Source organism: Kosakonia sp. 1610, from assembly GCF_050435845.1.
Classification (GTDB): Bacteria; Pseudomonadota; Gammaproteobacteria; order Enterobacterales; family Enterobacteriaceae; genus Kosakonia; species Kosakonia cowanii.
In genome coordinates, this window is sequence record NZ_JBNDKZ010000002.1 from 1 (window position 1) to 56033 (window position 56033).

Annotated in this window: 59 protein-coding genes (1 of these 59 running past the window's edge); 18 read left to right on the forward strand and 41 right to left on the reverse strand. The window is 56.4% G+C overall.

The genetic code is table 11. The features are described 5' to 3' along the window. Positions 1-551: 551 nt before the first annotated feature. Positions 552-1511, forward strand: coding sequence for a L,D-transpeptidase LdtC (gene ldtC, locus ABIC80_RS08010; RefSeq protein ID WP_429176547.1), 960 nt, complete (start codon positions 552-554; stop codon positions 1509-1511). A gap of 80 nt (positions 1512-1591) precedes the next feature. Here ldtC and bhsA read toward each other — a convergent pair whose 3' ends face one another. After that, the gene (gene bhsA / locus ABIC80_RS08015; RefSeq protein WP_042715368.1) at positions 1592-1849 is read right to left on the reverse strand and encodes a multiple stress resistance protein BhsA; all 258 of its coding nucleotides are present in this window, start codon (positions 1847-1849) and stop codon (positions 1592-1594) included. Positions 1850-2090: 241 nt separating this feature from the next. On the opposite strand from bhsA, the gene ABIC80_RS08020 reads away from it, so the two are divergent. Next, positions 2091-2726 (forward strand): TetR/AcrR family transcriptional regulator, encoded by a 636-nt coding sequence (locus tag ABIC80_RS08020; protein ID WP_076769689.1) that lies wholly within the window; start codon positions 2091-2093, stop codon positions 2724-2726. Positions 2727-3243: 517 nt separating this feature from the next. On the opposite strand, the gene ABIC80_RS08025 is transcribed toward ABIC80_RS08020, so the two are convergent. From ABIC80_RS08025 to hinT, 8 genes are all read right to left on the reverse strand, one after another. Next, positions 3244-3783: a glycine zipper 2TM domain-containing protein gene (locus ABIC80_RS08025; RefSeq protein ID WP_023481678.1), complete on the reverse strand. Its 540-nt coding sequence runs from the start codon at positions 3781-3783 to the stop codon at positions 3244-3246. A 191-nt stretch (positions 3784-3974) separates the two neighbouring features. Next, a complete protein-coding gene (locus ABIC80_RS08030; RefSeq protein WP_094420216.1) occupies positions 3975-5279 on the reverse strand; it encodes an NAD(P)/FAD-dependent oxidoreductase in 1305 nt (434 codons plus the stop codon). A gap of 258 nt (positions 5280-5537) precedes the next feature. Further along, the gene (gene ycfP, locus ABIC80_RS08035; protein WP_429176549.1) at positions 5538-6080 is read right to left on the reverse strand and encodes an alpha/beta hydrolase YcfP; all 543 of its coding nucleotides are present in this window, start codon (positions 6078-6080) and stop codon (positions 5538-5540) included. Positions 6081-6115: 35 nt separating this feature from the next. After that, positions 6116-7141 (reverse strand): beta-N-acetylhexosaminidase, encoded by a 1026-nt coding sequence (nagZ, locus tag ABIC80_RS08040; protein ID WP_094420217.1) that lies wholly within the window; start codon positions 7139-7141, stop codon positions 6116-6118. A gap of 11 nt (positions 7142-7152) precedes the next feature. Further along, entirely contained in the window at positions 7153-7968 is an 816-nt protein-coding gene (gene thiK, locus ABIC80_RS08045; protein WP_200579363.1) for a thiamine kinase, read from the reverse strand. Continuing rightward, a complete protein-coding gene (lpoB, locus tag ABIC80_RS08050) occupies positions 7949-8602 on the reverse strand; it encodes a penicillin-binding protein activator LpoB (protein ID WP_094420219.1) in 654 nt (217 codons plus the stop codon). The genes thiK and lpoB overlap by 20 nt, the downstream gene beginning before the upstream one ends. Positions 8603-8612: 10 nt before the next feature. Beyond that, the gene (locus tag ABIC80_RS08055) at positions 8613-8987 is read right to left on the reverse strand and encodes a YcfL family protein (RefSeq protein WP_094420220.1); all 375 of its coding nucleotides are present in this window, start codon (positions 8985-8987) and stop codon (positions 8613-8615) included. Between the two features lies 1 nt (position 8988). Continuing rightward, the gene (gene hinT / locus ABIC80_RS08060) at positions 8989-9348 is read right to left on the reverse strand and encodes a purine nucleoside phosphoramidase (RefSeq protein ID WP_429176551.1); all 360 of its coding nucleotides are present in this window, start codon (positions 9346-9348) and stop codon (positions 8989-8991) included. A 329-nt stretch (positions 9349-9677) separates the two neighbouring features. Between hinT and fhuE the strand changes: the two genes are divergently transcribed. Beyond that, positions 9678-11864 (forward strand): ferric-rhodotorulic acid/ferric-coprogen receptor FhuE, encoded by a 2187-nt coding sequence (gene fhuE, locus ABIC80_RS08065; protein ID WP_429176553.1) that lies wholly within the window; start codon positions 9678-9680, stop codon positions 11862-11864. A gap of 191 nt (positions 11865-12055) precedes the next feature. Here fhuE and ptsG read toward each other — a convergent pair whose 3' ends face one another. The 14 genes from ptsG to yceD form a co-directional block, all read right to left on the reverse strand. After that, positions 12056-13489, reverse strand: coding sequence for a PTS glucose transporter subunit IIBC (ptsG, locus tag ABIC80_RS08070; protein WP_023481473.1), 1434 nt, complete (start codon positions 13487-13489; stop codon positions 12056-12058). Positions 13490-13787: 298 nt separating this feature from the next. Next, entirely contained in the window at positions 13788-14582 is a 795-nt protein-coding gene (locus ABIC80_RS08075; RefSeq protein ID WP_429176556.1) for a metal-dependent hydrolase, read from the reverse strand. 10 nt (positions 14583-14592) lie between these two features. After that, on the reverse strand, positions 14593-15597 hold the full coding sequence (gene holB / locus ABIC80_RS08080; protein WP_429176558.1) for a DNA polymerase III subunit delta': 1005 nt from the start codon (positions 15595-15597) through the stop codon (positions 14593-14595). Beyond that, positions 15594-16235, reverse strand: a complete 642-nt coding sequence (tmk, locus tag ABIC80_RS08085) for a dTMP kinase (RefSeq protein WP_429176561.1) — start codon at positions 16233-16235, stop codon at positions 15594-15596. Before tmk ends, holB begins: the two co-directional genes overlap by 4 nt. Further along, complete coding sequence (gene yceG / locus ABIC80_RS08090; RefSeq protein ID WP_042713171.1) at positions 16225-17247, reverse strand: cell division protein YceG; 1023 nt, start codon at positions 17245-17247, stop codon at positions 16225-16227. Before yceG ends, tmk begins: the two co-directional genes overlap by 11 nt. Continuing rightward, complete coding sequence (gene pabC / locus ABIC80_RS08095) at positions 17244-18059, reverse strand: aminodeoxychorismate lyase (RefSeq protein ID WP_429176563.1); 816 nt, start codon at positions 18057-18059, stop codon at positions 17244-17246. The genes yceG and pabC overlap by 4 nt, the downstream gene beginning before the upstream one ends. Before the next feature lie 112 nt (positions 18060-18171). Next, positions 18172-19413 (reverse strand): beta-ketoacyl-ACP synthase II, encoded by a 1242-nt coding sequence (gene fabF, locus ABIC80_RS08100; RefSeq protein ID WP_094420225.1) that lies wholly within the window; start codon positions 19411-19413, stop codon positions 18172-18174. A gap of 90 nt (positions 19414-19503) precedes the next feature. Next, the gene (gene acpP, locus ABIC80_RS08105) at positions 19504-19740 is read right to left on the reverse strand and encodes an acyl carrier protein (protein WP_000103754.1); all 237 of its coding nucleotides are present in this window, start codon (positions 19738-19740) and stop codon (positions 19504-19506) included. A 154-nt stretch (positions 19741-19894) separates the two neighbouring features. Beyond that, positions 19895-20629, reverse strand: coding sequence for a 3-oxoacyl-ACP reductase FabG (fabG, locus tag ABIC80_RS08110; RefSeq protein WP_312277289.1), 735 nt, complete (start codon positions 20627-20629; stop codon positions 19895-19897). Positions 20630-20641: 12 nt separating this feature from the next. Continuing rightward, complete coding sequence (gene fabD / locus ABIC80_RS08115; protein WP_094420227.1) at positions 20642-21571, reverse strand: ACP S-malonyltransferase; 930 nt, start codon at positions 21569-21571, stop codon at positions 20642-20644. A gap of 16 nt (positions 21572-21587) precedes the next feature. After that, positions 21588-22541: a beta-ketoacyl-ACP synthase III gene (locus ABIC80_RS08120; RefSeq protein ID WP_023481420.1), complete on the reverse strand. Its 954-nt coding sequence runs from the start codon at positions 22539-22541 to the stop codon at positions 21588-21590. A 6-nt stretch (positions 22542-22547) separates the two neighbouring features. Next, positions 22548-23636 carry a phosphate acyltransferase PlsX gene (plsX, locus tag ABIC80_RS08125; RefSeq protein ID WP_094193151.1) on the reverse strand — a complete coding sequence of 363 codons (1089 nt, stop codon included), beginning with the start codon at positions 23634-23636 and terminating at the stop codon, positions 22548-22550. Positions 23637-23715: 79 nt separating this feature from the next. Continuing rightward, positions 23716-23889 (reverse strand): 50S ribosomal protein L32, encoded by a 174-nt coding sequence (rpmF, locus tag ABIC80_RS08130; protein ID WP_006819481.1) that lies wholly within the window; start codon positions 23887-23889, stop codon positions 23716-23718. Between the two features lie 16 nt (positions 23890-23905). After that, the gene (gene yceD / locus ABIC80_RS08135) at positions 23906-24427 is read right to left on the reverse strand and encodes a 23S rRNA accumulation protein YceD (RefSeq protein ID WP_023481686.1); all 522 of its coding nucleotides are present in this window, start codon (positions 24425-24427) and stop codon (positions 23906-23908) included. Positions 24428-24568: 141 nt separating this feature from the next. Between yceD and ABIC80_RS08140 the strand changes: the two genes are divergently transcribed. Both ABIC80_RS08140 and ABIC80_RS08145 read left to right on the forward strand, forming a co-directional pair. Then, positions 24569-25153 (forward strand): Maf family protein, encoded by a 585-nt coding sequence (locus ABIC80_RS08140; protein WP_042714964.1) that lies wholly within the window; start codon positions 24569-24571, stop codon positions 25151-25153. Between the two features lie 91 nt (positions 25154-25244). Continuing rightward, positions 25245-26390, forward strand: coding sequence for a dienelactone hydrolase family protein (locus tag ABIC80_RS08145; RefSeq protein ID WP_200579565.1), 1146 nt, complete (start codon positions 25245-25247; stop codon positions 26388-26390). Between the two features lie 31 nt (positions 26391-26421). On the opposite strand, the gene rluC is transcribed toward ABIC80_RS08145, so the two are convergent. Together rluC and ABIC80_RS08155 are read right to left on the reverse strand one after the other, a co-directional pair. Beyond that, positions 26422-27375, reverse strand: a complete 954-nt coding sequence (gene rluC / locus ABIC80_RS08150; RefSeq protein WP_023481636.1) for a 23S rRNA pseudouridine(955/2504/2580) synthase RluC — start codon at positions 27373-27375, stop codon at positions 26422-26424. Between the two features lie 108 nt (positions 27376-27483). Then, positions 27484-27876, reverse strand: a complete 393-nt coding sequence (locus tag ABIC80_RS08155; protein ID WP_139567097.1) for a hypothetical protein — start codon at positions 27874-27876, stop codon at positions 27484-27486. 71 nt (positions 27877-27947) lie between these two features. On the opposite strand from ABIC80_RS08155, the gene rne reads away from it, so the two are divergent. Then, complete coding sequence (rne, locus tag ABIC80_RS08160; RefSeq protein WP_429176565.1) at positions 27948-31199, forward strand: ribonuclease E; 3252 nt, start codon at positions 27948-27950, stop codon at positions 31197-31199. Positions 31200-31239: 40 nt separating this feature from the next. Here rne and ABIC80_RS08165 read toward each other — a convergent pair whose 3' ends face one another. Beyond that, positions 31240-32175, reverse strand: a complete 936-nt coding sequence (locus ABIC80_RS08165; RefSeq protein ID WP_429176568.1) for a LysR family transcriptional regulator — start codon at positions 32173-32175, stop codon at positions 31240-31242. Positions 32176-32312: 137 nt separating this feature from the next. Between ABIC80_RS08165 and ABIC80_RS08170 the strand changes: the two genes are divergently transcribed. After that, positions 32313-33524, forward strand: coding sequence for an MFS transporter (locus ABIC80_RS08170; protein WP_200579352.1), 1212 nt, complete (start codon positions 32313-32315; stop codon positions 33522-33524). An 84-nt stretch (positions 33525-33608) separates the two neighbouring features. On the opposite strand, the gene flgL is transcribed toward ABIC80_RS08170, so the two are convergent. From flgL to flgB, 11 genes are all read right to left on the reverse strand, one after another. Next, positions 33609-34577: a flagellar hook-associated protein FlgL gene (gene flgL / locus ABIC80_RS08175; protein WP_429176571.1), complete on the reverse strand. Its 969-nt coding sequence runs from the start codon at positions 34575-34577 to the stop codon at positions 33609-33611. Positions 34578-34591: 14 nt separating this feature from the next. Continuing rightward, positions 34592-36241, reverse strand: coding sequence for a flagellar hook-associated protein FlgK (gene flgK, locus ABIC80_RS08180; protein WP_076769683.1), 1650 nt, complete (start codon positions 36239-36241; stop codon positions 34592-34594). Positions 36242-36316: 75 nt separating this feature from the next. Then, positions 36317-37294 (reverse strand): flagellar assembly peptidoglycan hydrolase FlgJ, encoded by a 978-nt coding sequence (gene flgJ, locus ABIC80_RS08185; protein WP_094420235.1) that lies wholly within the window; start codon positions 37292-37294, stop codon positions 36317-36319. Continuing rightward, positions 37294-38391 carry a flagellar basal body P-ring protein FlgI gene (locus ABIC80_RS08190; RefSeq protein ID WP_023481768.1) on the reverse strand — a complete coding sequence of 366 codons (1098 nt, stop codon included), beginning with the start codon at positions 38389-38391 and terminating at the stop codon, positions 37294-37296. The genes flgJ and ABIC80_RS08190 overlap by 1 nt, the downstream gene beginning before the upstream one ends. A 12-nt stretch (positions 38392-38403) precedes the next feature. After that, the gene (locus ABIC80_RS08195) at positions 38404-39102 is read right to left on the reverse strand and encodes a flagellar basal body L-ring protein FlgH (RefSeq protein WP_023481882.1); all 699 of its coding nucleotides are present in this window, start codon (positions 39100-39102) and stop codon (positions 38404-38406) included. Between the two features lie 57 nt (positions 39103-39159). Further along, a complete protein-coding gene (flgG, locus tag ABIC80_RS08200; RefSeq protein ID WP_023481502.1) occupies positions 39160-39942 on the reverse strand; it encodes a flagellar basal-body rod protein FlgG in 783 nt (260 codons plus the stop codon). 15 nt (positions 39943-39957) lie between these two features. Beyond that, positions 39958-40713, reverse strand: coding sequence for a flagellar basal body rod protein FlgF (locus ABIC80_RS08205; RefSeq protein WP_094420236.1), 756 nt, complete (start codon positions 40711-40713; stop codon positions 39958-39960). A gap of 20 nt (positions 40714-40733) precedes the next feature. Further along, complete coding sequence (flgE, locus tag ABIC80_RS08210) at positions 40734-42011, reverse strand: flagellar hook protein FlgE (protein ID WP_312277296.1); 1278 nt, start codon at positions 42009-42011, stop codon at positions 40734-40736. Positions 42012-42038: 27 nt separating this feature from the next. Beyond that, entirely contained in the window at positions 42039-42725 is a 687-nt protein-coding gene (gene flgD / locus ABIC80_RS08215) for a flagellar hook assembly protein FlgD (RefSeq protein WP_200579348.1), read from the reverse strand. An 11-nt stretch (positions 42726-42736) separates the two neighbouring features. Beyond that, a complete protein-coding gene (gene flgC / locus ABIC80_RS08220; protein WP_023481372.1) occupies positions 42737-43141 on the reverse strand; it encodes a flagellar basal body rod protein FlgC in 405 nt (134 codons plus the stop codon). A gap of 4 nt (positions 43142-43145) precedes the next feature. Continuing rightward, positions 43146-43562 carry a flagellar basal body rod protein FlgB gene (flgB, locus tag ABIC80_RS08225; RefSeq protein WP_023481616.1) on the reverse strand — a complete coding sequence of 139 codons (417 nt, stop codon included), beginning with the start codon at positions 43560-43562 and terminating at the stop codon, positions 43146-43148. A 157-nt stretch (positions 43563-43719) separates the two neighbouring features. Between flgB and flgA the strand changes: the two genes are divergently transcribed. The 3 genes from flgA to flgN all read left to right on the forward strand — a co-directional run bounded on the left by flgA (position 43720) and on the right by flgN (position 45191). Then, positions 43720-44379, forward strand: coding sequence for a flagellar basal body P-ring formation chaperone FlgA (flgA, locus tag ABIC80_RS08230; RefSeq protein ID WP_094420238.1), 660 nt, complete (start codon positions 43720-43722; stop codon positions 44377-44379). 91 nt (positions 44380-44470) lie between these two features. Further along, on the forward strand, positions 44471-44764 hold the full coding sequence (gene flgM, locus ABIC80_RS08235; protein WP_042714118.1) for a flagellar biosynthesis anti-sigma factor FlgM: 294 nt from the start codon (positions 44471-44473) through the stop codon (positions 44762-44764). Between the two features lie 4 nt (positions 44765-44768). Further along, positions 44769-45191, forward strand: coding sequence for a flagella biosynthesis chaperone FlgN (gene flgN, locus ABIC80_RS08240; protein ID WP_023481860.1), 423 nt, complete (start codon positions 44769-44771; stop codon positions 45189-45191). A 67-nt stretch (positions 45192-45258) separates the two neighbouring features. Here the strand turns inward: flgN and murJ are convergent, their stop codons facing one another. From murJ to rimJ, 4 genes are all read right to left on the reverse strand, one after another. After that, entirely contained in the window at positions 45259-46794 is a 1536-nt protein-coding gene (murJ, locus tag ABIC80_RS08245; protein WP_429176574.1) for a murein biosynthesis integral membrane protein MurJ, read from the reverse strand. A gap of 106 nt (positions 46795-46900) precedes the next feature. Further along, a complete protein-coding gene (locus ABIC80_RS08250; RefSeq protein ID WP_429176576.1) occupies positions 46901-47824 on the reverse strand; it encodes a Gfo/Idh/MocA family protein in 924 nt (307 codons plus the stop codon). 2 nt (positions 47825-47826) lie between these two features. Then, on the reverse strand, positions 47827-48474 hold the full coding sequence (locus ABIC80_RS08255) for a YceH family protein (protein WP_429176578.1): 648 nt from the start codon (positions 48472-48474) through the stop codon (positions 47827-47829). Positions 48475-48483: 9 nt separating this feature from the next. Continuing rightward, positions 48484-49068: a ribosomal protein S5-alanine N-acetyltransferase gene (rimJ, locus tag ABIC80_RS08260; RefSeq protein ID WP_076769679.1), complete on the reverse strand. Its 585-nt coding sequence runs from the start codon at positions 49066-49068 to the stop codon at positions 48484-48486. 235 nt (positions 49069-49303) lie between these two features. Here rimJ and mdtH point away from each other — a divergent pair, with 235 nt between their 5' ends. The 8 genes from mdtH to ABIC80_RS08300 all read left to right on the forward strand — a co-directional run. Further along, positions 49304-50512: a multidrug efflux MFS transporter MdtH gene (gene mdtH, locus ABIC80_RS08265; RefSeq protein ID WP_076769678.1), complete on the forward strand. Its 1209-nt coding sequence runs from the start codon at positions 49304-49306 to the stop codon at positions 50510-50512. A 65-nt stretch (positions 50513-50577) separates the two neighbouring features. Further along, a complete protein-coding gene (gene grxB / locus ABIC80_RS08270; protein ID WP_023481875.1) occupies positions 50578-51225 on the forward strand; it encodes a glutaredoxin 2 in 648 nt (215 codons plus the stop codon). A gap of 121 nt (positions 51226-51346) precedes the next feature. After that, positions 51347-51907, forward strand: coding sequence for a lipoprotein (locus ABIC80_RS08275; RefSeq protein ID WP_054803152.1), 561 nt, complete (start codon positions 51347-51349; stop codon positions 51905-51907). A 114-nt stretch (positions 51908-52021) separates the two neighbouring features. Next, the gene (gene pyrC / locus ABIC80_RS08280; protein ID WP_429176580.1) at positions 52022-53065 is read left to right on the forward strand and encodes a dihydroorotase; all 1044 of its coding nucleotides are present in this window, start codon (positions 52022-52024) and stop codon (positions 53063-53065) included. A gap of 75 nt (positions 53066-53140) precedes the next feature. Next, positions 53141-53386, forward strand: coding sequence for a DNA damage-inducible protein I (gene dinI / locus ABIC80_RS08285; RefSeq protein ID WP_429176581.1), 246 nt, complete (start codon positions 53141-53143; stop codon positions 53384-53386). A 278-nt stretch (positions 53387-53664) separates the two neighbouring features. Continuing rightward, complete coding sequence (gene bssS, locus ABIC80_RS08290; RefSeq protein WP_023481711.1) at positions 53665-53919, forward strand: biofilm formation regulator BssS; 255 nt, start codon at positions 53665-53667, stop codon at positions 53917-53919. Between the two features lie 116 nt (positions 53920-54035). Next, complete coding sequence (gene solA, locus ABIC80_RS08295; protein ID WP_429176582.1) at positions 54036-55154, forward strand: N-methyl-L-tryptophan oxidase; 1119 nt, start codon at positions 54036-54038, stop codon at positions 55152-55154. 398 nt (positions 55155-55552) lie between these two features. Beyond that, positions 55553-56033: the 5' portion of a cytochrome b gene (locus tag ABIC80_RS08300; protein WP_054803145.1), read on the forward strand. It continues 86 nt past the right edge of the window; 481 of the gene's 567 nt are visible here — the first part of the coding sequence; its start codon is at positions 55553-55555; its stop codon lies beyond the right edge, outside the window.

The following is a 56033-nucleotide window of genomic DNA, read 5'->3' on the forward strand; positions in this document are numbered from 1 at the left end:
TTATTGCCGGATGGCGGCGTACCGCCTTATCCGGCCTACGGGTTCGTGCCCTTTTGTAGGCCTGATAAGCGCAGCGCCATCAGGCATGTTTTTGGAAACCACGGTCGAACACCCTGCCCGCTTTTTGCCGGGTGGCGGCGTACCGCCTTATCCGGCCTACGGGTTCGTGCCCTTTTGTAGGCCTGATAAGCGCAGCGCCATCAGGCATGTTTTTGGGAACCACGGTCAAACACCCCGCTCGCTTTATTGCCGGATGGCGGCGTACCGCCTTATCCGGCCTACGGGTTCGTGCCCTTTTGTAGGCCTGATAAGCGCAGCGCCATCAGGCATGTTTTTGGGAGCAAGAGTCGAACATTCTGCCCGCGTTTTGCCGGATGGCGGCGTACCGCCTTATCCGGCCTACGAACACGATGTTTTCCCCTCACCCGCGTCTTTTTTTGTAATATTTACAAATGCTTTGCAATAACCAGGGTTTCCCGACGAACGTGATGAGCATAATCCTATTGAGTTGTCTTATAGAAATAACCTTATGATTTACATGGATTATGATCATGTTCAAAATGTCGCGCTTCGCTCACTGGATGACGCTGTTCGCCGTCGCCGCTACGCTTATCTTCGCCTTGCCCGCCCGGGCAAATACCTGGCCGCTGCCGCCTGCGGGCAGCAAGCTGGTGGGCGAAAACCGTTTCCATATTGTTGAGAACGATGGCGGTTCGCTGGAGGCGATCGCCAAAAAATATGACGTTGGCTTCCTCGCACTGTTACAGGCTAACCCCGGTATTGACCCCTTCGTGCCGCGCGCTGGCAGCGTTGTCACCATCCCGCTGCAAACACTGCTGCCGGATGTGCCGCGCAGAGGGATTGTGATTAACCTCGCCGAGCTGCGTCTTTACTACTATCCCCCCGGAAAAAACGAGGTCACCATCTACCCGATCGGCATTGGCCAACTGGGCGGCGATACGTTAACGCCGACGATGGTGACCACCGTTTCCGATAAACGGGCCAACCCAACCTGGACGCCAACCGCCAATATCCGCGCCCGCTACAAAGCGCGCGGAATCGAGTTACCGCCGGTGATGCCAGCCGGGCCGGATAACCCGATGGGCCATCATGCGATTCGCCTCGCCGCTTACGGTGGCGTTTACCTGCTGCACGGCACCAATGCTGATTTTGGTATCGGTATGCGCGTCAGCTCCGGGTGTATTCGCCTGCGGGATAGCGATATTGCCGCGCTGTTTGCTGCAATCAGCCCGGGTACATCGGTCAATATCATCAACACGCCGATTAAAGCCTCCGTCGAGCCAGACGGCACGCGGCTGGTGGAGGTGCATCAGCCGCTCTCCGAATCGATCAATGATGATCCGAAAACGCTGCCGATCCCGCTCAATGCGGCGATGAAGACGTTTCAGGCTGAAAGCGATGCGGCGGTGATGGCGCAGGCTATTGAGCTGCGCTCGGGTATGCCGGTGGACGTGACCAAACATGCACAAGAGAGTATGCAAGCGATGTAACGCCCGCGCATAAACAAAAAGGCCCTGCACGTTGTGCAGGGCCTTTTTTATTGCAGTGGCGTAGCTCGAGGGTGGTGAGCTTATTTGTAAAGCACTGCGGTACCGTGCAGGCGATCGGAGCCGGTCACGGAGGTGATGCGGTAAGAGGACGCGCCCAGCTGTTCGGCTTTCTCAGCCACTTTTTTCTCAACGGATGCGAGGTTGGTGCTGCCGGTCACGCCGATGGCGGTAAGCTCCTGCTGCCCGGCCGGTGCGGACTGCACCTCAACGGCGGCAAAGCTGGCAAATGAGAGAGTACTTAAAACAGCGGCGGTAAACAGCGTGTTGATGGTTTTCATAATGATTGTCCTGATGCAGGTGAACGGAGGTCGTTAAGCATTAAGTTAATGATCGATAGGTAAATCATAAGTGTGATCTATATCACCCGTCAATATTTTTTTATAACGCTCATTAACTAATTTAAATAGTTCTTAATTTTCATAAGCATATGATTTATTAATATGTGCGGTTTTGCGACTGGTCATTCACCAGGATTATTTTTATAATGGCTATTCAACAAACCAACAAAGAAGCGGCGATATGACCAGTGAAGTCAGCAGTTGTACGAAAAAAAGCCGTGGCCGACCGAAAGTGTTCGACAGGGAAGCGGCGCTCGATAAAGCCATGACGCTATTCTGGCAGCATGGCTATGAAGCCACATCACTCTCCGATCTGGTAGAAGCGACCGGGGCAAAAGCACCGACGCTCTACGCAGAGTTCACCAATAAAGAGGGGCTGTTTCGCGCGGTCCTCGATCGCTATATCGCCCGTTTCGCCAGGCAGCATGAAGCGTTGCTGGAGTGCGAAGAGAAGCCGGTGGAACAGGCGTTGCTGGACTATTTCTCTGCTATCGCCAGGTGTTTTACTAGCACCGATACGCCCGCGGGCTGCTTTATGATTAACACCTCTGCGACGCTTGCCGCCTCGTCGCAGGAGATTGCGAAGACGATTAAAACGCGTCATGCCCGCCAGGAGGAGACATTGCAGCACTTCCTCGCACAGCGGCAGGCGAAAGGCGAGATCCCGGCAGGCGTGGATATCGCCTCCCTTGCGCAGTTTCTCGGCTGCATCTTACAGGGCATGTCCATCAGCGCCCGCGAAGGCGCAAGCCTTGAGAAGCTGCTGCAAATCACCCGCACCACCCTGCGCCTGTGGCCAGATTTGATCAAAGCGTAATAAAAAAATGAGACGGATCTCCGTCTCATTCCCTCTCTGTGATAGTGATTACACAATTCAACAATAGGTAAAAACTATCAGCCATTTTCCAGGCTTTGCTATGCTTAATTGTGATTATTGCATCGCTAATCATTGTCGGCGGCAATATAAAACAATAAGTATGTATTTCAGGCGTCACTTTTCCCTTGCTCTCACTCTACGCGTAGTACCGATAATTCTTATGAGGATAAAGGGTCTTTTACTGACTAATCACATGCAGAAGGAAATGGAAATGATTTTGCTATTACCATTCATCAAAGTGTTAATAGTAATTACATTGTTATTTGGTCTGTGGGTCTTGCTGGGTGGCTCGGTACTGTTCGCATTTGTCTCTGTCCTCATTACCGGATTGCTGGTTGTTCGCCAACAAGACTTTATTTAACAACGAAAAAGCCCCGCATGATGCGAGGCTTTTTTATGGCAAAAAAAGGCTCCTCAGCCTGAGCGATGAGGAGCCAATATGCAGAGTACTGCTTTTTTATGCTTTGTTATTCAGAATCAGCTGACCGTTGTTATCCAGCGGAATCTGCGTGCCAGGATCTTTATCCATGCGGATTTTCCCCTGCTGGTCGCCGATTTTATAGGTCACGTCATAACCGAGCATTTTTTCCGATTTGTCATATACCGTGCTGCAGCGTTGCTGAGTGGTCGTGTAGGTATCCCGCTCCTGCATACCGCCCTGAATCTGGTTGCCTGCATAACCGCCGCCTAACGCACCGACAACGGTCGCCACATCGCGTCCGCGCCCGCCGCCAAACTGATGGCCAAGCACACCGCCCGCTACCGCACCCAGTACGGAACCGGTAATACGGTTCTCATCCTGCACCGGACGACGATGCGTTACCGTGACATTGCGACACGCCTCTCGCGGCGTTTTCACCGTCTCTTTGATCGGCGTGGCCGATACCACCTGCGCATATTGCGGCCCGCGATCAAAAACATTGAGGCTGGCGACTGCGGCAACGCCCAGTGCAGCGGCCACGCCAATACCGATACCCGCTAACATTGATTTATTCACAGGATTCTCTCCCTGGTTGGCTATTGGTAACAATTTTGCAATGGTGCAAGAGGGCAGCCAATCAGAAATCGCGCAAAAATAGGGGTTCGGCAGGTGAAAGCAGAGTTATTCAGAGTTGTCTGAGCGCTAAAGGCACATCAGGCAGAGGGATATGCTGCTCCCGCGCCGAAAGGCGGAGAGCAGCAGAAGGATCAGTGGAGCTTGAGGCGCGGGCGGATCACGCGGTTGATACTGCCAACCACCATCATCAGCCCGGTTTTAAAGTAACCGTGCAGCGCCACCTGGTGCATACGGTAGAGCGAGATATAGACGAAGCGCGCAATACGCCCTTCGACCATCATCGAGCCGCGCATCAGGTTACCCATCAGGCTACCGACCGTGGAGAAGTTAGAAAGCGACACCAGCGAGCCGTGATCTTTATAGACGTAATTCTTCAGCGGCTTGCCTTTGATCTGCGCGAGGATGTTATGCAGCGCAAGGCTTGCCATCTGGTGCGCAGCCTGGGCGCGCGGCGGCACAAAACCGCCTTCCGGACGCGCGCAGGAGGCGCAGTCGCCAATCGCGTAGATATCCGGATCGCGCGTGGTTTGCAGCGTCTGCTCCACCACCAGCTGGTTGATGCGGTTAGTCTCCAGGCCGCCAATCTCTTTCATAAAGTCCGGCGCTTTGATGCCCGCAGCCCACACCATCAGGTCGGCCTGAATATACTCACCCTCTTTGGTGTGCAGACCGCCCTCATCGGCGCTGGTGACCATTGTCTGCGTGAGAACGCGTACGCCCATTTTGGTCAGCTCATTGTGTGCAGCGCCCGAAATACGCGGCGGCAGCGCAGGCAGAATACGCTCGCCCGCTTCTACCAGCGTTACGTTCAACGCCTCGTTGGTCAGCCCTTTATAGCCGTAGCTGTGCAGCTGTTTGACCGCGTTATGCAGTTCGGCCGACAGCTCAACGCCCGTTGCTCCACCGCCAACGATAGCGATATTCACTTTGCCGTTTGCGCCAAGGTTAGCGGAGTATTTCAGGAACAGGTTAAGCATCTCCTGATGGAAACGACGCGCCTGGTGCGGGTTGTCGAGGAAGATGCAGTGCTCTTTCACGCCCGGGGTGTTGAAGTCGTTAGAGGTGCTGCCCAGCGCCATCACCAGCGTGTCATACGCCAGCTTGCGCTCCGGCACCAGCAGATCGCCCTTCTCATCACGCAGTTCGGCCAGCGTCAGCGTTTTGCTTTCGCGGTTGATGTCGATAACGGAACCGAGCTGGAACTGGAAATGGTGATTACGCGCATGCGCCAGATAGCTCAGCGCATCGACGCCTTCATCGAGGGAGCCGGTCGCCACTTCATGCAGCAGTGGTTTCCATAAATGGCTGTGATTGCGATCCACCAGGGTGATTTTCGCTTTTTTACCGCGACCCAGCTTCTTGCCTAACTGCGTTGCCAGCTCAAGCCCGCCAGCACCACCGCCTACAATCACGATTTTTTTCAATGGTGTAGTCAAAGTGACCCCCTAAAATATTAACCAATTGTTAACTAAAAGTTATAAAAATAGCCCTTAATTAACAATGGTTTACGAGCTGGCAACCATGCATTGACCACGAGAATATCACGAACGGTTCAATGGTCATACCAAAATTGATGTACATCAAGTTTTGCTGCCGCAAAGATGAGCAAGTGTAGCCGTAGCGGCGCAAGTTACGCGCTAAAAAGGCGGAAAAAGGGTGCTGCGGCAGGGGGAAACCTGCCGCTAAGAGAGGGATTAACCGAGGGTTTTGAAGGCTTTAATGCGCTGCAGATGCGGTGAGATGTTTTTGAACTTATGGAACTGCGCTTCGTCCCAGACAATCTCGTAATAGTGGTGCAGCTCATTTGAAGTGCGCTGGCTGTCGAGCGCCTCATCCTGACGCGAGAGGATAACCAGACAGCGGTCGCGGTTCTTTTCACGAAAGTTGGCGACGCACTTGGTGGCAATATCCCGGTACTCTTCCGGCCGGTCGATCTTCCCTTCCATATTTTCATAAGGAAAGAGATTGGGATTGAAGATCACCTGGCGGATATCGCAGAGAAAACCGATGCGCTCTGCCCAGTAACCGCCCAGACCGACGCCGCAAATCAGCGGGCGCTCATCGACATTGAGTTGCAGCATCTTATCTACTTCTTTGAGCAGATGCTGCATATCATGTTTCGGATGCCGCGTACTGTAGCTAATCAGCCGGACATCGGGGTCGATAAACTGCAGTTGCAGCACCTTTTCGTGGTTGCCGGGGCTGTTCGAGTCAAAACCGTGTAAATAGATAATCATGGTATCCTCACCACTTCGACGGTTTGTCCGCAGGGTTAATGCGCAGCTTTATGCGCCTGCCAGCGTTCGTGCAGCTGTTCCAGCTCGTTGTGAGCCGCTTTCCAGCGCGCCGAACTCATCAACTCCTGACGAGAAAAAGAACCTTTATGATACAAATGTGTAACACGCTCTGCATTGATCGGTGACAGGTTATCCAGCACCTCAACGGCACCTTTACGATTATTACAGACCAGGATCATATCGCAACCGGCATCCAGCGATGCCTGCCCGCGTTCAGCGTAGCTGCCCATGATCGCCGCCCCCTCCATCGAGAGATCGTCGGAGAAAATCACGCCGTCGTAACCCAGCTCACCGCGTAGCACGGTTTTCAGCCACCAGGGTGAGCCGCTGGCCGGACGCGGATCGGCATCGGTGTAGATCACATGTGCCGGCATAATGGCATCCAGCTTGTTCTGCTCAATCAGCGTCTTAAAAATGGACATATCTTTTGCGCGGATCTCTGCCAGCGGGCGCGGATCGAACGGCGTCTCTTTGTGCGAGTCTGCGGTTACCGCGCCGTGGCCCGGGAAGTGTTTACCAGTGCTTTTCATGCCTGCGCTGTGCATGCCATCAATCACGCGGGTGGCGAGTGTTAACGCTTTCTGCACATCCGCATGGTAAGAACGCTCACCGATCGCCGCGCTGATATGCCCGACATCCAGCACCGGCGCAAAGCTGATATCGATATCCATGGCGATCATCTCGCTCGCCATCAGCCAGCCCGCCTCCTGCGCCAGCCGTCCGCCCTCTTCCATGCCAAGCAGCGCCGCGAAAGATTGCGCCGCTGGCAGACGGGTGAAACCGTCGCGAAAACGCTGCACGCGCCCGCCTTCCTGATCGACCGCCACCACCAGCCGGTGGCGGGAAGCCGCGCGGATTTGGCGCACCAGCTCGCGCAGCTGTTCGGGATCGTGATAATTCCGGGTAAAGAGGATCAAGCCGCCAACCAGCGGATGCGCCAGGATCTCGCGCTCCTCCGCATCCAGTTCGTACCCTTCAACATCCAACATCACTGGACCCACACTTACCTCTCTTATCCTTCAGACTGAAGCTGACGCCATATTTCATTCGCCAGCATAATAAATTGTTGATCGCCGGTCTGCTGCCAGCGGCGTTCATACCAGCCGACCATCAGCATCAACACCCATGGCCGCCAGCGCTTAACCTGCCGCCAGAGCAGAGGCGGATCGATATTCGCCTGCATTGCATAGCGCGCGGCAATATCGCTGCGCTGCGCCTCGTTTTCGCACCAGATCCCGGCCAGCTCCAGCGCCACATCGCCGTCGCCAGCATACTCCCAGTCGATAAGCCGTAGCCCCTTCTCGCCGTGCACAATATTCCCGGCGTGAACATCCATATGCAGCGGCGCAAGGCGCAGCGGCAGTGGCTCACGCTGACGCCGCAGCCGTTTTAGCTGCCGCAGCCAGAAGGGCGTGCGCCGTGCGGGCGCGCTGCACTGCCAGTCACGCTCCAGCAGCGGCAATAGCGTGATGCGCCAGCCGAAGCATTTTTGCCGGTGCAGATCATACAGCAATCTCGCCAGCGCGTCGGCCTGCGGCAGCGCGGTGTCGATCGTGCCGGGAATATAGTCGATCGCCATCCAGCCAGCCGCGAAAAAAAGGGGCTGCGGCGCAATAGTGGCAGGAAGATGGCGCAACAGACGATACTGGCGCAGAAAGGAGGCTGGCGCGGCCTGATGCTGCTGGCGAAGCACCAGCGTCTGCTGCCCGTCGCTTATCAGACAGCTCCCGCCGCTCAGCCCAACATGCTGGCTGGCGACGGGAGCGTAGTGCGGAAAGTAGCGTGACAGGATGGCGTCACGCGTCAGATTACTGCTGTTGAACGGCACCTTTACCTGACCAGATAATCTCGCCGGTCTGCACCAGCATTAACTGCATTTGCAGCGAAGGCGCATTGGCATTGCCGGTTGCGTTGGAGTAGAGCACATACTGTGCGCCGACATTGCGCGCAATGCCCATTGCTTTGCTGCGCGTGCCGAGGCTGTCCTGCGGCGACAGGCCGAGCTGCTGCTTGGCGACAGCCAATTGCTGGGCGGTAATCAGGGTGAATTTACCGTTGTTTGCCAGCGCGTTATGCACCACTTCCGTCGCTTCGCCGGTGTTAATCGAACCGTTAGTGCGGTTGTTTACGCTGTCCACCAGCAGAACGCTGCCGGCGTTGGCACCGCTGGCCTGCAACATTTTGCCCACCATCGGCTGTACCGCACCGTTCCAGTCATAGTGACGCTCGCGCGGGGTTGGCTGGCCGTTCTGATCCGGGTGTTCAATCGGGCCTGGCTGCTGCGGCAGCGTTGGCACGGAAGGCACGCCCGGAATCGGCTGCTGCGGCTGCTGAGGTTGCGCGGGTTGCGTCGCTCCGCCGCCTGCCTGCTCAACCGGAGCCGGTTGCTGGTCGGTGATACAGCCTGCAAGCAGCATGGCAAGTGTGGTCAGTAACGCGTAGCGTCCAATGGTCTTAATCAAGTGTCACCTCTTAGAGATAGAGATAGAGTCTGACGCTGTGCGCGCCGAGATAGTTAGCGCTGCCGTAGAGTGTCATGGTGGCATTACCGGGAACCGTTACGCTGCGCGGCGCTTCCAGCGGGTGCATCTCCAGACCTCTGGCGTCATACCAGTAAAAGCGATAGTGCAGCGTGACGGGCTGCTGGCGTTCGTTATAGATCTCTGAGGAGGCGGAAGGCTGCAGCGCCTCCCGGCTCATGGTCGGCGGCTGCGCGATGATGCCTGCGGCAAGGATGGAGGACTCCATCACCAACGTTTGATTGCTGGCGACCGGGATTGCGGGCCGGGAGCCGCAGCCGACAAGCGCTAACGCCGTCAGCAGTAACGCAACACGCGCGACGCTCATCTTAAAGCCCTTTGTGAGACAGCATCGGCCCCAGCATGCGCCCGCCCAGCAGGTGCATATGAATATGGTAAACCTCCTGCCCGCCGTGACGATTGCAGTTCATGATCAGGCGATAGCCATCTTCGGCAATCCCTTCATCACGGGCGATTTTCGCAGCAACCGTCATCATGCGCCCCAGCGCCTGCTCATGGGCCTGCGTTACATCGTTGACGGTTGGGATAAGCAGGTTCGGCACGATCAGCACATGTGTCGGTGCTTGCGGAGAGATATCGCGAAAGGCGGTAACCAGTTCATCCTGATAAACGATGTCCGCCGGAATTTCGCGACGAATGATTTTGCTGAAAATGGTCTCTTCGGCCATGACGTTTTCCTTTTATGAGTGCGGGCCTGGCCCGCCGTCGTCGTCAATTATGTGCCCTAGAGTATGATCGAGATTCTCTTGTTCTTTCAACTATAACGCTGTTTTTCTTTCCCCTTTTACGCCTGGCCTGATTGTGGCAGGCGCAGACGCCGCCCGGCAGAGATGAAATCGCATTTCATAATCGATAATTACATCTGTTTACACCAGTGAAGTGAATGCGTATATTTCGCATTTGCATTTCCATGCGCGCCTCGCGCTGACGCATTTACTTCCCGTAGCCAGCAACGTACTGGCTGCTGGTTCTGCTCACACACCATTAAGGGTTTATCATGTCTTTCCCGCAGAATGGCCGCTTCGGCGCACGCGCCTGTACGGCCGCCCCTTCCCTGCTGGCCGTTGCCATTGCTTTCGCGCTCATCCCGGCCACCGGTTTTGCCGCCGGCAGTGAAGAGACGGTGGTCGTTGAAGGAACCAGCGCTGCCGACGCCCGTGCCCTGACCGAACAGGATTACAATACGCAGACCACTGCGGCAGGCACCAAAATGACGCTGGTGCAGCGCGATATTCCTCAATCCATCAGCATTACTACCCAACAGCGGATGAAGGATCAGCAGCTGGAAACGCTGGGCGATGTGCTGAAGAACACCACCGGCGTGTTCGAGAGCGCGGCAGACTCCGATCGCAGCACCTACTACTCGCGCGGCTTCCTGATTGATAACTATATGGTCGACGGTATTCCGACGATTTTTGAAACCCGCTGGAACCTGGGCGATGCCCTTTCCGATACGGCCATGTATGAGCGCATTGAAGTGGTACGCGGCGCAACCGGACTGATGACCGGGGCGGGCAACCCATCCGCTTCCGTGAATATGGTGCGCAAGCACGCCGATAGCCGCGAGTTCACTTCAAACGTTTCGGCCGAGTATGGCAGCTGGAATAAACAGCGTTACGTGGCGGACGTCTCCACGCCGCTGACGGATGATGGCCGGATCCGTGGCCGTGCGGTGGCCGGTTACCAGCATAATGACAGCTGGCTTGACCGCTACAGCCAGGAGAAGAAGTTCTTCTACGGCGTGCTGGATGTCGATCTGACCGCATCGACCGCTTTCTCCGTTGGCTATGACTACCAGGAGACCGACGTTGATAGCCCAACGTGGGGCGGCTTGCCGCGCTGGTATACCGACGGCACAAAAACCCACCCGAGCCGCAGCGACAGCACCGCGCCGGATTGGGCCTACAACAATAAAGTCTCCAAACGCACCTTCGCGACGGTGAAACAGAGCCTCGGCAGTGACTGGCTGCTGACGGTGAACGGCACCCATACTGAGACACAACTCGACAGTAAAGCACTCTATGTCGACGGCACGGTCGATAAATCCACCGGACTGATGGTCAGCCCTTATGGTGCGTCTTACCCCTATGTCGGCGGCACCGGGTATAACACCGGCATGCGTAAAGTCGATGCGCTGGATACCTTTGCTAATGGCTCGTATGAGCTGTTTGGTCGCCAGCATGAGCTGATGGTCGGCGGCAATCTGAGCAAGCAAAATAACCGCTACTTTAGCTCGTGGGAGAATATCCTCGATACGTCGCTCGGCAACTACAGCAACTTTAACGGCAACTACCCGGAAACCCAGTGGGCACCGCTGAGCCTGGCGCAGGAAGATACTATTCGTCAGCAGTCAGCTTATCTGGCGACGCGTATCTCGCTTGCCGATCCGCTGCATCTGATTGCGGGCGCGCGTTATACCAAATACAAACTTGAGACGTTGACGCAGGATTTGGAGAAGAACAACCTCTCACCCTATGCGGGTCTGATTTTCGACATCAACGATACCTGGTCGACCTATGCCAGCTACACCTCCATCTTTAAACCGCAGGAGTACCGTGACGCGCAGGGGAAATATCTCTCGCCGGTAACCGGGAAAAACTACGAGCTGGGCGTCAAATCTGACTGGATGAACAGCCGTTTAACCGCTTCACTCGCCGTGTTCCGTATCGAGCAGGATAACCTTGGGCAAACAACCGGCGGCGTGGTGCCGGGCACCAGCGGCGAAAGCGCGTATGAAGCGGTTGATGGCGCGGTGAGTAGAGGCGTGGAGCTGGAAATTAACGGCGCGCTGACGGATAACTGGCAGATGACTTTCGGTGCCACACGCTATGTTGCCGATGATAAAGATGGCAATGCGGTGAACCCGAACCTGCCGCGTACGTCGATCAAAACCTTCACCAGCTATCGCCTGCCGATGCTGCAAGAGTTAACCGTCGGCGGCGGCGTTAACTGGCAGAACAGCACCTGGGCGAATGTCAGCACCGCCAACGGCAATTTCCGCTCTGAACAGGGCAGCTATGCGCTGGTCGATCTGTTTGCCCGTTATCAGGTCACTAAGCAGCTCTCGGTGCAGGCGAATATCGATAACCTGTTCGACAAGAAATATGACACCAACGTCGACAGCCGCACCTATGTGTTCGGCGAGCCGCGTAACTTCTCGGTAAGCGCCAATTACCGCTTCTGATATCGCATCAGTCAACAAAAGGAGCCTGCGGGCTCCTTTTTTATTGGCTACCTGTAGGCCGGATAAGCGTTAGCGCCATCCGGCATTGTGGTTTTGCCGGATGGCGGCGTTGCCTTATCCGGCCTACAAAGGCAAATGCAGGCAATAAAAAAGGGAGCCATCAGGCTCCCTCAGTCTCCCCAGACTATGGCTTAGCTGTTGCGGATGTACTCATCCATCTCGGTTTTCAGGTTATCGGATTTAGTACCGAAAATCGCCTGAACGCCGGAACCGGCAACAACCACACCCGCAGCGCCCAGTTTCTTCAGGCCAGCCTGATCCACTTTCGCTACGTCAGCCACGCTGACACGCAGACGCGTGATACACGCATCGAGGTTGGTGATGTTCTCTTTGCCGCCAAACGCGGAAACCAGAGCCGGAGCCATTTCGCTGGTGACGCCAGCTTTGCTCTCTTCGGTGGTCTCTTCACGACCCGGCGTCTTCAGATCCAGCGCTTTAATCAGCACGCGGAAGACGGTGTAGTAAACCACCGCGTAGCAGATACCGATGATCGGGAACAGCCACAGTTTGCTGCTGTTGCCGCTCAGCACGACGAAGTCGATCAGACCGTGAGAGAACGACGTACCGTCACGCATACCCAGCAGGATACAGATCGGGAAGGCCAGGCCTGCCAGAATCGCATGGATAACGTACAGGATCGGCGCCACGAACATAAAGGAGAACTCGATCGGCTCGGTGATACCGGTCAGGAACGAGGTCAGCGCGGCGGAGATCATGATACCGCCCACTTTCGCGCGGTTTTCCGGTTTCGCAGAGTGCCAGATAGCAATCGCGGCAGCCGGCAGACCGTACATTTTGAACAGGAAGCCACCGGAGAGTTTACCTGCGGTCGGGTCACCTGCCATGTAACGCGGAATATCGCCGTGGAACACCTGGCCTGCGGCGTTGGTGAATTCACCAATCTGCATCTGGAAAGGTACGTTCCAGATGTGGTGCAGACCAAACGGCACCAGGCAGCGCTCGATGAAGCCATAGATACCGAACGCAACAACCGGGTTCTGGTAAGCAGCCCACTGAGAGAAGGTCTGGATAGCAGTACCGATCGGCGGCCAAATGAAGGAGAGGATCACGCCGGTGAAGATTGCTGCCAGACCAGAGATGATCGGCACAAAGCGTTTACCCGCGAAGAAGCCCAGATACTCAGGCAGCTTGATACGGTAGAAGCGGTTAAACATATACGCTGCGATCGCACCAGAGATGATACCGCCGAGAACACCGGTGTCTGCCAGGTGTTTCGCCGCGATCTCTTCAGCAGGTAAATGCAGAACCAGCGGCGCAACTACCGCCATGGTTTTAACCATAATGCCGTAGGCGACAACGGCGGCAAGTGCGGAAACGCCGTCGTTATTGGTGAAGCCAAGGGCCACACCGATCGCGAAGATCAGCGGCATGTTGGCGAAAACGGAACCGCCCGCTTCGGCCATAACATGGGAAACCACTTCTGGCAGCCAGCTGAAGTTTGCCGAACCGACGCCCAGCAGGATACCTGCGATAGGCAGTACGGATACTGGCAGCATCAGCGATTTACCGACCTTCTGCAGGTTAGCAAATGCATTCTTAAACATAATTGAGAGTGCTCCTGAGTATTAGTGCTTTTTTCTACGCTTTCGCGCATTGGCACGGGGGGAGAACCGCGCCGTGGGAAGGGCATCTAAGCGCCCTTTATTTATTACACAGAGTAAAATAAATCGTTTCAGGTTTGTTTGACCGCTATCACGTTTCAGCCAGCATCGACAATAAAACTCACATTGCCTTACATTTGCCGCTCTGTTTAGGTCAAATTGTAACCGTCACCGCCCATTTTATGGCGGTGAACTTTACTCTTATCGGTTATTAATTACGAGTACTAAAATAAGCTGCTTTTCAGGCTAATTGCAGACGCGACGGGGCGATATGGAACAGGCGGGCAAAGTTTTCCGTCGTCTGTTGTGCAAGCTCTTCAATGGAGACGCCCTTCAGCACCGCCATATACTCTGCAACATCGCGCGTCATGGCGGGCTGGTTCTCTTTCCCGCGGTGCGGTACCGGTGCCAGATAGGGGGAATCCGTCTCCACCAGCAGGCGATCGAGCGGCACATAGCGCGCGGCGTCACGTAACTGCTCAGCGTTACGGAAGGTGACAATGCCGGAAAAGGAGATATAAAAACCCATATCCAGCAGCTTACCGGCCGTTTCACGATCTTCGGTAAAGCAGTGTAGTACGCCGCCGCAATCCTGCACCTTCTCTTCTTGTAAAATGGCCAGCGTATCGGCGCGCGCGTCACGCGTATGCACAATCACTGGTTTATTCAGCTCGCGTCCAATGCGGATATGGTTGCGGAAAGAGTCCTGCTGGCGCGGTTTGGTTTCCGGGGTATAGAAGTAGTCGAGGCCGGTTTCACCCATGGCCACTACCCCCTCTTCTGCCGCCAGCTGGCGCAGGGTTTCCACCTCGTACTCTTCATCCTGATTAAGCGGATGTACACCGCAGGAGAAGACCACATTCTCACGCTCGCCGACTAATTCACGCATTGACCGGTATCCGGGCAGCGTCGTGGCAACCGCGAGGCAGAACTTCACATCGCGCGCGGCGGCTTTCGCCAGCACATCGTCCACATTTTTATGCAGCGTTTCATAGTTAAGGCCATCGAGATGGCAGTGCGAGTCGACTAAAAACATAATGTCTCTCTTATAGATGGGATACAGGAAGCGTCACGCCGGAATGCAGGTAACGCTCCACATTTAACAGTAAATCAGTCAGCAGCAGTTCACGGTTGACGCCAACGACGCTCAGCAGTTGCTCACGGCAGGTAAACAGCGCATGCAAAAGCGCATGTAGCGTGTCGCTGCGCCACTGGCGGGCGAAACCCTGCACCAGCGCCGGGGCATCAACGTTAGTCACCAATGTTGCGCCTTGCTGCAGTTTCAGCGCGTCGAGGATCAGCGAAGCAAGCCACTGCAGGCGCTCCGGGGCATTGTCATGATTAAGCGCGGGCAGCATTGCCAGCCAGTCACCGCCAGCCAGCGCAGTGTTTGCCGCTTCACACAGCGCCTGGCGCTGCTTCCACTTACCATCCTGCAACAACACTTGAGCAGCACCCGGCGAGCCAGCCGACAGGCGCAGCGCGGTAAGAATCGCTTCTTGTGACATTGTCACTTCACGCGAAAGCCACGTCGCGGCGTACTGTTCTGCGGGTGGTGCTAAGTGGTGCATACGGCAGCGGCTGCGCAGGGTCGGTAACAGCCGCACAGGCTCGCGACAGGCAAGGAAAAACCATGTCTGCGCGGGCGGCTCTTCCAGCGTTTTGAGCAGTGCGTTGGCAGCAGCGTCGCTGAGCTGCGCGGCATCCGGCAGGCAGACGACTTTCGCGCCGCCGAGCCGGGCGTGCTCATACAGCTTTTCATTTACTTCACGCACCGCATCGATGCCCAGCGTCGACTTCCCTTTCTCCGGCGCAAGCACGTAATAATCGGGGTGCGTACCGGCCTGCATCAATTCGCAGCCGCGGCAGCGACCGCAGCTTTTATTTCCTTGCGGCGTCTGGCAGAGCAGCAGGCGATTGATGGCGTAGATCAGCGCATCGTCGCCCATCCCTTCCAGGGCATGGATCAGTAACGCGTGGTGCCCGCGCCCGCTCTGATAACTGGCGACCAGTTGTTCAAAGTCCGGCCGTAGCCACGGATACCATTTCATGCGCCCTGCTCCTCCACCCATGCGGTAACGGTGCGGCGAATATCGGCTACAACCTCTTCCAGCGACTGGGTGGCATCAATGGTACGAATACTCGGATCTTGCGCCGCCAGTTCCAGATAGCGCGCACGTGTGCGGTTGAAGAAATCGAGCGACTCCTGCTCAATGCGGTCAAGCTCGCCGCGCGCGCGGGCGCGTTTGAGGCCCACTTCCGGCGTCACATCAAGATAGATGGTTAAATCGGGGCGGAAATCGCCAAGCACCGCGTCGCGCAGCGTGGTGAGCAGGGTTTGATCGATACCGCGTCCGCCGCCCTGGTAGGCCTGGGTGGAGAGATCGTGGCGATCGCCAATCACCCAGTTTCCGCTTGCCAGCGCAGGTTTGATCACCGTATCCACCAGCTGGACGCGGGCGGCGTAAAACATCAGCACTTCGGCTTTATCGGTGATCACTTCATCCCCGACGGATCGGATATCCAGCACCAGGCTGCGCAGCTTTTCTGCCAGCAGCGTGCCGCCCGGCTCGCGGGTGAAGACCATGTCGCTAACGCCGAGCGTTTTCAGCGTGTCGACAATGACATCCCGCGCGGTGGTTTTGCCCGCGCCTTCCAGCCCTTCAATGACGATGTATTTACTGCCCATTTTTTTCCTTAAGTACTTTCAGGTACTCCTGCACCGATCGGTTATGACTGGCGAGATTGGTGTTAAACGTATGCCCGCCTTTACCGTCGGCAACAAAATAGAGATATGGCGTTTTTGCCGGATGCGCCGCGGCTTTCAGAGACGCCTCACCCGGCGTGGCAATCGGCCCCGGCGGCAGGCCGTTAATCACATAAGTGTTGTAATCCGTCGGTGCCTCCAGATCGGCGCGCGACAGCTTACCACTATATCGCGCCCCCATCCCGTAGATTACCGTCGGATCGGTCTGCAGACGCATCCCGATGCGCAGCCGGTTAATAAACACCGAGGCGACCCGGTCGCGCTCACCGGCGACGGCGGTCTCTTTCTCAATAATCGAGGCCATCGTCACCAGCTGATTTTCATCTTTATAGGGCAGCCCTTCAGCGCGCCCTTCCCAGGCACGGGCAACGGCCTGCACCATTTTTTGATGCGCGCGTTTCAACAGCGCGACGTCGGTGGTATTGGCGGTGTACATCCACGTGTCGGGCCAGAACCACCCTTCGACCCACTCCGGGTGCGCCATTTTTATCGCCTGCGCCACGGTCGCATAGTCATCATCTTTCAGCGTGTGCTTAATGTATGGCGCGTCGCGCAGCTGTTTCAGGTAGTCGCTTAACCGCATCCCCTCAACGAAGCGCAGCGGGAACTGCGCCTCTTTGCCGCTCTCCAGCAACTGCATCATCTCCCGCACGGTCATGTTGGGCGTGAAGCGGTAGGTTCCGGCTTTAAAATGCGAAAGATCGGGCTCCAGGCGCAGCAACCACTGGAATACGCGCGGACGATTAATCACCTTTTCGCGATAGAGCAGCTCGCCAAGCGTTGTGCGCCCGGTGCCAGCCGGCAAGGTGAAGATGGTTTCGTCTTTGATCAAAATTTTGCTGTCGGCCAGCTGCCGCACCTTCCAGGCACCGGCGCCTGCGGCAACAACCAGTACCGCCAGCAGAATGAGTACAACGCCAAAGAGTTTTTTCATAATGGATTCATGCGCTCACAAAGAGGGGCTAAAAAATGGTACAGATCGCGCGCCTGCCACTGCCTGTCCGCCCACTGGCGAACCGGCACAACGGGCATCAGCGCGTTACAAATAATGGCTTCGTCTGCCAGTGCCAGCGCATCGAGCCCGGCGTTGACTTCGACCACGTCAAACGCAGAAGATGCCAGCTGGCGCAGGCAATATTGCCGCATAATGCCATCCACGCCCGCCTGATCGAGCCTGGGCGTAAACACCGTTTTACCCTGCCGCCAGAAGAGATTTCCCGCGCTGCACTCGGTGATCCAGCCGTCGCTGTCGAGCACCAGCGCGTCATCGGCGTCGGTTTGTTCAAGTCCGAGACGAATAAGCACCTGTTCCAGCCGGTTAAGGTGTTTGATACCGGCAAGCGCAGGGTTGCGCCCCAGACGGATCTCACTGAGCGCAAGGGAGACCCCCTCCTGCTGCCAGCGCGCATAGTGTGCGGGCCGGGGTGCAAAGGAGACAATGCGCGTCGGCGCAGAACAGTTGGCCGGGCTGTAGCCCCGCCCGCCCACACCGCGCGTGATCACCGCTTTGATAACGCCTTCATCGTGATCTTTCGCCAGCGAGGCCATCTCCTGCTCAAGGGCAGACCAGGCGACAAAAGGGATCGCCAGGCGCTCACACCCCTGCCGCAGACGCTGCTGGTGAGCGGCAGCAAATTGAATCTGCCCGTCGATAATGCGTGCGGTGGTAAAGCAGCCGTCGCCAAATTGCGTCGCCCGGTCATTGGCCGCAAGCGAGGCCTGCTCTGTGCCATTAATCAAGAACATAGCGACTCCTTGTATGCATGGGCAGACAGTTTGGCAGGATGAAAAGCCGAGGACAAGGGGGATAAATCAGAATAGAAAAGGCCCGCAAGCGGGCCTTTATACGGCAGGTTGATCACACTTTTTTGAAGATCAGCGAGCCGTTGGTACCACCGAAGCCGAAGGAGTTACACAGGGTGTACTCCAGACCGCTGACCTGACGCGCCTCGTGCGGCACAAAATCAAGGTCGCAACCCTCATCCGGATTATCCAGGTTGATGGTTGGCGGTACAGCCTGGTCGCGCAGTGCCAGGATGGAGTAGATTGATTCTACTGCACCCGCCGCACCGAGCAGGTGGCCGGTCATCGATTTCGTCGAGCTGACCATTACGTTGTAAGCTGCGTCGCCGAATACGGACTTCACTGCCTGCGCTTCGGCTTTATCGCCCGCAGGTGTTGAAGTGCCGTGTGCGTTCACATAGCCAATCTGAGACGGCTCAATGCCCGCATCGCGAAGCGCATGAATCATCGCTTTCGCCGCACCCGCGCCGTTTTCCGGCGGAGAAGTCATGTGGTAAGCATCGCTGCTCATGCCAAAACCGATGATTTCAGCATAGATTTTTGCACCGCGCTTCTTGGCGTGTTCGTACTCTTCCAGCATGATGATGCCTGCACCATCGCCGAGGACAAAACCATCACGGTCTTTATCCCACGGGCGGCTTGCGGCCTGCGGATTGTCGTTACGCGTGGAGAGCGCGCGCGCTGCGCCAAAACCACCGACGCCAAGCGGCGTACTCGCTTTTTCCGCACCACCTGCCAGCATCGCATCTGCATCGCCATAGGCAATGATACGCGCCGCGTGACCAATGTTGTGCACGCCTGAGGTACAGGCAGTCGCAATTGAAATGCTGGGGCCTTGCAGACCAAACATAATGGTCAAATGGCCAGCCACCATATTCACAATGGTCGATGGAACGAAGAACGGGCTGATTTTACGCGGCCCACCCTTGACGAGGGAGCTGTGGTTTTCTTCGATCAGGCCGAGACCACCAATGCCAGAACCAATCGCCGCGCCAATACGCGAGGCGTTTTCTTCTGTTACTTCCAGGCCGGAATCCTGCATGGCCTGAATACCAGCGACAATTCCATATTGAATGAAGTCGTCCATTTTGCGCTGTTCTTTGCGCGAAATGTACTCTTCACAATTAAAATCCTTTACTAAGCCAGCAAATTTGGTTGCATAGGCGCTAGTATCGAAATGGTCGATCAGGCTGATGCCACTCTGACCGGCAAGGAGAGCTTTCCAGGTAGACTCTACGGTATTGCCGACAGGAGACAACATGCCAAGTCCGGTCACAACTACACGACGCTTAGACACGTTTGTCCTCCAGGGAGGGATAAAAAAAGAGATTCGTGGGATTGCTCAGATAAAACTCAGGCGGTCGAATGACCGCCTGGAGATGTTCACTTACGCCTGGTGGCCGTTGATGTAATCAATGGCAGCCTGAACGGTAGTGATCTTCTCAGCTTCTTCGTCCGGAATCTCAGTATCAAACTCTTCTTCCAGAGCCATTACCAGCTCAACGGTGTCAAGAGAATCAGCGCCCAGGTCCTCAACGAAGGAAGCATTGTTGGTAACTTCTTCCTGCTTAACGCCCAGCTGCTCGCCGATAATTTTCTTAACGCGTTCTTCGATAGTGCTCATACTCTTAAATTTCCTATCAAAACTCGCTTTCGCGATGGTTTTCGTAGTGTATAAAATGTTGAAAAATTTGCAACTAAATCCCGGCAGTTCGTACCACGATTTTACGCTATTTTGAGGCTTTTCACCCCAATAACGCAAATAAATTTCATCGTGGTTAAACCATATACATTCCGCCGTTGACGTGCAGGGTCTCACCAGTGATGTAACCCGCCTCGTCAGAGGCTAAAAATGCAACCGCGTTGGCGATTTCCTGCGCACCGCCGAGACGGCCTGCAGGCACTTGCGCCAGAATACCCGCACGCTGATCGTCAGATAGCGCACGCGTCATGTCCGTTTCAATAAAACCCGGAGCAACAACGTTTACCGTAATACCGCGGGACGCAATTTCACGCGCCAGCGATTTACTAAAACCGATAAGACCCGCTTTCGCCGCAGCGTAGTTGGCCTGACCGGCATTTCCCATGGTACCAACCACAGAACCGATAGTGATAATACGCCCATGACGCTTTTTCATCATAGCTCGCATTACCGCTTTTGACAGACGGAAAACAGATGAAAGGTTGGTCTCGATAATATCGTCCCACTCATCATCTTTCATGCGCATCAGCAGATTGTCACGGGTGATACCGGCGTTATTCACCAGAATATCGACCTCGCCAAACTCAGCGCGAATGTTTTCCAGCACAGATTCGATAGATGCAGGGTCGGTCACATTTAACTGCAGACCTTTACCGTTCGCACCCAGATAATCGCTGATTGCCTGCGCGCCACTTTCGCTGGTCGCAGTACCAATCACCTTCGCGCCACGGGCTACGAGGGTTTCGGCGATTGCGCGACCAATACCGCGGCTTGCACCGGTAACCAGCGCGATTTTTCCTTCAAAACTCATGGTCTTCCTCTTTTATTGCGCAAGTGCCTCTGACATCGCCGCCGGCTCGTTCAACGCCGAGGCTGTCAGGGTGTCAACAATACGTTTAGTCAGGCCGGTGAGGACTTTACCCGGGCCCACTTCATACAGGTGCTCAATGCCCTGTGACGCCATAAACTCAACGCTTTTAGTCCACTGAACCGGGCTGTAGAGCTGGCGCACCAGCGCATCGCGAATCGCTTCCGGGGTAGTTTCACACGCCACATCAACGTTATTGATCACCGGGATTTGCGGCGCATTAAACGTAATATTGCTGAGCTCAGCAGCGAGTTTCTCTGCCGCAGGTTTCATCAACGCGCAGTGGGAAGGAACGCTTACCGGCAGCGGCAGCGCACGTTTTGCGCCAGCGGCTTTACAGGCAGCTCCCGCACGCTCAACGGCTTCTTTATGACCCGCAATAACAACCTGACCCGGTGAATTGTAGTTTACCGGCGATACAACCTGCCCTTCGGCAGCGGCTTCACACGCCTGTGCAATTGCGGCGTCATCAAGACCGATAATCGCGGACATCGCACCGGTACCTGCCGGAACGGCATCCTGCATAAACTTACCGCGCAGTTCAACCAGGCGAACCGCATCAGCAAACGCGATTACGCCAGCGCAAACCAGGGCAGAGTATTCGCCAAGGCTATGACCTGCCATCAGCGCAGGCGCTTTACCGCCCTGCTGCTGCCATACGCGCCACAGCGCGACAGAAGCCGTCAACAGCGCCGGCTGCGTCTGCCAGGTTTTGTTCAGCTCTTCCGCCGGGCCTTGCTGCACCAGCGCCCAGAGATCGTAGCCCAGCACCGCTGAAGCTTCCTGGAAAGTCTCTTCGATAACCGGCCAGGTCGCAGCCATATCGGCCAACATGCCGACAGTCTGGGAACCCTGTCCCGGAAACACAAATGCAAATTGCGTCATTTTTTTATCCTTATACTCAGAAACGTACCAGCGCAGAGCCCCAGGTGAACCCGCCGCCAAAGGCTTCAAGCAGGATCAGCTGGCCAGCTTTGATGCGCCCGTCACGCACCGCTTCATCCAGTGCGCAAGGCACGGAAGCGGCAGACGTATTGCCATGACGATCGAGTGTTACCACTACATTGTCCATCGACATGCCGAGTTTTTTCGCCGTTGCGCTGATAATACGCAGGTTCGCCTGGTGCGGCACCAGCCAGTCCAGCTCGCTGCGCTCGAGGTTGTTGGCAGCCAACGTTTCGTCAACAATATGCGCCAGTTCGGTGACGGCAACTTTAAAGACTTCGTTACCCGCCATCGTTAAATAGGTCGGATTTTCCGGGTTTACACGATCAAGATTCGGCAGCGTCAGCAGTTCGCCATAGCTTCCGTCAGCGTGCATATGCGTGGAGATAATCCCCGGCTCTTCTGAAGCGCCCAGTACGGCAGCGCCCGCAGCGTCACCAAAGAGGATAATCGTACCGCGATCTTCCGGATCAAGCGTACGCGCCAGCGCATCGGAGCCAATTACCAGCGCATGTTTTACCGCGCCGGATTTGATGTATTGATCGGCAATGCTCAGGGCATAGGTAAAGCCTGCGCAGGCGGCGGCAACGTCAAACGCCGGGCAGCCTTTAATCCCCAGCATATTCTGGATCTGGCAGGCAGCGCTTGGGAAAGCGTGGGTCGCTGAAGTGGTTGCGACAATGATTAAGCCAATCTGATCGTTATCGATGCCGGCCATTTCGAGCGCGCGTTTAGCGGCCTCAAAGCCCATAGTCGATACAGTCTCGTTTGCCGCAGCAATACGACGCTCACGAATACCCGTACGCGTGACAATCCACTCGTCGGAGGTATCGACCATTTTTTCTAAATCGGCGTTTGTTCGAACCTGTTCTGGCAGATAGCTGCCGGTACCAATAATCTTTGTATACATGTGCGCTCAGTCACTCTTGGATAATATACATACGTTCTTGCTTTCGTCGCCCAGTGCAGACGAAGCCGATGCGATGTACACAGATTCCAGGCGAGCGGCAATCCGTTGTGGGACTTGCCGCTGCACCGCCTGCACTGCCTGCTCAATCGCGACGCAAAACGCGCGCTGATTGGCTGCGCCGTGACTTTTAATCACTGTGCCGCGCAATCCTAACAGACAGGCACCATTATACTGGTCGGGGTTGAGGTGGCTGAATCGACTTATCAGACTTTTTTGTAACCAACGTTTGAGTAAGATGAGCCACCACGCCCTTTTTTTCCCTTCGCCCTGCGATTTCAGCAGCGAAAGGAACATTCTGACAACCCCTTCCATAGTTTTTAGCGTGACGTTTCCGGTGAAACCGTCACACACCAGCACATCCGTCTTGCCGGTTAATAATTCGTTCGCTTCCAGGTAACCAATGTAGTTGATGGATGGCGCTTCGCGTAATAACGCGGCAGCTTCGCGGATATTGTCATGGCCTTTGCTCTCCTCTTCACCAATATTGAGCAGAGCGACCCGCGGGTTGGCGATCTCAAGGATCTCCTCCGCCATGACGGCACCCATAACGGCGAATTGTGCCAGCATCGTACTATCGCAATCGACATTCGCACCCAGATCGAGCACCACCGTTCTGCCCTTTTGCTGATGCGGTAATACCGTCACCAGGGCCGGGCGTTCAATGCCGTCGAGGGGTTTGAGCAGCAGCTTCGCCAGCCCCATCAGCGCCCCGGTATTGCCTGCGCTGACGCAGGCCTGGGCGCGCCCCTCTTTCACCAGCTCCAGCGCAATACGCATTGACGTACCGCGACTATTACGGATCGCCTGCGCCGCGCGCGCATCACTGGCAATAACTGACTGTGCAGGAACAACAAGCAGGCGAGATCGCTGCTCGAAATCAGCTTTGGCAAGTAATGGCGTGATTGCGTCGGGATCGCCGACTAACAGGAGAGTGAGTTGCGAATTAGAATTCAGTGCCTGCAAAGCTGCAGGCACTGTCACGGAGGGGCCAAAATCGCCCCCCATGACATCTAACGCCAGGGTTAGACGTGTCAAGGTATCGTCAGAGCCTGGTTCGGTTTATCCCCGCCTGAGCGGGGAAAGCCTCACTAAGCTTCATCACGCTTGCGCGTGATTACTTAGTGATAACCTTGCGACCGCGGTAGAAACCGTCAGCGGTCATGTGGTGACGCAGGTGGGTTTCACCAGAAGTTTTGTCTACAGACAGGCTGGTGACTGCGGTCAGCGCGTCATGGGAACGACGCATGCCACGTTTGGAACGGGTTGGTTTATTCTGTTGTACGGCCATGGACCTTACTCCTCAATTACTTACGCTTTAAGCTGGCTAATACGGCAAATGGATTGGGTTTTTGCGCTTCATCAGGCAATTCCCCAAAGACCATGTCCGCCTCGGACACTTCACAGTGTTCAGAATCATGCACCGGAACTACTGGCAAGGCGAGAATGATTTCATCCTCAACCAACGCCCGCAGATCGATTTCGCCGAATTCGTTAACCTCAATCGGCTCATACGCTTCCGGCAGTGCTTCAGCCTGTTCGTCTGAACGCACAGGACTAAAACAATACGTTGTGTAGACGTGATGGGTGAACGGTTTCCCGCAGCGCTGGCACTCGAGAGCTACCGTAACCTTCGCATCGCCGGTTAACACCGCCAGACGCTGATTATCAATAGCAAACGACATGGAGCACTCCACATCAGTTTCTACGCTGACAACAGAATCGGCGACGCGCTCGACCTGATCGAGAGTGTAGACACCCTCATAATCAAGGCGTTTTTGAGCGGTACGAACCGGATCAAGAGTCAGGGGTAATTTTACCTTTTGCATAGGGCGCGCATATTAACTTTGTAACGTCATAGAGTCAAAGAAAAAGGCAGCCTGCGGTTGCCTTTTGCCAATTATTCGCACACATTGCGGCCTACAGTTTAATTTGCCTCTCATCGTTAAGCCATATTTGGTGGAAAAAATATGTCTCCTCTTATTCTTGCTTCAACTTCACCCTATCGTCGCGCGCTGCTGGATAAACTCGGCCTCCCCTTTGAGTGTGCGGCGCCACAAACCGACGAAACACCGCACCCCGGTGAAACGCCCCGCCACCTCGTGCTGCGCCTGGCTCAGGAAAAAGCGCAATCGCTGGCGGATAAATATCCGCACCATCTGATAATTGGTTCCGACCAGGTGTGCGTATTGAATGGCGAAATTAACGGCAAACCGCATACGGAAGAGAATGCACGCCAGCAATTGCTGAAAGCGAGCGGAAATATTGTCACCTTCTATACGGGACTGGCGCTCTATAATTCGGCAACCGGGCATCTGCAAACGGAGTGCGAACCCTTCGACGTCCATTTCCGCCATTTAAATGAGCAGGAGATCGAGGACTACGTGCGCAAAGAGCGTCCGCTTAATTGTGCCGGTAGTTTTAAAAGCGAAGGATTGGGCATCGCGCTGTTCGAGCGGCTTGAAGGGCGCGACCCGAATACGCTGGTCGGGCTGCCACTGATTGCACTATGCCAGATGCTGCGCCGCGAGGAGCGCAACCCGTTGTTAAGCTAATGCTTAAGCGATCACAGATTGTTTAGTACACGACCTGTAGAGTCACTCTCAATATTAAAACGGCGTTTTAATTTGAGGGGTAATGATGAAGATGTCGTGCAAAACGGCGCTGGCCGCTGCGTTATTGATTTCCGCTGCGGCCAGCGCACAAGAGACGTGGCAAACCGAGGGCGTCGTCGAAGGCAATCTCCCGGCAAGCTGGCCCGCGCTGAAAGCGCAAATGCTCTACCCTGACTCCTGGCTCTCCGGCCACTACACCGATTTTAATCAATGGCAAACAGAGAGCCGCCAACGCTTTCGTGCCGCCCTCCTCACCCCCGATGCCACAAAAATCTTCGCGCCGGAAACAATAAGCAAAGAGGATCGCGGCAGCTACACCGCCGAAAAACTGGCGCTTAACATTACCGACGACAACCGCATTTCGGCCCTGCTGCTGATGCCAAAAACGCCCGGCCCGCATCCGGCGGTGGTGCTTCTGCACGATCACGGTTCGAAATTTGATATCGGCAAAGAGAAGCTCATCAAACCGTGGAATGACGCTAAAAAACTCGCCAGCGCGCAGGCATGGGCGGATAAGTTCTTCAGCGGAAAATTTATTGGCGACGAGCTGGCGCAGCGCGGTTACGCGGTTATCGCTATCGACAGCCCCGGCTGGGGCGATCGCGGGCCGATGGTCTATGAACAACAGCAGGCGCTGGCCAGCAACTACTTCAATCTGGGCCGTTCTCTTGCGGGCGAAGTGGCATATGAAGATATGCGCACCGTCGATTTTATCGCCGCGCATGCAGGGGTCGATAGCAAACGCGTCGGCGTGCTGGGCTTCTCAATGGGCGGGTTCCGCGCCTGGCAACTGGCTGCACTGAGTGACAAGGTGGCCGCCACGGCGGTGATTTCGTGGTTCGGCACTTACAATGGCTTGATGCAGCCCGGGAATAATGTGCTGCGCGGGCAGTCAGCCTTTTATATGTTGCACCCTGGAATGCCGGCGCTGATGGATATTCCCGATATTGCCAGCCTCGCTGCACCAAAACCGATGCTGATCTTCAGCGGCGGTAAAGATAAGCTCTTCCCGCCCCAGGCGGTCGCAGAGGCCTTTGAGAAAGTGCACCGCGTCTGGGCGTCGCAGCATGCCGATGAAAAACTGGTGACCAAAAGCTGGCCCGAACTGGGCCATGTCTTTTATCAGCAGCAGCAGGATGAGGTCTTTCCGTGGCTGGACAGGTGGCTGAAGCCGTAAGCGATCCCCTCCGCAACGGAGGGGTGAGACGTTATTTTGCGTTACGCAGCGTCGTCAGGCAGTGCTTAAGGGCGTTGTCGAGGGGCGCTTCGATGCGCAGCGTCTCGCCGGTTGCCGGGTGGGTGAACTTCAGCGCCGCCGCATGCAGGAAGAGGCGTGATAAGCCGGTTGAGGCAAGCTGCTTATCAAACTCGCGATCGCCGTAGCGATCGTCAAAGGCAATGGGATGCCCGGCATGCTGGGTATGAACGCGGATCTGGTGCGTACGCCCTGTTACCGGGCTACAACGTACCAGCGTGGCGAAAGCGTAGCGCTCTTCCACTTTGAAGCGCGTTTCCGACGGCTTACCTTCACTGTTAACCCGTACGATGCGCTCGCCGCTCTGCAGAATATTTTTCAGCAGCGGTGCCTGCACGGTTTTCACGTGGGATTGCCACTGCCCGCGCACCAGCGCCAGATAATCTTTCTGCATCTCTTTACCGCGCAGCTGCTCATGGAGCGAACGCAGCGCCGAACGCTTTTTCGCCACCAGCAGCACGCCGGAGGTGTCGCGATCGAGGCGATGAACCAGTTCGAGGAAGCGCGCTTCCGGGCGCAACGCACGCAGCCCTTCGATCACGCCAAAGCTGAGGCCGCTGCCGCCGTGTACCGCGGTGCCCGAGGGTTTATTCAGCACCAGAATATGATCATCTTCGTAGAGGATCACGTCGTTAAGCTGGGCGACCTTTTGCAGGTGCGGCGAAACTGCCTCTTCTTCTTTTTCGGCCACGCGTACCGGCGGGATGCGAATTTCATCGCCATCTTCCAGTTTATATTCTGGTTTTACGCGCTTTTTGTTCACACGTACTTCGCCTTTACGCAAAATACGGTAGATCATGCTCTTCGGTACGCCCTTCAACTGCGTACGCAAAAAGTTATCAATGCGTTGCCCCGCTTCGTCTGCGGTGATAGCAACAAATTTTACGGCTAATGTCTCAGTTTTCATGGGAGGCGATTCTAAATAGCCACGCTGAATAGCGCCACTCATTTTTATATGCTTATATTGACTATTACATTCGGTAAACAGCGTTTCATACAGTTGATTCGGTGGTTATTAAACCAATCTCCGGGCAAAGGTGAAGAAACTGTGAGTAACCGGGTGATAAATGGTAAAAGTCAGCTTGCTATAACAGGGTTCGCAGGGAATAATGTTGCCGTTTTCCGTGTTGAATTTTGCTAAAACAAGTAAATGAGCGGAATGACCAGTTTTGCCTGTCCGATCATACACGCAGCAATGGCGTAAGACGTATTGATCTTTCAGGCAGTTAGCGGGCTGCGGGTTGCAGTCCTTACCGGTAGATGGAATCTTCTCTGGAGAGTTTTTCCCAGGCTGTTCCCCTGATAATTGCGCTGTATTTTCCACAGGAAATGCAGGCAACCGACACACTGCGCCTCTTAAGCGAGCGATAACCGTGAGGTTGGCGACGCGTAATAGACTCGAGGCCATCGGTTCTCCCCGGAAAGGCAAAATCTTGCCCGCAGCTTAGTCGTCAATGTAAGAATAATGAGTAAGTTACGATGAAAAGAATGTTAATCAACGCAACTCAGCAAGAAGAGTTGCGTGTCGCACTTGTTGATGGGCAACGTCTGTACGACCTGGATATCGAAAGCCCCGGGCATGAACAGAAAAAAGCCAATATCTACAAAGGTAAAATCACCCGCATTGAACCGAGCCTTGAAGCTGCCTTCGTTGACTACGGCGCTGAACGTCACGGTTTCCTCCCCCTCAAAGAGATCGCTCGCGAATACTTCCCCGCCAACTACAACGCGCATGGCCGTCCGAACATCAAAGATGTGCTGCGTGAAGGCCAGGAAGTTATCGTCCAGATCGACAAAGAAGAGCGCGGCAACAAAGGCGCGGCGCTGACCACCTTTATCAGCCTCGCCGGCAGCTACCTCGTTCTGATGCCGAACAACCCGCGCGCGGGCGGCATCTCCCGCCGTATCGAAGGCGATGACCGTACCGAGCTGAAAGAGGCGCTGTCTAGCCTCGAACTGCCGGATGGCATGGGTCTTATCGTGCGTACCGCAGGCGTTGGCAAATCTGCCGAAGCGCTGCAGTGGGATCTCAGCTTCCGCCTGAAACACTGGGAAGCGATTCAGAAAGCCGCAGAGAGCCGCCCGGCTCCGTTCCTGATTCACCAGGAGAGCAACGTTATCGTTCGCGCTTTCCGTGACTATCTGCGCCAGGACATTGGCGAAATCCTGATTGATAACCCGAAAGTGCTGGAGCTGGCTCGCCAGCATATCGCCGCACTGGGCCGTCCGGATTTCAGCAGCAAAATTAAGCTCTACACCGGTGAAATCCCGCTGTTCAGCCACTACCAAATTGAGTCGCAAATCGAATCCGCCTTCCAGCGTGAAGTGCGTCTGCCGTCCGGCGGCTCGATTGTTATCGACAGTACCGAAGCGCTGACCGCCATCGACATCAACTCCGCTCGCGCAACCCGCGGCGGCGACATTGAAGAGACGGCGTTCAACACCAACCTCGAAGCGGCAGATGAGATTGCCCGTCAGCTGCGTCTGCGCGACCTCGGCGGCCTGATCGTTATCGACTTTATCGACATGACCCCGGTTCGCCACCAGCGCGCGGTTGAAAACCGTCTGCGTGAAGCGGTACGTCAGGATCGTGCACGTATCCAGATCAGCCATATCTCCCGCTTCGGCCTGCTGGAGATGTCCCGCCAGCGTCTGAGCCCGTCGCTGGGTGAATCGAGCCATCACGTCTGCCCGCGCTGTAGCGGTACGGGTACCATCCGTGACAACGAATCCCTGTCGCTCTCTATTCTGCGTCTGATTGAAGAAGAAGCGCTGAAAGAGAACACCCAGGAAGTGCACGCCATTGTGCCGGTGCCTGTTGCCTCGTACCTGCTGAACGAAAAACGTGCCGCCGTCAGCGCTATCGAAGCCCGTCAGGGCGGCGTGCGCTGCGTCATCGTGCCGAACGATCAGATGGAAACGCCGCACTACTCGGTGCTGCGCGTGCGTAAAGGCGAAGAGACGCCAACTCTCAGCTACCTGCTGCCGAAGCTGCATGAAGAGGAGATGGCGCTGCCGTCTGAAGAGGAGTATGCCGAGCGTAAACTGCCTGAGCAGCCTGCCCTCGCCACCTTTGTAATGCCGGACGTGCCGCCTGCGCCGCAAGCCCAGGAGCCCGCGCCTGTAGCACAGGCACAGCCTGCCGCTACCACTACCGCGGCACCGGGTCTGTTTGGCCGCATCGTCTCTGCCCTGAAAAACCTGTTTGCTGGCGAAGAAGCGCCTGCGCCGGTTGAAGTGAAGGAAGAGAAGAAAGAGGCGAAACCTGAGCGTTCGCAGGAGCGTCGTAAACCGCGTCAAAGCAACCGTCGCGACCGTAACGATCGCCGCGATTCGCGTGACTCCCGTAGCGAAGGCAACGAGGGTCGCGAAGGACGTGACAACCGCGACAATCGTGATAACCGCGAAGGTCGTGAGAACCGTGAAGGTCGCGAAGATAACCGCCGCAACCGTCGTGAAAAACCGCAGCAGAACGCGGAGAATCGCGAGCCGCGCCAGAACACCGTCGTTGACGAGTCGGATAAAGCGAAAACCCGCGACGAGCAGCAGCCGTCACGTCGTGAACGCAACCGCCGCCGCGGTGATGACAAACGTCAGGCGCAGCAGGAAGTTAAAGAGCTGAACCGTGAAGAGCTGACCCGCGAAGAGCAGCCTGCTCAGGAAGCGGAGCAGGAAGAGCGTGTTCAGGTGATGCCGCGCCGCAAACAGCGCCAGCTGAGCCAGAAAGTGCGCATCGATGATAACCGTGCTGAAACCGTTATCGACGAAACCGTCGCAGAGACCGCGCCAGAGGAGCAGCATACTCAGCTCGCGAAAGTCGATCTGCCGGCTGTGGTTGAAAACGCCCCGGTGCTGGAGCAGGAAGAGAACGGTGAAGCGCGTGAAAATACCATGCCGCGCCGCTCACGCCGCTCCCCGCGTCACCTGCGTGTCAGCGGTCAACGCCGCCGTCGCTACCGTGACGAGCGCTACCCGGTACAGTCCGCCATGCCGCTGACTATCGCCTGCGCCTCGCCGGAGATGGCTTCCGGTAAAGTGTGGGTTCGCTATCCGGTGCCACGTGCGCAGGAAGAGCAGCAGGAGATCCAGCACAACAGCGCGCTGGAAACCGAGCAGCAGCATGCAGCAGAGCATGAAGTTGCCCCAGCCGTAGCTGAAGCCCAGCTGGTCACCGCCCCGCAGGCTGACGTTGTTGAGCCGCAGGCACCGGTTGAAGCCGCAGCTGTCAGCGAACAGCCAGAAGTGATTGAACCGCAGGCAGCGGTTGCGGAGCCAGCTCCGGTCGAGGTTGAAACGACCCATCCGGAAGCGATCTCTGCCCCGGTAGACGAGCAGCCGCAGCTGATTGCTGAGGAAGATCGCCCTGTCGCAGAGCAGGTTGCCGAAGAGGCCGAGCCAGTGAAAGAAGAGGCTGCGCCTGCACCGGTTGTTGAAGACGTTGCTCCGGCGAAAGTTGAAGCTCCAGTGCAAACTGAAGTTCCTGCTCCGGTGAAAGTTGAAGTCCCTGTAGCGGTGAAAGCTGAAACAGCTGCGCCGGTGAAAGCCGACGCGCCGGTGGTTGCAACCGCGCCGATGACTAAAGCGCCTGCCCCTGCGTATGTACAGGAAGCACCGCGCCACAGCGACTGGGTTCGCCCGGCGTTCAACTTTGACGGTAAAGGTTCTGCGGGCGGTCACAGCGCCACGCATACCGCCACCGCGCCGGCGACCAAACCGCCAGCGGTTGAGTAAGTAAAACGCTGCAACAAGCCGACCTCCGGGTCGGCTTTTTTTATGCCCGCATTTCCGGCTGACGCATCCCGCTCAGCCCCGGCATCACTTCCCGCATCAGTTGCAAGAATTTACGCAGCCGCGCGGGGTAGTAGCGCGCCCACGGATAGACAAGGTGAACCGGTAACGGTGCCGCCTGCCACTGGGGCAGCAGCGTCACCAGCCTGCCGCTACGGATATCCTCTTCCACCGCCCAACTGGAGATTAACGTCACCCCCAGCCCGGCAAGTGCCGTATTGCGCGCGGCGTAAAGGCTGTCGGTAAACAAGCGTGGAGAGATGGCGACCTGCACCTGCTCATCATCCTGCGCGTACAGCGTGATTTGATGCTGATAGAAGGTACTCAGCGCCACCCACGGTAAGTTGCCCAGCTGCTGCGGTGTATCAATGGCAGGAAAGCGTTCCAGCAGCGCGGGCGACGCCACCAGGCTGCGCGGCACTTCGGCCAGCAGCACCGATACGGTAGCCGGATCGACTTCTGCCCCGACGCGAATGGCGCAATCGATATTGGCACTAAGAAAGTCGACGGTTTTATCATTCAGCATCCACTCCACCGTCAGCTGTGGATGACGCTCAAGAAATTGTGTTAGCGGCACCAGCAGCTGCTGCTGACCAAAAGCATGCGGGGCGCGCACCCGCAGCATGCCGACCGGTTCGTCGTCGGACTGGCTGAGATCATCCTCCAGCGCCACCCAGGCATCTGCTACCCGTTTAGCATGTTGATAACAGCGCTCGCCGTCATCAGTGAGCTTCATGGCATGGGTGGTGCGCAGCAGCAGCTTGACGCCAAGCAGCGTCTCCAGCGATTGCAAACGACGGCTGACGGTTGCCTGCGTTGTCTCCAGCTGGCGGGCCGCCGCCGACAGCGAGCCTGCTTCCACAATGCGGATAAAGGTCCGCATTAAGTCCACCCGGTCTATACGCTCTTGTCGCCTCATAATCTTTATGCCTATACGTTTCACGTATAACCGTTTTACCACTGCGCTGACTACCGCGCCAGCGCGCCATGGGTAAAAATGCGCTCACACCGTAGCCTGACTACGCATTCACAGCTTTATCTCTTCGGGGACACCATATGAATCATCAATCGCTCTCTGCCCGTATGGCAAACGGCATCTTTTTTGCGCTGGCGCTTGGCGCAGGATTCAGCGTCGCGGCCATCTACTACTCACAGCCGTTGCTGCCGCTGATGGGCAGCGATCTGCATCTGACCATCAACGGTATGGGGCTGGTACCGACGCTTACCCAGGCCGGTTACGCGCTCGGCATTCTCTTTCTGCTGCCGCTGGGCGACCGTCACGATCGCCGTCGCTTAATTGTGGTGAAAAGCGCAGCGCTGGCGGTGTTACTGCTGGCCTGTAGCCTGACCAGCCACCTGCCCTCACTGCTTATTGTCAGCCTGTTAATCGGCATGGCGGCGACCATGGCGCAGGATATTGTACCGGCCGCGGCGATCCTCGCCCCGGCGGGGAAACAGGGGAAAATGGTCGGCACGGTAATGACCGGTCTGCTGCTCGGTATTTTGCTCTCGCGGACGGTCAGCGGCTTTGTCGGCGCGGCGTTTGGCTGGCGTGTGATGTATCAGCTCGCGGCGGTCAGCATTGCACTAATTGGCCTCTTAATGTGGTCAGTATTGCCGCGCTTCGCTACCCACTCCACGCTGAGCTACCCGGCACTGATGCGCTCAATGGCGCATCTCTGGCAGCGCTACCCGACGCTGCGCCGCGCGGCGATGGCGCAGGGCTTTTTATCCATCGCCTTTAGCGCCTTCTGGTCGACGCTGGCGCTGATGCTGCTTGAGCATTATCAGCTAGGCAGCGCGGTTGCCGGGACGTTCGGTATTGCCGGTGCCGCAGGGGCGTTAGCCGCGCCGCTGGCGGGAGGCCTTGCGGATAAAGTGGGTGCAGAGCGCGTAACCCAACTGGGAGCCGGGCTGGTAACGATCTCCTTCGCCCTGATGTTCCTGCTGCCTGCCCTGCCGCCCCATGGCCAGCTGGCGCTGATAGCCCTCTCTGCGGTCGGGTTTGATCTTGGCCTGCAATCAAGCCTCGTCGCGCATCAAAATCTGGTTTATAGCCTGGAGCCGCAGGCGCGGGGACGTCTCAATGCGCTGCTCTTTACGGGGGTGTTTATTGGGATGGCGCTGGGTTCCGCGCTGGGAAGCAAGCTTTACGCTGTCGCTTCATGGCAGGGGGTGGTGGTACTGGCGAGCGTATCGGGGCTTATCGCACTGCTGATTCGTCTCTTCGATGCCCGTAAGCTTGAGCAGGCGAAGCAAAACGCATAGATAAAAAAAGGCCCGCTCTGGAGAGACAGAGCGGGCATAGCAGACATACTCCAGTTTCAGGATATGCCCAAAGTAAAAAGGTTATTAACGATTCATCTGGAACAGTGACATACCCTGCATATCGGTGAAGGCTTTATAAGAAGCCTGCAACGCCGCTTGTTGCATGGTGTAAGAGGAGATCACCGAGTTCCAGTCAGCATCGATCAGATCGCTCTTCTGCTGCTTTAACGACAGTGCACGATCGTCGCCAAGCGCATCGAGGGTATCCAGTTCGTTAAGCTGAGTACCGAGTTCAGCACGCACACTCAGCACGTTGTTCAGGGAGTTGCCCAGACCACGGCTGGTTTTATCCACCGCAGCCTGCGCTGCGGCTTTCGCCGTTTCGTCGCCCGCTACCGGCGTCTTCAGTGCTGCAATTGCCGTGTCGAGCATTTTGAACAGATCCGTCTCCGGCGCAGGCGCAACGCCTGTAGCAGGATCGACAGGCTCTTTGGTCGCATTACTGGTAACGGAGTTGAATACCTGGTCACCGGTATGGGCGATCACCATGGTACGCGCAGCATCAACCTGCTGAGTAATGGAGTCATTACCGCCGCTGTAGGTGCCTGTGGCGTCGTAAGGCTTACTTTCCGTGCGGTAGCCGGCAAAAATATAGCGGCCGTTACCGTCGGTGCTGTTCGCGAGGTTCAATAACTGATCGCGAAAGCCCTGCAGCTCGGCGGCAACTGAGGCGCGGTCATCATCACTCAGCGAGCCGTTGCCCGCTTTCACGATGCTGCTCTGTGCGCCCGTGATGGCAGTAGTCACCTGCTGCAACACGCTCTCTTCGAGGGAAACTTTCTGCTTCGCGAAGGTGCGCGCCGTATCGTACTGCGTGTTTTGCGCCTGCGCCTGGGAGATCACTACCGCCTGCGAGGCGGCAATCGGATCATCAGACGGGCGGTTAACGCGCTGACCGGTTGTCATCTGCTCGCCGTATCCTAACCATTTGCCCTGAGCATTGGTTACGCCGCGCATATTTTGTTCGTACATCATTTGCGTGCTAATACGCATGACTCACCTCTTACTTAACGAATGGCCAGCAGGGCATCAAACAACGTGCTTGCGGTCTGCAGCACCTGGGCGTTAGCCAGGTAGTACTGCTGAAAACGCTGCAGGTTGCCGTACTCTTCATCGAGGTTTACCCCGGAGATAGATTGCTGCTGGTTGCTCAACTGGGTCACGACGTTAGTCTGTGTCGCGCTGCTGGTTTTCAGCGTCGAGGTTTTGTTCCCGACATCGCTCACCAGCGTGGCATACGAATCGTTAAAGGTTTTGTTCCCGCCGACCACTTTCGCGCTCTGCAGCTTTAACAAATCCTGACCGTTGCGGTTGTCGCTCGCGCCGTTACCGGCCGCGCCCGCCATAGCGATTTTCGACTCATCGGTCACCGCCACGCTCATATTCACAATCGCGTTGCTCACCGGACGGATGGTGAAGCTGTCATCTTTTTTCGCGCCGGTAGAGCCATTATTGATGGAGACTTTCAGGCCATCAAAATTGAGCGTGCCGTCGGTCGTATCCGGCGTTACCGCAATGGTGGTGTTATTGGACAGACGCGTGACGTTCCACTGCGTGCCGTCAAAAGCGACTTTATAGTCGGTCGCCTGTACCGCAGAGCTGTTAGTTACGGCCGCGGTCAGCGTAGCGTCGCCGCTGTTTTTGCTGTTCGACGTGGCAGAAGGCCCGCCAATATTGAAGAACTTCTCACCCGCATCGCCGTCTGCGTCAAAGCCTTTAACGTGCTGCTGGTTAAAGGAGTCGGCGAACGAGAGCGCCAGCTGGCCCAGCGTATTACGCGCCTGGTCCAGATCCTGCGTGCGGAATGAGAGCAGACCGCCGAGTGAACCGGTGGTCACCTGCTTTTCCGGGATCTCGACATTACCGGCAATCTTATCGACATACGCCAGCGTGGTACGTGCCGGATCTGCGCTGGAAGGCACCGCCGCCAGTTGACGCGCTTCCTTACCCTGCACCAGAGTAATGCCGTTACCCATGCTGACGTTATAGCTGCCATCCTGGGTGCTGACTTCCACACCCACGACTTTGTTCAGTTCGCTGACCAGCTGATCGCGCTGATCGAGCAGGTCGTTTGGCGATGAGCCTGCACCTACCGCCGTCAGTTTAGAGATCTGCTGGTTGAGGTTGGCGATCTGCTTCGAGTAGTTGTTGATCTGATCAACGCTGGTGGCGATAGATAAGTTGACCTGTTTATCCTGGTCACGCAGATACTGATCGGCCACTTTAAACTGGTTTACCAGACCGTCGGCTTTGCCGAGCAGCGCTTGGCGCGACGACGGATCGGAGGCGTTACTCACCAGCGTCTGCATGCTGGAGAAGAAGCTCTGCAGGCTGCTCGACAGGGAGTTGGTGGTATCCGACAGCACATCGTCAATTTTTGACATCTGCTCGTAACGCGTGGTCAACCCGCTGTTCTGGTTTTGCGCCGCGCGCAGCTGGTTGGTAATAAAGGCGTCATACTCACGCTGAACGCCAGTCACGGTGACACCATTGCCCACGTAGCCGCTACCGGTCAGCGTGCTGTTAGAACTGGTCAACACCGTCGTCTGACGGGTATAGCCCGCGACGTTATAACTCGCAATGTTATTACTGGCGGTATTGAGCGCGGCCTGGGCTGCGCTAAGCCCGCTCATTGCGCTGTTAATCAAACTGGACATGGAGGTTCCTTATACACTTTCAGACATGAGTCCTGTTGAAGATTATCGGCAACCCTGAGTGAAACTTGAGACGTTTTAGAACAGATTTTGTGTATCTGTGCTGTACGCCTTGCTCACTTTCTCACCCATCGATTTAAGCTGCTGGATCATTGAGGTCAGCTTACGGGCATAGTGCGGATCGGTGGCGTAACCGGCGCTCTGCAACGCCTGTGCGCCCTGCTCCGCCGTTGCCGCGGTGGTTACCGCCGCGTAACGTTTGTTGCGCGTCAACATGCCGACATAGTCGGAGAGCGCTTCAAGGTAAGAGCTATAGACACGGAATTTGGCTTTCACCTTCACTGCCTCACCGTTTTCATACTCGGTGGTGGTGATTTCGGTGGTCGGCCCTTTCCAGCTTGAGGTCGCTTTCACGCCGAAGATGTTGTAGCTGGGCTCGCCGTTCTCACGCGGGATCTGCCGCTGGCCCCAGCCCGATTCCAGCGCAGCCTGCGCGAGGATCAGGTGGTGCGGCACGCCGCTCTGCTGGCTCGCCAGCCGCGCCGGGAGCGAAAGCTGGGCGAGGAAGTCTTTGCTGTCGCCGGAGAGTGCCTGCCCGCTACCCGCTTCGGAAACGTCATCGGCATCCGGTACTTTTGGTATCGCTTTGCGCACCAGCTGCGTCAGCGCCTGGTTTTGATAGGTGTTGACGGTCTCCAGCGGGAACTTCATCGGCACCTGCTGCATCTGGTCAGCCGGATCGACCGGCGCCTGATCGCCGGTCATCTGTTTCACCATCATATCGGCGAGACCCAGACCTTTACCGGCGGTCATCTGCTGAGCGATCTGCTGGTCATACATGCTGGTATACAGCCGCGTTGAATCACTGCTGAAAATCCCGTCTTTCGGTAACGCTTCGCGCATGCTTTTCAGCATCATCTGCACGAACATCCCCTCCACCTGACGCGCCACCGGGCGCAGGTTGGCAGCCGGATCCTGTCCGGCTTTTGACTTCAGTTCATTCAGCGATTGCGCGTCCCATGCCGCGCTGGTCAACATTCGGCTGTCGGTCAACATTAGATGATCTCCAGTTTCGCACGCAGGCAACCGGCGCTCTGCATTGCCTGCAGAATCGACATCAGCTCCATTGGCGAGGCACCCAGGGCGTTAAGGGCACGCACGACGCTATTGAGGTTGGCGCTGGAGCGTACGCTCTGCAGCGAGCCGCCGCTCTGGCGCAGGTCAATCTGCGTTTGCGGTGTCACCACGGTCTGCCCGCCGCCAAATGGCGTATTCGGCTGGCTCACGTTGTTCTGCTGGTTGACGGTGACCGAGAGGTTACCCTGCGCAATGGCGCAGCTATCCAGCGATACTTCGCGGTTCATCACCACCGAGCCGGTACGCGAGTTAACAATCACTTTCGCATCCTGCTGCGTGGTGCCGACTTCCATATTCTGGATATCCGCCAGCGCACGAACCTGAGAGCTGCCGCCGGAGGAGACGCGCACCTGAACGGTACGGCCATCCAGCGCGGTGGCGCTGCCATAACCGCGTGCGCGGTTGATGGTGTCAGCAATCTGCTGCGCCATGGTGAAGTCTTCCTGGTTCAGCTGCAGGTTGATGCTGTTCGTGGCCCCGAACTGGTTCGGCAACTCACGCTCAATCACCGCGCCGCCGGTAATGCGACCGCCGTTAAGCTGGTTAACCTGCACGCTGCTGCCGCCGGCTGATGCGCCCGCGCCGCCAACGAGGATGTTGCCCTGCGCCAGCGCATAGACCTGGCTGTCGACGCCCTTCAGCGGGGTCATCAGCAGCGTACCGCCGCGCAGGCTTTTGGCGTTACCCATTGAGGAGACCACTACGTCGATGGTCTGCCCCTGGCGGCCAAAGGCCGGAAGCTGCGCCGTGACCATGACTGCCGCCACGTTTTTCAGCTGCATGTTGGTGCCCTGCGGGACGGTAATACCCATCTGCGAGAGCATGTTGTTCAGCGTCTGGGTAGTAAACGGTGTCTGGGTGGTCTGGTCGCCCGTACCATCCAGGCCAACCACCAGCCCGTAGCCAATTAAGGAGTTTTCACGTACGCCCTGTACACTGGTGAGATCCCGGATACGGTCAGCCTGGGCGAAGGTCGCCATCAGCACTAACACCATACCAGTCAAATATTTAAACATTGTTCACCCCGGTTACATCGGCGATAAGTTAAGGAAGAAACGCTGCAGCCAGCCCATATTCTGCGCTTCGTTGATGTAGCCGTTGCCGACGTACTCGATGCGCGCGTCCGCCACCTGGGTGGAAGGAACGCTGTTGCTGCCGCTGATGGTGCGTGGGTTCACGACACCGGAGAAGCGGATGAACTCAGTGCCCTGGTTGATGGCGATCTGTTTTTCACCCACAACATGTAAATTGCCATTGATCAGCACCTGATCGACGGTCACGGTCAACGTGCCGCTAAAGGTGTTACTGGCGTTGGCGCCGCCTTTACCCCCGAAGGAGTTGCTGCCCGAGGCACCCAGATCGGCACGTGCATTGCCAAACAGACCTTCGAGATAACGCGGTGTGGTGTCTACGCCAAAACTGGCTTTACCATCACGACTGGCGTTGGCCGACGAGCTCTTGCTGGCGCTCACGTTTTCCTGCAGTACGATAGTCAGCGTATCGCCAATGTTGCGCGGACGACGATCTTCAAACAGCGGCTGATAGCCGTAGTTAATCGGCTGCGCGGTCTGATAAATCGAGCCATTGACCACCGGAATGGGGCCGGGCATCGGTTGAGCTGTCGTTGCCCCCTGCACCAGCGGTGTAGAAGGGACCCAGGCACACCCGGTCAGGGTTAATGCCACTAAAGCCATTATCGGGTAGCTGCGGACGGCGTATTTTTGCATTGCATTCATCTTCGAGATCAGGGTTCCGGTGCGGCGGTTACCGCACCGGATAACGCCTTAGAGTTGCGTCAGTTTTTGCAGCATCTGATCGGTGGTCGATACTGCTTTACTGTTAATTTCGTAAGCGCGCTGAACCTGGATCATGTTCACCAGCTCTTCCGCGACGTTTACGTTGGAAGTTTCCACAAATCCCTGGTAGAGCAAACCTGCACCGTTCAGGCCAGGCGTGGTGCCGTTTGGCGCGCCGGAAGACTGGGTTTCGGTGTAGAGGTTCTCACCAATGCTCTCAAGCCCGGTGTCGTTCATAAAGGTGGTGAGGTTTAACTGGCCAACCTGCACCGGTGCTGCCGCGCCCTGCTGCGTCACGCTGACCACACCATCGCGACCGATGGTGATGCCCAGGCTGTTCGCCGGGATGGTGATTGCCGGTTGCACCTGGAAACCGCCCGCTGTTACCAGCTGGCCGTTCTGATCCACCTGGAAAGAGCCGTCGCGGGTGTAAGCAGAGGTGCCGTCCGGCAGCAGAACTTCGAAGAAGCCCTGGCCTTTAATGGCGACATCTTTGCTGTTGTTGGTCTGAGACAGGTTGCCCTGGCTGTGCAGACGTTCGGTGGCGACCGGACGCACACCGGTACCGATCTGCAGACCGGAAGGCAGCGTTGTCTGTTCAGATGATTGCGCGCCTGGCTGGCGGATCGTCTGGTACATCAAATCTTCAAATACCGCACGCTGACGCTTAAAACCATTGGTGCTGACGTTCGCCAGGTTGTTGGCGATGACATCCATATTGGTTTGTTGGGCGTCGAGGCCGGTTTTTGCGATCCATAATGAACTGATCATATGTAGTCCTGTTTATTAGCCCATTGACAGCAATTGGTTAGCACGCTGCTCGTTTTCATCGACGCTGCTGATGATCTTCATCTGCATTTCGAAACGGCGCGCGCTGGCGATCATATCGGTCATCGACTCGACCGGTTTCACGTTACTGCCTTCCAGTACGCCAGACTGCACGCGAATGGAGGGGTCAGGCTGCAACGTTGCGCCACGGGTCGCCTGTGCGCTCTGGCTCAGACGGAAAAGCCCGTCATCACCGCGCACTATTTCGCGCGGTTCTGCTTTTACCAGCTTCAGCTTGCCGACAGGCGCGATGGTATTCGCCGCGTCGCCAGGGTTGAGTGCCGAAATCGTACCGTCGGCGGCGATAGTGACCTGCGCCCCTTCCGGTACGGCAATCGGACCGCCTTCGCCAATCACTGGATGGCCCTGAATCGTCAACTGACCGGTCGGGCTCACCTGGATATTGCCGTTACGGGTGTAACCTTCCGAGCCGTCCGCCGTTTGCACTGCCAGCCAACCATCCTGCTGCAACGCCACGTCAAGCGGGCGTGAGGTGTAGTCCAGTTGACCCGGCGTCATATCGGCGCCAGGCGTGGAGGCCACCACCAGCGTGCGGGTAGGCAGAGAAAGCCCTTCTACCGGCACCGCGCGCAGCGCGTTCAGCTGGGCGCGAAAGCCCGGTGTGGAAGCATTCGCGAGGTTGCTGGCGGTGACAGCCTGCTGATTCAGCGTCTGGCTGGCTGCGCCCATCGCGGTATATATTGCGTGATCCATTAAGCCGTCCCGTCAGTCGATTAACGCAGGTTAACCAGCGTGTTAAGGATCTGATCCTGGGTTTTGATGGTCTGCGCGTTCGACTGATAGTTACGCTGCGCGACGATCATGTTGACCAGTTCTTTACTCAGATCCACGTTTGAGGCTTCCAGCGCGCCGTTAGTCAGCTTGCCGAAGTTACCGGTGCCAGCGGTGCCGAGCAGCGCAACACCAGAGGAGTTGGTAGCAGACCAGACGTTGTCACCCTGAGACTGCAGGCCTTCGTTGTTGGCGAAGTTCGCCAGCACGATCTGACCCAGCAGCTGCGACTGTTCGTTGGAGTAGCTACCGACAACGGTGCCGTCATCGTTGATGGCGTAGCTCACCAGTGAACCCGGCGCGTAACCGTTCTGGTTGATAGCCACTACACCGCTGGTGCCGGTGTTCTGCTGCATTGAGTTCAGGAAGCTCAGGCTAAAGGTGCCGGCGGCAGAGCCGTTCAGGCTGTCCAGACCGATGTTGATCTGCGGCTGAGCGTTAGCGGTCGCTGACAGGTTCCAGGTACGCGGAGAGGTCGCCGGAGAGACTTCGGTGTAGTTGTTGACCGCAGAGAGCGTACCGTTGCTCGTAAAGGTCATCTGCGCGGCTTTCTGGTAAGAAGAGCCCGCTACGCTGGAGTCCTGGGTGTAGACATCCCATTTGTTGGCGCTGTTTTTAACGTAGTAAACGTCAACGGCGTGGGAGTTACCCAGGCTGTCATAGGTGGTGACAGTGCCTTTTTTGTTGTAGGAGTCTGAGTTCGTCGGATCGAACGGGCTAACCGTCGGGGTGGAGTCCGTTGAGTTCAGGTTCATCTGCATCGCCGCCGTGGTGGTGGCTTTCGCCGCCATCAGGGTGTTCGGGATGGTGATGGCAGACGGGTTCGCACCGCTCTGCACCGCAGGCGGTGTGCCGGCTACCGGGAAACCGGTCACCTGCATACCCTGCATGTTAACCAGGTTGCGGTTTTCGTCGAGTTTGAACTGACCGTTACGGCTGTAGTAAACAGAACCGTTGCTGTCGGTCACACGGAAGAAACCGTTGCCGCTCAGCGCGACGTCGAGGCCACGACCGGTGTTAGTGGTGGTGCCGTCAGCGAAGTCCTGAGTAATGCCTGCCACTTTAACGCCGAGACCCACTTTAGAACCGGCAAACATATCGGCGAAGGACGCAGATCCGGATTTAAAGCCATAGGTGGCGGAGTTGGCAATGTTGTTACCAATGACATCGAGGTTGGTGGCCGCAGCATTCAGGCCGCTGACCGCTTGTGAAAAGGCCATGACTTACTCCTGATAAGTATGAAGGCTTTAAATAATCTGTCGTACTTCGTCGAGTGTGGTACTTCCGTAAGTACCTAAATCCAGTGTGCTTCCCTTGTCGCCACGGGTAACACCCTGTACCAGCGCAAACTGCAGCGGTTGTGCAACCAGCTGCGTTGTGCCGGAGCTGGCCGCGATAGACACCGTATATGAGTTATCCGGTGCTACGCTGCCATCTGTCATTTTGCCGTCCCAACTGAAGGTGTGGACGCCAGCTTTCAGACCGCCGAGTTCAATAGTCCGCACCGGTGTACCGCTCTTATCGCTTACGATGGCGGTCACTTTGTCGGCAGTCTGCGTCAGTTCTACGCCAAACGGCGTGGATGTTCCTTTGCCCACCAGCACCGTCTGTCCCGGGATCATCACGCCGTGACCAATCAGGGTGCTCGCCTGCAGCGACTGATTGTTATCAAGCTGTCCGGAGATGGAGCCGAGGGTGGTATTCAGTTTCTCAATCCCGCTTACGGTGCTGATCTGCGCCAGCTGCGTGGTCAGCTCGTTGTTCTGCAGCGGGTTGGTGGGATCCTGGTTCTTTAACTGCGCAACCAGCAGCGTCAAAAAGCTGCCCTGAAGGTCGGATGCGCTGTTAGTGCCGGTAGTCGTGGTACCGGACGTTTTGCTGGTCGTCGAGACGCCGTTGTTAATCGGGTCGTTAATATTTACGCTGATAGACATACGGGGCCCCTTTACTGACCGAGAGTGAGCGTTTTGAGCATCATGCTCTTCACGGTGTTCAGCACTTCAACGTTCGCCTGGTAGCTGCGTGACGCGGACATGCTGTTGACCATTTCGCCCACGACATCGACGTTAGGCATTTTTACGTAGCCGCTTGCATCTGCCAGCGGGTTACCAGGTTCATACACCAGCTTGTCCGGCGCCTGGCTTTCAATCACATCCGCCACTTTTACGCCGCCCGTTGCCTGGCCCGGTGCTGCATCGACCTGAAAGACAACCTGTTTAGCGCGATAAGGCTGGCCATCCGGTCCGGTTACGCTGTCGGCGTTTGCCAGGTTACTGGCGGCGACGTTCATACGTTTGGACTGTGCGGTCAGCGCGGAGCCTGCGACATCAAAGATATTCAGTAATGCCATTTAATTAGTTCCCCTGTTGCAGAACACTCATCATGCTTTTGATCTGCCCGCCAAGCACGGTCAACCCGGTCTGGTATTTGACGCTGTTGTCGGCGAACTGGGTACGTTCACGATCCATATCGACGGTGTTGCCATCCAGCGATGGTTGATCGGGAATGCGATAAAGCAGATCGGTAGACGGGCCGGTCATCGCCTGCGCCGGAATGTGGCGCGAAGAGGTGAGCGCCAGCGATACACCGCTGCCTTCAGCCCGACCGCGCTCCATCACTTTTTTTAATTCACTGGAAAAATCCATATCGCGCGCCTGAAACCCTGGGGTGTCGGCGTTAGCAATATTTGCTGCCAGAATCTCCTGGCGCTGGGCGCTCAGGTTCAGCGCTTCCTGTTGAAAGCGCAGTGCGGCATCAAGTTTATCGAGCATGGCTCCCTCACTGATGACAATTATTTAGCCAACAGCTTAAATCGCCCCTTGCAAACTTATCGTTGGAATAAGGGCAAAATGCGTCGCTATTTTTTGCGTTGATAGATTTGCAAAGCGGTTAAAATCTCCTCATCTGGTTCAACAGGCATGTTTTGCGATGAAGACGTTGAAAGGCGGTGTAGCCGCAATCTTATTGTTATTAAGCCCCTTTTCTCAGGCAGCGGATCTGCAGGCGCAACTGACGTCGCTTTTCGCCCAGCGTCTGGCTGGCTTTAGCGATGAGGTAGTGGTAAACATTCGCACCCCGCAAAGCCAGTTACCGGCATGCGATCAGCCTACCCTTAGCGTGGTGGGCGGCGCGAAGCTGTGGGGCAATATGAATGTGATGGCGAACTGCGCGGGTACGAAACGCTTTGTGCAGGTCGAAGTCCAGGCGACCGGCAACTATGTTGTGGCGGTGCAGCCTGTTGCACGCGGCGCGACATTGCAGCCCGGCAGCGTGGCGTTACAGCGCGGCCGCCTCGATCAGTTGCCGCCAAGAACCATGCTCGATATCAACATGGCGCAGGACGCGGTAAGTTTGCGCGATCTGGCGCCGGGTCAGGCAATTCAGCTCTCAATGGTGCGTCAGGCATGGCGGATTAAAGCCGGCCAGCGCGTACAGGTTGTAGCGTCCGGAGATGGCTTTAGTGTGAACAGCGAAGGTCAGGCGATGAACAATGCGGCAGTGGCGCAAAATGCGCGGGTTCGCATGGCTTCAGGGCAGATAGTTAGCGGTACGGTTAATTCTGATGGGAATATTCTTATTAACCTATAAATTGCTTAAAGAACTAATGCTATCTGCCGATAAGTTAGTAAGACTGAAGAAATCTGGCCCGAAACGCCGCGAACCTCAATGAGGAAACATTATGAGCATCGATCGTACCTCTTCCCTGAAGCCGGTTAACACCGTTCAACAGCGTGAGACTAACGAAACCCAGACGCAGAAAGCGCGTCAGGAAACTGCCGCGACGGCAAACAGCACCAACGTCACGCTCAGCGGTTCCCAAACCAAGCTGATGCAGGCGGGCGCTAACGACATCAATATGGAACGCGTTGAAAAACTGAAAACCGCGATTCGTAATGGTGAACTCAAAATGGACACCGGCAAAATTGCTGATGCCCTGATTAACGAAGCGAAGAGTTACTTACAGAGTAAATAACCGTATGAATCGACTGTCAGATATTCTTGATCAAATGACAGTTATCCTGAGCGCTCTGAAAGACGTGATGGATACTGAGCAAAAACAGCTTTCCGTTGGCCATCTCAATGGCAGCGCGCTACAGCGCATTACGGAGGAGAAAAGCTCCTTGCTCGCGACGCTGGACTACCTTGAGCAGCAGCGTCGTGCCGAACAGAAAACGCAACAAAACGCCTCTGGCGATGTTGCCAATCGCTGGCAGATCATCACGCAGAAAACGCAGCATTTACGCGACCTCAACCAGCACAACGGCTGGCTGCTGGAGGGGCAAATCGCGCGCAACCAGCAGGCACTGGAAGTCCTGAAACCGCATCAGGAACCGAGCCTCTACGGTGCGAATGGCTATGCCTCATCCGCCAATCGCGGCGGCAAGAAGATCGCGATTTAGTCCGACGATAGCGTGAGCACGCCGTCGTAAACAGGCCAGGGTCTCCCCTGGCTTTTTGCGTTGCTTTTTATACCGTCCGGCGCGCGAACTCTTTCACTTTAAACCCGAGCAGTGCAAGGGTAACAAAGTAAGCAACAATACCCGCCCCAACTACTATCATCAGGCGCAGCAAGCGGTACGGCATTGTTCCTGTCGCCCAGTCAGGCATCACATACAACATCCCTACCAGCGCGGCGGCCATGACTACCACGGCAATTACCAGACGAAGCAGAAAACGGCTCCAGCCCGGCTGCGGGGTAAAGATCTTCTGCTTGCGTAGCTGCCAGTAGAGCAGGCTGGCATTGAGACAGGCCGCCAGACCAATCGACAGCGACAGCCCGGCATGCTTCAGCGGGCCGATAAACGCCAGGTTCATCACCTGGGTCATCAGCAGCGTCACAATGGCGATTTTGACCGGCGTTTTAATGTCCTGGCGTGAATAGAAACCCGGTGCCAGCACCTTCACCACGATCAACCCCATCAATCCGACCGAATAGGCGATCAGCGCGCGCTGGGTCATTGCCGCATCAAAAGCGGTGAATTTACCGTACTGGAACAGCGAAACGGTCAACGGCTTAGCGAGAATACCAAGCGCCACGGCACTGGGCAGCGCCAGCAGGAAACAGAGGCGCAGGCCCCAGTCCATCAAGCGGCAATACTCCTCCTGATTGCCGCTGGAGAAGCTTTTCGACAGGGATGGCAGCAGGATCGTCCCGAGCGCCACGCCAAGCACGCCGGAGGGGAACTCCATTAAGCGGTCGGCGTAATACATCCACGACACGGAGCCGGAGACGAGGAACGAGGCGAAAATGGTGTTGATGATAAGTGAGATCTGGCTGACGGAGACGCCGAGGATCGCTGGCCCCATCTGCTTCACCACCCGCATTGCACCCGCATCGCGCAGATTGATACGCGGCAGCACCAGCATGCCAATCTTCTTCAGATGCGGCAGTTGATAGACCAGTTGCAGCACACCGCCGACGGTAACCGCCCAGGCCAGCGCCAACACCGGCGGATGGAAGTAAGGCGCGGCGAAGAGCGCAAAACCAATCATGCTGACATTGAGAAAGGTAGGCGCAAACGCTGGCACCGAGAAGCGGTTCCAGGTATTGAGGATCGCCCCCGCCAGCGACGCCAGCGAGATCAGCAGAATATAGGGAAAGGTGATGCGCAGCAGTTGCGAGGTGAGGCTGAATTTATCCGCCGTATCGGCAAACCCCGGCGCGGTAACGAGGATAACCCAGGGTGCGGCGAGCATCCCGATAACGGTGACTATCGCCAGCGCAAGGGTCAGCAGGCCGGAAACATAGGCGACAAAGACGCGGGTGGCATCTTCGCCCTGTTTGCTTTTGTACTCGGCAAGGATCGGCACAAAGGCCTGGGAAAAGGCGCCCTCGGCAAAAATACGCCGTAACAGGTTGGGCAGTTTAAAGGCGACAAAAAAGGCGTCCGTCGCCATCCCTGCGCCAAACACCCGTGCCACAATGGCATCGCGCGCAAAACCCAGCACGCGGGAAAACATCGTCATGGAGCTGACTGCCGCCAGCGATTTGAGTAGGTTCATTCTGGTTTCCATAAGACACAACGCCTGCAATGCAGGCGTTGGGATACAGCGAAGCGCTTAGTCTACAGGGAAAAAAGCGAATTACTATCGCCTGCGTTACCCCGCATTATTCACTCATCGCCTCGCGCCAGAGCTTCTCCACCACGCGCTGCGCAAGGATCGCCTGCTCACCCGCGGTTTCCGGAACCGTCTGATTTTGCACACACTCGATAAAGTGGCGCGCGCAACCGGCAAAACCGCGCTGCTCCAGCACGCTCTGCCAGCCGGGGATTGGGCGCGCAATAATCCCCTGCCCGCGCTCTTCGCGCCACTCGCGCATATCGGTAATATCCACCAGCCCGCCATCGGTTACCGCCTGCACCCACTCGCGCTGGCTGCCCGCCCGCCGGTGCATACTGGTAGTGATGTGCAGCGTGTCGGCGCTGAAGTGGTGCTCAGCATAGAGCATTGCGCCATCGTCGGTGGTTTGCAGCGTGCCGCTCTGGATCTGCACGCGACCGCCCGCCAGCCATAGCGCGGTGTCGACCACATGCAGATAGTCATCAAGCAGCGTAAAGCGCAGGTCGTGCGGCCCGACGCTATCGGTGCGGTGTTTATCCATACGCAGCGACGCCGCCTGCGGCATCTGCTGTTTTAACTCGCGGTAGAGCGGCGAGAAGCGGCGGTTAAAGCCAACCATCAGCGTCAGCTTTTTGCGTGCCGCCAGTTCGACTAAGCGCTCGGCATCTTTCAGGTTTTCCGCCAGCGGCTTATCGACGCAGACATGCACGCCAAGGTTGAGCAGCTCGCTCACCACCGCATAGTGCGAGGCGGTTGAGGTGTGCACGAAGACCGCATCGCACTGTGCCGCCAGCGACGCCAGCGAATCTGCATAAGGAATGCGCCAGGTTTCACACACCCGCAGGGCTTTATCCCGCGTCGGCGACCAGGCCGCCGCCAGCGTCCACTCCGTTGCCGCGCCGAGTACCGGCAACCAGGCTTTCTGCGCGATACCGCCCAGTCCTACTACACCAATCCGTAATGTCGTCACGTTTACTCCCCTAAATGTGCCAGCAGCGAATCGAGACGCTGCTTCAGTTCCGCGACCTCACCCTCCAGCGCTTCAACGCGCGCCTCAAGGGTCTGCTCTGAGGGCGCAACGGCTTCCACCACATTGATCAGCGTCTGCATATCGCCACTGAAGAGGTGCATATAGCGGCTTTCACGCTTGCCCGGCTCGCGCGGCAGACGCACGACACAAGGGCCATCTTCACGGTTTGCCAGCTGCTCAAGGGCGTTTTCCACCTCGGCCATATCAGCAAAACGGTGCATGCGTTCCGCACGGCCACGCAGTTCGCCCGGCGTTTGCGGCCCGCGCAGCAACAGCGTGGCGATAAGCGCCACCTCTGCCGGGCTTAACTTCAGATCGCCAAATTCTGAGTTGCAGAAGCGCTGCTCATATTTGGTCACCCGATTACCAAAACCGCTAACGGTGCGCAGATAGTGGCGCTTTACCAGCTCATCAAGCACATCCTGGACCTCGTGCTCGCTCAGGTTCATCACCGGCTCGCGGTTGGTTTTTTGATTACAGGCCGTCACCACGCCGTTGATGGAGAGCGGATACTGCTCCGGCGTAGTGACCTGCTTCTCCAGTAGGCAGCCGATAACCCGCGCCTCGATGGCGGTGAGTTGATACTTCATCTCTGCTCCTTAGCGTCCCGGAGTCCACTCCTGGGCGGTTAATGCGGTGAGGACGTGGTCGCGCCACTGCCCATCGATCAATAAATAGGATTTGGCATAGCCCTCTTTTTCGAACCCGAGGCGCGCCAGCAAGTCGCCGCTGCGTTTATTGTGCGGCATATAGTTGGCCATTATGCGGTGCATATGTTGCGTGCGCTGCATATAGCGAATGGCGGATGTCAGGGCTTCAAACATCAGGCCTTGCCCCTGCCACTTCTGGCCGATGGAGTAACCGAGATAACAGGCGTGAAACGAGCCGCGCACCACGTTGGAGAAATTGGCGACGCCGACGATCTCTTTCTCTTCAGGATCGAGCAGGGCGAAGTAAAAAGCAGAGCCCTGTTTATGGAACTCATTGATCATCCCCAGACGTGCCTGCCAGCCGGAAGGGTAACAGTGGCTCTCATCGCGAACAGGCTCCCAGGGTTTTAAAAACTGGCGATTTTCCGCGTAATAATCCGCAAGCCGCCACGCATCGCGCTCGTGAACCAGGCGCACCACTAATCTGTCCGTTACCAAGCGTACTTTCGGCACATTACTGCGATAGCCAAACATGTTTACCACTCCTTCGTTTCGCGGCTTTTTTTACCCCTTCTCTTTACTATACCTTTGCTCTGCGACTCTGTGAAAACAGCAACATGGCATTTTCTGCGCCGCGCCCCCTTTTCGATGAAAAGTCTCAATCAAACGCCCGCCTTGATAAAAAAATATTGTCGCGGTGAATGTGTGAAAACGGTTGCCGAAGCCGCAGAATAGAGACGTCACCTTTTTCTGATTTCCCGGAGGGGAAATGGCGCGCATCTCGCAGGCAAGGAGCCTGGGTAAATATTTCCTGCTGGTCGATAATTTTTTGGTGGTGCTCGGTTTTTTTGTTGTCTTCCCCCTGATTTCCATTCGTTTTGTTGATCAACTTGGCTGGGCCGCACTGATGGTCGGGATCGCGCTCGGCCTGCGTCAGTTTATTCAGCAGGGGTTAGGCATGTTTGGCGGCGCGATCGCCGACCGCTTTGGCGCAAAACCACTGATTGTCACCGGCATGCTGATGCGCGCAGCAGGATTCGCGGCGATGGGGATGGCGCATGAGCCGTGGGTGCTGTGGCTCTCCTGTATCCTTTCCGGGCTTGGCGGCACGCTGTTCGACCCGCCGCGTTCAGCGCTGGTGGTCAAACTGGTGCGTCCGCGTCAGCGCGGTCGCTTCTTCTCGCTGCTGATGATGCAGGATAGCGCCGGGGCAGTTATCGGCGCGCTGCTCGGCAGCTGGCTACTGCAGTATGATTTCCGTCTGGTGTGCGCCGCCGGGGCGCTGATGTTTATCCTCTGTGCGGGCTTTAACGCCTGGCTGCTGCCAGCATGGAAGCTGTCGACGGTGAAAACACCGGTGCGCGAAGGCTTAGCCCGCGTGCTGCGTGACAAGAAGTTCGTCACCTATGTCTTAACCCTCAGCGGTTACTACATGCTGGCAGTACAGGTGATGCTGATGCTGCCGATTATGGTCAACGACGTTGCCGGATCGCCGACGCCGGTTAAATGGATGTACGCCATTGAGGCCTGTCTCTCGCTGACGCTGCTCTACCCGATTGCGCGCTGGAGCGAAAAGCGCTTTCGCCTTGAGCAGCGCCTGATGTTCGGCCTGGTGGTGATGTCATTCAGCCTCTTTCCGATGGGCATGGTCGGCTCCCTGCAACAGCTTTTTACACTTATCTGCACCTTCTATATTGGCTCGATTATCGCCGAACCGGCACGGGAAACCCTGAGCGCTCAGCTGGCCGATGCGCGGGCGCGCGGCAGCTATATGGGCTTTAGCCGCTTAGGTCTGGCCTTTGGCGGCGCGCTTGGCTATGCCGGCGGCGGCTGGCTGTTTGACGCCGGGAAAGCCTTTCGCCAGCCGGAGCTGCCGTGGATGATGCTCGGCGTGATTGGGCTTATCACCTCCCTTGCTCTGCTGTGGCAGTTTGCCCCCCGCCGCGTTCAGCCGCCGATGCTCGAACCCGGCGCCTGATTTGCGCCACCTCTACCTCTCTTCCATACTGATTAGTGATGGATAAACCAGTATGGAGGAGAAACGTGAAACTCTACATTTACGATCACTGCCCTTTCTGTGTAAAAGCCCGCATGATTTTCGGCCTTAAGAATCTCCCGGTTGAACTCCATGTCCTGCAAAGCGATGACGAAGCGACGCCAACCCGCATGATTGGTCAGAAGATGGCGCCGATCCTGCAAAAAGATGACAGCCGCTACCTGCCCGAAAGCCTCGATATTGTTCACTACGTTGATAAGCTCGACGGTCAACCGCTGCTGACCGGCTCGCGCAATCCGAAGATCGAGGAGTGGCTGCGTAAGGTGAATGGCTACGTTAATAAGCTGCTGATCCCGCGCTTCGCGCAGGCCCCCTTTGACGAGTTTTCCACCCCGCAGGCACGCGCCTACTTCACCGCCAAAAAAGAGGCGGCGATTGGCGATTTTGCCGATCACCTCTCCCACTCTGCCGGGCTGGTGAAGAATATCAGTGACGATCTGCGCGCGCTGGAGAAGCACATCGTGCAGCCGAATGCCGTCAACGGCGAACTGTCGGAAGATGATATTCATCTCTTCCCGCTGCTGCGTAACCTGACGATTGTCAGCGGCATTACGTGGCCGACCCGCGTCGCCGATTACCGCGACAACATGGCGAAACAGACCCAGGTTAACCTTCTCTCTTCCATGGCTATCTAAGCCGTTCATGGCGGAAGCGACCCGCTTCCGCCCCTTCTTTAAGTATTTTCTGCTGGCCTTTGCGTCGGCCGTCGCGCATGCTACACCTCGATCGAGGCATCAGGACCACGTTGAGGAATTCATGAAGAAGATGATTTTGGCCGCAGCACTCATGCTGAGCGGCGTGCTGGTGGGGTGCAATCAATTGACCCAATACACAATCAGCGAGCAGGAGATTAACCAGGCCCTGGAGAAACGGAATAACTTCGCCAAAGATATTGGCGTGCCGGGTGTGGCTGATGCGCATATTGTTCTCAGCAATCTTGCCAGCGCGATTGGCCGCGAAGAGCCAAATAAAATCACCTTAACGGGCGATGCCAACCTGGATATGACCTCGCTGTTCGGCAATCAAAAAGCGGTGATCAAGCTGAAGCTGAAAGCGCTGCCGACCTTTGATAAAGATCAGGGTGCAATCTACCTGCATGAGATGGAAGTGGTGGACGCGACGGTAACGCCGGAAAAGATGCAGACCGTGCTGCAAACCGTGATGCCTTACCTGAACCAGTCTCTGCGCAACTACTTTAACCAGCGCCCGGCCTATGTGCTGAAAGAAGACAGTACCAAAGGCGAAGCGCTGGCGAAGAAATATGCTAAAGGCATTGAGGTGAAGCCGGGCGAGATTGTCATCCCGCTTACCGACTGAATCACTGGGCGCCTGGCGCCCTTTTTTTCAGGAAAAGGATGCAAACGAAAACGTTTCCCCTTATGCTTGGTCTCCGGCAAAAACAGCCCTTTCTCACTTAGCCGGAGCCCTCCAATGACACAACCTCAGGTTTTGAAAATCCGCCGTCCTGACGACTGGCATCTCCATCTGCGCGACGGCGATATGCTGAAAACCGTGGTGCCGTGGACCAGCGAAACCTATGCCCGCGCCATTGTGATGCCGAACCTGGCTCCCCCTGTAACTACCGTTGAGGCGGCTATCGCCTATCGTCAGCGCATCCTTGACGCGGTGCCTGCCGGTCAGCACTTCGAACCGCTGATGACCTGCTACCTGACCGACAGCCTGGATCCTGATGAGATCGAACGCGGCTTTGCGGAAAAGGTCTTTACCGCGGCAAAGCTCTATCCGGCAAACGCCACCACCAACTCCAGCCACGGCGTCACCAGTATTGATGCCATCATGCCGGTGCTTGAGCGTATGGAGAAGCTCGGCATGCCGCTGCTGGTGCATGGCGAAGTGACCCACGCCGAGATCGATATTTTCGATCGTGAAGCGCGCTTTATCGAGACAGTGATGGAGCCGCTGCGCAAGCGTCTGCCGGGCCTGAAGGTGGTATTCGAGCACATCACTACCAAAGATGCCGCCGACTATGTGCGCGACGGCAATGAGCGGCTGGCCGCCACCATCACCCCGCAGCATTTGCTGTTCAACCGCAATCATATGCTGGTGGGCGGCGTGCGCCCGCACCTCTACTGCTTACCGATCCTCAAGCGTAATATCCACCAGCAGGCGCTGCGTGAATTGGTCGCCAGCGGGTTCGATCGCGTCTTCCTCGGCACCGACTCGGCTCCACATGCCCGCCATCGCAAAGAGGCGAGCTGCGGCTGTGCAGGCTGTTTCAATGCGCCAACGGCGCTGGCAAGCTACGCCACGGTGTTTGAGGAGATGAATGCGATGCAGCACTTCGAAGCCTTCTGCTCCCTCAATGGGCCGCGCTTCTATGGCCTGCCGGTGAATGAAGCGTTTATTGAACTGGTGCGGGAAGAGTGCGTGGTGCCGGAGTCGATTGCGCTGGCTGACGATACGCTGGTGCCCTTCCTCGCCGGTGAAACCGTGCGCTGGCAGGTGAAGCGCTAAAAATTATTATGCCCCCTGTTGTAATGTGTTCCGATTAACTGTATAAACATACAGTATCTTACACAGGGGGCTGTTATGCGCATTGAAGTGACGATTGCCAGAACCACATCTTTACCCGCAGGCGCTATCGATGCGCTGGCAGGTGAGTTATCCCGCCGTCTGAATGACCACTATCCCGATCGCGAAAATAAAATTTCTGTCCGTTATGCGTCAGCAAATAATCTCTCCGTCCTTGGCGGCGCGAAAGAAGATAAAGACCGCGTTAACGAAATCCTGCAGGAGACCTGGGAAAGCGCTGACGATTGGTTTATCACCGATTAATTTCCCTCTGAAGTTGAAGTTATTGCCGGGTCGCCCCGGCTTTTTTTGCTTCAATTTTAAGCAAAACCGTAACATCTGATTTTCGTAGCAAAATGAGTCGCTTATCTTTTAGCCACTCCCTTAAGAAAAATCTATGACTACAAAAAAGATGTTGCAGAGTGTTTATTTTTTCGATCACCGGGTCGGGTTGTTGATATACTGAAAAGGCTTCAAATTAAAACACGCATTGAACCTCGAACGTCGTTGTCTAATTAAAACACGCCAAACAGGGGGTTATGATGGTAAAGAATAATGAAGTCATCCAGACCCATCCACTGGTCGGATGGGACATCAGCACCGTAGACAGCTATGACGCACTGATGCTCCGGTTGCATTACCAGACCCCGAACAGAGCCGCTCAGGAAGGGACTGAAATCGGTCAGACGTTATGGTTAACAACCGATGTTGCCCGCCAGTTTATTTCGATTCTGGAAGCGGGCATTGCCAAGATTGAATCAGGCGATTACGAAAAAGACGAGTATAAAAGACATTAACACCATCTGCGCATACTCAACATCAGGCACCCTCGCGGTGCCTTTCTTTTTTCTGCCCTTGTATAAGCCCCCCAGGTTATTTACCCTCCTGAACACGCATTTGCCTGGAGAGAACCATGACATACGACCTGATTATTATCGGCAGCGGATCCGTTGGCGCAGCAGCAGGCTACTACGCCACGCGCGCCGGGCTTAAGGTGCTGATGACCGATGCGCATATGCCGCCGCACAGTGAAGGCAGCCATCACGGCAATACGCGCCTGATCCGCCACGCCTACGGCGAAGGCGAGAAATATGTTCCGCTGGTGCTGCGCGCCCAGCAGTTATGGGATGAACTGAATACGCTCACCGGCGAAGCGGTTTTTGAGCGCACTGGCGTCATCAATTTTGGCCCGGCTGATTCTTCCTTCCTCGCCAACGTCGCCGCCAGTGCCGCACAGTGGAAGCTAACGCTTGAGAAGCTGGATGCCGCCTCGCTAATGGCCCGCTGGCCGGAGATCCGCGTTCCGGATGATTACATCGGTCTCTATGAAGCCGACTCCGGCGTGCTGAACAGCGAACTGGCGATCAAAAGCTGGGTCCAGCTGGCTGAAGAGGCAGGCTGCGCGCAGCTCTTCAACTGCCCGGTTACCGCCCTGCACCACCATCAGGATGGCGTCACTATTGATACCCCGGAAGGGAGCTTCTCCGGCAAAAAAGCGCTGGTGAGCGCTGGCACCTGGGCGAAAACGCTGCTGCCAACCCTGCCGATTCAGCCGGTGCGCAAAGTGTTTGCCTGGTTCCAGGCCGATGGCCGTTACAGCGTGAAAAATAACTTCCCGGCCTTTACCGGCGAGATGCCGAACGGCGAGCACTACTACGGCTTCCCGGCGGATGAGAATGAGTTAAAGATTGGCCGCCACAACGGCGGACAGGTGATTAACGCGGCCGACGAGCGCACGCCGTTTGGCGCAGAAGCCGGCGACGGCTCGGAGTGCTTCTCCTTTTTACGCCAGCATCTGCCGGGCATTGGCGGCTGCCTGTATGGCGCGTCCTGCACCTATGACAACTCGCCCGATGAAGATTTTATTATCGATACCCTGCCAGACGCGCCGAACACGCTGGTGGTAACCGGCCTGAGCGGTCATGGCTTTAAATTTGCCCCGGTGCTCGGCGAAATTGCCAGCGCCTTCGCGCAGCAGAAAACGCTGGATTTCGATTTACAGCCCTTCTCCCTCGCCCGTTTTACGCGTTGAATTCACGGCGGCCCTATTTCGGGGCCGTTTCTCCAGGTGGCAAATAAAGTAATCACCTGCGTGAAAATGTGGCGGCATATATTCTCAGCCGTCGGCTTTCTTTTAATTGTGCTTGCCGTCACGCATGCCAAAATGCTTACAAAAGCTGACACTTAGCGATTTATTCGTCTTTTACAGACAATATTTTTGAATACTTCAGAAGTATGACAACAGGCTTAACCTGCTGCTAATCCTGCCTTAAACGTTTCAACTTTCTAATAGCCTGAATATAAACTGGCAAACTTATTCAAAAATTATGTTATAGAAAAAATAACAAACCAATTCGTTATTTTTGAGTTGCAATATTTGCTCACTGACGCCATTTTAAATTAACTTTTGGTTAACAGTGATGACCCGTTATGCAATTTCGCAACTCTCCGGCGCGCTACGGTTTTATTTCCGTGACGCTTCACTGGCTGGTCGCCATCGTGGTGTATGGCATGTTCGCCTTAGGGTTATGGATGGTCACGCTCAGCTATTATGATGGCTGGTATCATCAGGCACCCGAAATCCATAAAAGTATCGGCATTCTGCTGATGTTTGGCCTGGTGATCCGCCTGCTGTGGCGTTTTATCTCCCCGCCACCACCGCCGTTGAAAAGCTACTCCACCGCCACGCGCATCGCCGCGGTTGTTGCCCATATCGTTCTCTACCTGCTGCTGTTTGGCATCGTCTTTAGCGGCTATCTCATCTCCACCGCCGATGGTAAACCGATTAACGTCTTTGGCCTGTTTGAGATCCCTGCCACGCTTGCCGATGCCGGCTCGCAGGCGGACCTCGCCGGAACCATTCACCTGTGGCTGGCCTGGAGCGTAGTGGTTCTCTCCGTGCTGCACGGCC

Excerpts from the sequence above, each read along its gene's own strand:
- ldtC (WP_429176547.1), top strand. The coding sequence starts at position 552 with ATGTTCAAAATGTCGCGCTTCGCTCACTGGATGACGCTGTTCGCCGTC.
- bhsA (WP_042715368.1), bottom strand. The coding sequence starts at position 1,849 with ATGAAAACCATCAACACGCTGTTTACCGCCGCTGTTTTAAGTACTCTC.
- ABIC80_RS08020 (WP_076769689.1), top strand. The coding sequence starts at position 2,091 with ATGACCAGTGAAGTCAGCAGTTGTACGAAAAAAAGCCGTGGCCGACCG.
- ycfP (WP_429176549.1), bottom strand. The coding sequence starts at position 6,080 with ATGATTATCTATTTACACGGTTTTGACTCGAACAGCCCCGGCAACCAC.
- ABIC80_RS08055 (WP_094420220.1), bottom strand. The coding sequence starts at position 8,987 with ATGAGCGTCGCGCGTGTTGCGTTACTGCTGACGGCGTTAGCGCTTGTC.
- hinT (WP_429176551.1), bottom strand. The coding sequence starts at position 9,348 with ATGGCCGAAGAGACCATTTTCAGCAAAATCATTCGTCGCGAAATTCCG.
- fhuE (WP_429176553.1), top strand. The coding sequence starts at position 9,678 with ATGTCTTTCCCGCAGAATGGCCGCTTCGGCGCACGCGCCTGTACGGCC.
- ptsG (WP_023481473.1), bottom strand. The coding sequence starts at position 13,489 with ATGTTTAAGAATGCATTTGCTAACCTGCAGAAGGTCGGTAAATCGCTG.
- ABIC80_RS08075 (WP_429176556.1), bottom strand. The coding sequence starts at position 14,582 with ATGTTTTTAGTCGACTCGCACTGCCATCTCGATGGCCTTAACTATGAA.
- holB (WP_429176558.1), bottom strand. The coding sequence starts at position 15,597 with ATGAAATGGTATCCGTGGCTACGGCCGGACTTTGAACAACTGGTCGCC.
- tmk (WP_429176561.1), bottom strand. The coding sequence starts at position 16,235 with ATGGGCAGTAAATACATCGTCATTGAAGGGCTGGAAGGCGCGGGCAAA.
- yceG (WP_042713171.1), bottom strand. The coding sequence starts at position 17,247 with ATGAAAAAACTCTTTGGCGTTGTACTCATTCTGCTGGCGGTACTGGTT.
- pabC (WP_429176563.1), bottom strand. The coding sequence starts at position 18,059 with ATGTTCTTGATTAATGGCACAGAGCAGGCCTCGCTTGCGGCCAATGAC.
- acpP (WP_000103754.1), bottom strand. The coding sequence starts at position 19,740 with ATGAGCACTATCGAAGAACGCGTTAAGAAAATTATCGGCGAGCAGCTG.
- fabG (WP_312277289.1), bottom strand. The coding sequence starts at position 20,629 with ATGAGTTTTGAAGGAAAAATCGCGCTGGTTACCGGTGCAAGCCGCGGT.
- fabD (WP_094420227.1), bottom strand. The coding sequence starts at position 21,571 with ATGACGCAATTTGCATTTGTGTTTCCGGGACAGGGTTCCCAGACTGTC.
- ABIC80_RS08120 (WP_023481420.1), bottom strand. The coding sequence starts at position 22,541 with ATGTATACAAAGATTATTGGTACCGGCAGCTATCTGCCAGAACAGGTT.
- rpmF (WP_006819481.1), bottom strand. The coding sequence starts at position 23,889 with ATGGCCGTACAACAGAATAAACCAACCCGTTCCAAACGTGGCATGCGT.
- yceD (WP_023481686.1), bottom strand. The coding sequence starts at position 24,427 with ATGCAAAAGGTAAAATTACCCCTGACTCTTGATCCGGTTCGTACCGCT.
- ABIC80_RS08140 (WP_042714964.1), top strand. The coding sequence starts at position 24,569 with ATGTCTCCTCTTATTCTTGCTTCAACTTCACCCTATCGTCGCGCGCTG.
- ABIC80_RS08145 (WP_200579565.1), top strand. The coding sequence starts at position 25,245 with ATGTCGTGCAAAACGGCGCTGGCCGCTGCGTTATTGATTTCCGCTGCG.
- rluC (WP_023481636.1), bottom strand. The coding sequence starts at position 27,375 with ATGAAAACTGAGACATTAGCCGTAAAATTTGTTGCTATCACCGCAGAC.
- ABIC80_RS08155 (WP_139567097.1), bottom strand. The coding sequence starts at position 27,876 with ATGGCCTCGAGTCTATTACGCGTCGCCAACCTCACGGTTATCGCTCGC.
- rne (WP_429176565.1), top strand. The coding sequence starts at position 27,948 with ATGAAAAGAATGTTAATCAACGCAACTCAGCAAGAAGAGTTGCGTGTC.
- ABIC80_RS08165 (WP_429176568.1), bottom strand. The coding sequence starts at position 32,175 with ATGAGGCGACAAGAGCGTATAGACCGGGTGGACTTAATGCGGACCTTT.
- ABIC80_RS08170 (WP_200579352.1), top strand. The coding sequence starts at position 32,313 with ATGAATCATCAATCGCTCTCTGCCCGTATGGCAAACGGCATCTTTTTT.
- flgL (WP_429176571.1), bottom strand. The coding sequence starts at position 34,577 with ATGCGTATTAGCACGCAAATGATGTACGAACAAAATATGCGCGGCGTA.
- flgK (WP_076769683.1), bottom strand. The coding sequence starts at position 36,241 with ATGTCCAGTTTGATTAACAGCGCAATGAGCGGGCTTAGCGCAGCCCAG.
- flgJ (WP_094420235.1), bottom strand. The coding sequence starts at position 37,294 with ATGTTGACCGACAGCCGAATGTTGACCAGCGCGGCATGGGACGCGCAA.
- ABIC80_RS08190 (WP_023481768.1), bottom strand. The coding sequence starts at position 38,391 with ATGTTTAAATATTTGACTGGTATGGTGTTAGTGCTGATGGCGACCTTC.
- ABIC80_RS08195 (WP_023481882.1), bottom strand. The coding sequence starts at position 39,102 with ATGCAAAAATACGCCGTCCGCAGCTACCCGATAATGGCTTTAGTGGCA.
- flgG (WP_023481502.1), bottom strand. The coding sequence starts at position 39,942 with ATGATCAGTTCATTATGGATCGCAAAAACCGGCCTCGACGCCCAACAA.
- ABIC80_RS08205 (WP_094420236.1), bottom strand. The coding sequence starts at position 40,713 with ATGGATCACGCAATATATACCGCGATGGGCGCAGCCAGCCAGACGCTG.
- flgE (WP_312277296.1), bottom strand. The coding sequence starts at position 42,011 with ATGGCCTTTTCACAAGCGGTCAGCGGCCTGAATGCTGCGGCCACCAAC.
- flgD (WP_200579348.1), bottom strand. The coding sequence starts at position 42,725 with ATGTCTATCAGCGTAAATATTAACGACCCGATTAACAACGGCGTCTCG.
- flgC (WP_023481372.1), bottom strand. The coding sequence starts at position 43,141 with ATGGCATTACTGAATATCTTTGATGTCGCAGGCTCCGCGCTGACCGCA.
- flgB (WP_023481616.1), bottom strand. The coding sequence starts at position 43,562 with ATGCTCGATAAACTTGATGCCGCACTGCGCTTTCAACAGGAAGCGCTG.
- flgA (WP_094420238.1), top strand. The coding sequence starts at position 43,720 with ATGAAGACGTTGAAAGGCGGTGTAGCCGCAATCTTATTGTTATTAAGC.
- flgM (WP_042714118.1), top strand. The coding sequence starts at position 44,471 with ATGAGCATCGATCGTACCTCTTCCCTGAAGCCGGTTAACACCGTTCAA.
- flgN (WP_023481860.1), top strand. The coding sequence starts at position 44,769 with ATGAATCGACTGTCAGATATTCTTGATCAAATGACAGTTATCCTGAGC.
- murJ (WP_429176574.1), bottom strand. The coding sequence starts at position 46,794 with ATGAACCTACTCAAATCGCTGGCGGCAGTCAGCTCCATGACGATGTTT.
- ABIC80_RS08255 (WP_429176578.1), bottom strand. The coding sequence starts at position 48,474 with ATGAAGTATCAACTCACCGCCATCGAGGCGCGGGTTATCGGCTGCCTA.
- rimJ (WP_076769679.1), bottom strand. The coding sequence starts at position 49,068 with ATGTTTGGCTATCGCAGTAATGTGCCGAAAGTACGCTTGGTAACGGAC.
- mdtH (WP_076769678.1), top strand. The coding sequence starts at position 49,304 with ATGGCGCGCATCTCGCAGGCAAGGAGCCTGGGTAAATATTTCCTGCTG.
- ABIC80_RS08275 (WP_054803152.1), top strand. The coding sequence starts at position 51,347 with ATGAAGAAGATGATTTTGGCCGCAGCACTCATGCTGAGCGGCGTGCTG.
- pyrC (WP_429176580.1), top strand. The coding sequence starts at position 52,022 with ATGACACAACCTCAGGTTTTGAAAATCCGCCGTCCTGACGACTGGCAT.
- dinI (WP_429176581.1), top strand. The coding sequence starts at position 53,141 with ATGCGCATTGAAGTGACGATTGCCAGAACCACATCTTTACCCGCAGGC.
- bssS (WP_023481711.1), top strand. The coding sequence starts at position 53,665 with ATGGTAAAGAATAATGAAGTCATCCAGACCCATCCACTGGTCGGATGG.
- solA (WP_429176582.1), top strand. The coding sequence starts at position 54,036 with ATGACATACGACCTGATTATTATCGGCAGCGGATCCGTTGGCGCAGCA.